The organism is Pedobacter sp. G11, from assembly GCF_003860265.1.
GTDB classification, from domain to species: Bacteria; Bacteroidota; Bacteroidia; order Sphingobacteriales; family Sphingobacteriaceae; genus Pedobacter; species Pedobacter agri.
The window spans coordinates 115,343-173,013 of record NZ_CP034190.1 but is presented as its reverse complement, the minus strand read 5'-3'; the positions used below and the strand labels follow the sequence as shown (position 1 = coordinate 173,013).

Here is a 57,671-nt window from a genome sequence, read left to right as displayed (position 1 = left end):
ATAGGTTTGTTTTTGTACCAGATCGAGTAATTGATCATCTGATAGGCGTCCCTTAACCGTAGCGTCAGTTGTATTTGTCTGAATGGCTTTTTGCGCACAAGAGGATATGAGGATACTGGTTAACGATAAAAAAAGAAGGTGTCGGAATGTAAGTTTCATATGTGTAATTAGTAATGTTAGAGATTGGGACTGCTAAACCCAAGGTTTCGCATGCCTGATTTAATTTCCGGGGCACTCATAAATAAGTTCCAGATGAGCTTTGTTCTATAATTTTCAATCATCACGATGATCGGACCTTGATCGATTGCAAGTGTTGATGTCGCAAACCATTGATCCTTTAGCGAAAAGGCATCATAAAAACCATACTCGCCCCAGGTTTTGTTTCCCAATTTATAGTAGAAATACTTCATGGCTTGCATGGATTCTGTTGGCGTGTACGGCATAGATGATAAGGCTGCTGTAGGTGCTATCGTGCCCCCGTCATTATTCGGTGAACTTGCAGTATATCCGCCTTGAATATCGCTTGCTGTTAGGCCCCAGCAATTTTCGCTGTAGCCATAATTTCCTAATGGATTCGCTTTACAGTAATTATAATTAATTAAAGTATGCGCTTTTGTTTGTGTTTCGTAATTGGTGTAAGCATCAGTTAAGCCATTCGGATTGATGCCCAGAAATGAATAGTGAGAAAAGAACAGCGGGCCACCATTTGCTGTACCCAAAGGAAGCTGAACACCATAATAAGTGTTTCCATTTTTCATGGCACCGTTTTGTGCCCACCCCATGTCATAAACTGATTTTGGTATCGAAAAAGTAAGAGAGGAGGCAGCCATAACATAAGTAATTAAACATTCATTCCAGCCTTTAATGGGTAAGTTTATATCCCAATTGTAATTTGGGCTCCAGTGCCAGTAAAGTGTTGTGCCATTATCTTTGCGATACCAACTCCATTCAACACCGTTATAAATGGTATTGATATCATTTCTCAAGGCAGTTTCATTCGCGTTTGTGCCGTTAAAATATTGACGGGCAGTAATCAATCCTGCCATTAAAAATGACGTTTCCACTAAATCTCCCCCATTATCTTTAGTGCTAAAAGGAATTACTTTTCCTGTATTCCCATCTAACCAATGTGGATAGGCGCCATGGAAACGTTCTGCTGTTTTAAGGAATGCCACAATTTTTTGCATCCTTGCCAGTCCATCAGCTCTGCTGATAAAGTTTCGGTTAATACCGGCAACCAAAGCCATAATGCCGAAGCCAGAACCTCCAGAGGTCACTGTGTTTCCAGATGTATTTCTTTCTCGGGCCAAACCACTGGATGGGTGGCCAAAATCCCAGAAATATTTAAAGGTTTGTTTTTGAACGAGTGTTAAAAGCTCATCATCTGTGATGCGGGGAAATTTATCGGTATCGTCTAAACCAATAGATAAAGAAATATTAACGGGATTAATTAACCTTCCATTTGTAGAAGATTTTAAATCAGCACTAATGGCTAATGTATATGTTGTAAATGAAGAAAGTGCAGTTTTGGGAACAATTACAATGGTCTTATCTGAATTTTGTATTTGTTGACTGAATGGAACATCTGTTCCGTTAGGGCCTGTGAATTTTATTGCGCTAGCAAGTGTGGAGGTATTTACAGGCGCTGATAGGTTAAGTTTAATTTCAGGTAGGTTATTTAAGCTGTTGTAGCTTAATGTGCCATTATATTTATCGTTAACCGTAAATGATAATGTAGCATCGTTATTAATAGGAGCGGAGCTGCCGCCTTTCTTGCAGCCCAATGCCAATAGCATAGGGATAATAAGCATCAAATACTTTGATCGTAATTTTAATGGAATCAAAAAGTAATTTGATCTAAACATCTATTTATTTAATTTTTGTAATAAGCACACGGCTTTAACCGTGTGCTTAATTATATTATTTTCCGGCAACACCTAAAGCATATAAAGCTTTAATGTGTGCATCAGGAAGAACGGTATTGTAAATTCTCAATTCATCTACTGTACCTGTCATTGCAGCATATTCTACACTTGTATTAACTGCTTTACCAGGAATTACGTTATAGTTACCACCAATAATAAATTCCCCAGGTTCGTAAGCTTTGAATAAGTTATTGCCCACGCCACGGTTGTTGTAAGAACCAACATCAACACCATTTGCCCATTCTTTGAATGTTCCTGAGTTACTATCATAGGTTAAAACCAGGTGTGTCCATACATCAGCGCCAATTTTAGGATTTAGTGTTGCATTCAGATTATCTTGCGATCCACCGCCAACAGTAGAAAATCTTGGTCCAATACCTAGCTTATCAGTAACTGTTGCTGCATTGGCTTGCGTATTTAATCTGAAATCAAGACTTCCATCAAAGGTGTTAGGACGAGCCAAAGTCATTAACATTGTTCTCTTCGAACCATTGTTTAGAATCTGAACCCAGACACTTACCGTGAAGCTTTTTAAGGCATCTGTTTTAAACGCATCAAATTGCTTTGCATAATATAAATAACCTGCTGTAAGCTTAATTGCTTTCCCCTTTACTCCTGTAACAAATGCATCATTTGCCGTTTGAGTAGGCGCTGAAGCTGATTTAAGTTCATTCTTGGTATCATCAAATGACCAATAAGCTTTCAGATTATTTGGGTAGATTTCATCAGAACTGGTATAGCCGTCAATCTTCCCCTGGTAAGCAGAAGGATCTACCTCAGGTAAATTGTTGGGATTGTCACTCTTTTTGCACGATGAAAATATGGCTGAGCAAATGGCAATTCCAAATGCGAAGCGTTTTATATTTAAAGTTGAAATTTTCATTTTCTATAATTTTATGGTTTAATAACCAGGATTTTGAGTTAAAACACCTTTGCTTAAATCAATTTGAGCCTGAGGAATAGGTAGCAAATTGTCTCTTGAAGCAAGGAAATTTGGTCGGCCGGCATTAGGTAATACCGTACCTGAAATACCCCATCTTACTAAGTCAAAGAATCGATCATGCTCCATGGCCAACTCAATCCTTCTTTCTTTTCTAATCGCTTCTCTTAAAACCGACTGATCAGTAGTGACAACATCTGGTAATGTTCCTGTTGTAGCACCTGTTCTTGCTCTTGCACGTACGCTATTCAGTGCAGCTAAGGCTGCAGTGATGTTTCCTGCTCCGCCAACCTCATTTGCTGCTTCTGCATACATTAAAACAACATCAGCATATCTTAAAACACGCATATTCATCCATCTTCCAGCTCTGTTATTATAAAGCGCTCTGAAGGCCGGGTTTGTGTATGTTTTATGGTTATAAGCCGGGTTTTCCCAGGTGGTTCCGGTAGTTTCACCATAAACAGTTTTGTAAGGATTTGGTGATGCTAGAGTAGCTGCTGTATTTCTGTATAAGAAGGTTCTGGCTCTTCTTGGATCATTAGCTTCATAAGCATTTTCTAAGTTCGTATTTGGTACATTCCAACCATAACCTAAGTTCCAATCACCCGGTGCTCTAACGCCTTGCCATTGTATAGCCTCTATTCCATTGTCAGTTGGTACGCTTGCGCTGGCAGTAGCCTGAACCTCGAAAACAGATTCTTTGCTGTTCTCGCCCGATTCACCGAAAATGTTATTGTAGGAAGTGCTTAAGTCATATTGACCAGAAGTCATGACTAAATTAGCAGCGCTCATTGCAGCACCCCATTTTTGTTGTGTCAGGTATACTTTAGCCAACAAGCCATTTGCCATTCCCTTAGATGAACGACCAACAAACTTTTTATCCCAGCTCAATGGAAGGTTTGCTGCAGCAAACTGCAAATCGCTTTCTATAAAAGCATAAATTTGAGCAGCTGTACTTTGAGGTACATTGTATTGATCAACTGTTAAAACTTTATCAATCAAAGGTACTCGTCCGTAAAATCTTACCAGATTGAAATAGGCATACGCCCTTAAAAATCTGGCTTCAGCCTGTGCTTGGATTTTTTGTGCGTCTGTGGCAACAATGTTGTTGTTGGTTTCCACATTTTGTAACACAGTATTACATTTGGCGATGAACGTATAATAAGCTGTCCACATTCCATTGCTAAAACCATTGTTAGGTAGTACTGGAAATAAATCCATGCTGCTTGCATCTGCACCACCATCAGTAGCCGAACTTCCTTTATCAGCATCATCGCTTCTTACACTTGTAGCCAAGAAGAAACCCGTTGCATGAACACCATATGATCTCAAATCGTTATAAGCAGCATAAAGAAATACATCGTATGGTCCAGAACCAGACGGATAAGGATAATCTTCTGTTGTATATTGACCTTGTCTTTGTGTATCTAGAAATTTCTTACAGCCTGTTGAAGAAAATACCATCAATGCAGTAACTGCAAGAACGATACTTTTACGGGTGTTAATATTTGTTTTCATTTTATAATGATTAAATGATTTTAAATTAGAAAGTTACATTTAAACCAACTGAATAAACCGCCGGAACCGGATAAACGCCGTTGTCTGCACCTCCTCCGATAATATCCGAAACTCTTGGCTCAGGTGTATAACCACTCACCTTACTCCAGGTAACAACATTTTGGCCGCTTACAAAAATTCTTAGTTTCTGAATGCCTGTTTTTCCAAAAATCTGATTGTTAAATGTATAACCTAATTGAACGTTACGTAAACGGAAGAAACTTCCTGACTCTAAAAAGTAGGAGCTAAATAATAAGTTATTACCTCTGTTCGCTACAATTGGTTCAACATTAGAAGTACCTGGACCAGTCCAGGCATTTAATCTGTTGCTTTCATAATTAAATGGAGCAAAGTTAGCTGTACGGCGTTGTGTATAAATTTTGTTTCCAGCCACGCCCTGACCTTGAACTGTTGCATCGAAACCTTTATATGCTGCTGATAATGTTAAGCCATAGCTATATGGTGGGAAAGGTGTACCTAAATAGGTTCTATCAGCAGGGCTGATCACTCCATCACCATTTACATCTTCATAAGCGATATCGCCTGGTAATGAATTCGCAAAGCGAGGTTGTTTATCTAAATCAGCTGTTGATTGATAGATACCTACTTGTTTGTATCCGTAAAAATAACCTACTGAATTGCCTGTTTCGGTTAAGTTTGCACCACCATTACCAATAATCTGGAAATTGCTGGTATTACCGATAGAATTCACAATGTTTTTATTATAGCTGAAGTTTCCTGATACATTGTAGGTGAAATCTTCTCCAATTTTATCATTCCAGCCTAAAGTTACCTCAATACCTTTATTAGTTAATTTACCCAAATTGGTGAAATAGGTTTTGTTTTCTGCAGGTAGGGTAAAACTTGTTAAGATACCGTCAGTAGTTTTATTATAATAGTTAATTTCAGCGCTTAATCTGTTATTCAAAGCTCTTAAATCTAACCCAACATCAAAACCTTGTACAATTTCAAAGTGTAAATTTGGATCAGGGATATAAGTAAAATCAACTGCCGGATAAACATTATCTCCAAATACTGCTGTTGATGCCTGCGAAATTGTTTGCTGATATAAGTTGGCATCAACACCTTTAGAATTTCCTAAACGGCCCCAGGCGGTTCTGATTTTTAAGAAATCGATACCTTTGATATTGTTTTTAAAGAAATCTTCATCACTCATTACCCAGCCTAAACCCACGCTACCAAAAGTTCCCCATCTGTTTTGAGGTGCAAATCTAGAACTTGCATCTCTTCTAATGGTTGCATTTAATAAATATTTATTTTTGTAAGAATAACTTACACGACCAAACATACCAACATTTGACTCTTCTGCGCCACTACCACCATTCGTTGTAATATTATCTCTTGCAATAGCATCAATATACCACAGATTTGAATCAAATGGGACTTTTAATGTTGAATCAGTTCTTGATCCATTCAATGTAGTGCTCGATGTATAAATAGATGTAAAACCTAGTAACGCATTAATTCTATGATCATCTTTAATTACTTTATCGTAATTTAATGTATGATCTTGTTGATATTTACGTCCTTCAAAGGTTTCCTGCCTGATACTTGTTCTTGCGGTAGGATCTAAAAATGTTGAGGTAGGGATTGCTCCTTCGCCAATGTTTACAACTCTGTAAGGTATCGGAGTATAAGCTCTTGTATTATTAAATCCTAAATCAGTATAGACTGTAGATTTCCAGGTGAAATCTTTTAGGAATTTAATTTCAGCGTATAAGCTACCATTAAATCTGTAACCTCTATTAATCGAAGTTTGATCATTGCGATCAATAGCGTAAACCGGGTTTCCAACCTGTGCTCTTTGGAAAGATGGCATAGTATTGTACAATCCAGCACCATTATCAACGGGTACATTCGGTACCGCTCTGATTGCACTGTTTAGCACATCTGCAGTTGGTCTATTTCTAAAATGAAAACCTGTTAAATCTGCTCCAATTTTTATTTTATCTGTAATTCTGATTTCCTCATTTAAACGAGCAATAAATTTTTGATAGTTTCCTCTGCCTACCACACCATCCTGGTTGTTGTAACCTAAACTAACTAATGTTGTGCTTTTTTCGTTATTGTTCGAGATGCTTAAAGAGTTGGTATTAATTCCAGCTGTTCTTAATACCTCTTTTTGCCAGTTCGTATCGCCAGTATAGTTAGTGAAGTCAAACGGAGCAGCACCAGCATTTGCAAGGGCTGCAGAATATAACTTTTTAAAACCAGCTGCATCAACCACATCGATCAGATTATTTACATGTTGGATACCATAAGTAGTTTGAAAGTTAACTGTTGTTTTACCTCTCGCTGCTCTTTTCGTAGTGATGGCGATTACACCATTTGCACCCCTCAAACCATAAATTGCAGTTGAAGATGCATCACGTAATACATCAATAGTTTCAATATCGTTTGGGTTTAGATAGTCAATATTATCCTGCAATAATCCATCTACCACATACAGCGGGTTAGAATCTTTTGTACTGGCAATACCTCTTAATCTTACAGTTGGAGCTGAACCCGGAGCGCCGTCGTTTGCAATCGTCATTCCCGGTACTTTTCCCTGTAATGCAGCGATTGGATTGGTAACAGCAAATTTTTCAATTTCTTCGCCCTTAACACTCGAAATTGAACCAGTTACATCCTTTTTTCTTTGTGTACCATAACCTACTACAACCACTTGTTCTAAGTCTTTTGCGCCAGAAGCAAGTACAACATTAATTGTAGTGCGGTTGGCAACTGCAACTTCCTGCGTAGCATAACCAACAAATGTAAATACTAAGGTTGCGTTAGCTGGTGCACTGATGCTATATGCACCCGTTGCATCTGTTTGTGTTCCGGTTTGCGTTCCTTTTACTTGTACGCTTACACTTGGCATGGTGGTTTTGTCACCTCCATCTGTTACAACACCTTTTACAGTGATGTTTTGCGCAAATGCTACGTTAGTTGCGAGTAAAAAAAATACGGCCAGAACAGAAATTCTTGTAAAGATTCTTTTCATGCTTATTATAATTTAGTTTAATTGTTAGGATAAAAGTGTGATTGTTTTTGGTCTTGTGCAAGTGATGCGACCTCTACATTAATACATCAAAGCAAAATTCAAGGTATCTCAAATGTGTTTACTGTTTTGCATTTGAGGCTAAAAACACACTTTTAGCATTTGTAACTGAATAATTACTGATACACAAAGTGTATGTTTTACACAAAGCTTTTTGTAGGGGTAAAATTTTGCCTATGAGAGGTAATGATGTAGTGCCTGATCGGCTGAAAAATGGAACTGAAGGTGAGTACGATGTTTTATGCAAACGTTCCCGGCAATATGTTAAGCCACTTAATTATAATTCCATTAAGAATTCAGTCAGGTTTTTATCATGAGGTACTTCGAGTTTTTTGCGTAGTCGATAACGACGAATCTCGACGCCTCTCAAACTGATATTTAATAATGATGACATCTCTTTACTGCTCATGTTCATTCTCAGATAAGCACAAAGCTTCAGGTCGTTCGGTACAAGATCTGGATGCTGCGCTTTAAGCTTTTTAAAGAAACTTTCATGCGCTTCATTAAAGGAGTTTTCAAACAAATTCCAATCCCGCTCGTCGTTCATTCCATCATTAATTACTTTTTGGATTTTTCGGGTCTGATCTTCCGATAGTTTTTTGCCACTTTCATCCTTAAGTTTTGTGATTTCTCCACTCAATTTTTGCAGCAATTCATTTTTGTACACCAAGGTCATGGCTGAGTTGGCTAATTCTCTGTTTTTTGATGCGAGCTCTGCCTGAAGTTTTTCGGTTTGCAATTTTATAATCTGCTTCTCGTTTATCTCCGCTTCCTGACGTAAAATTTCATCCTGCTCGGCTTTGAGCTTATCGCTTATTTTCTGACTGTCTCGTTTCAGTTTGGTTTCATACGCCCGCTTTCCGAAGATGACGATAATGATGACTAAGACGAGGTATATCAAAATCGCCAGATTATTGAAGTACCAAGGACGCAGAATGGTGAATTCGAAAGAGGTGGTATCGCCTACTGAAGTGTCATCAAGCTTGGCCCGAACTTTAAATGTATAAGTGCCACTACTTAAGTTAGTAAAATCTTTCTGGGTGGCAATGCTCCAATCAGACCAATCTTTGGAATATCCTTCGAGATAGTATTGGAACTTTATCTTTGCTTGTCTGTAATAGGGCAGTGCGAATGATATCCGGATATTATTTCTGCTGTTTGGAATTTCGGTTTCGCTGCTGCTATTGCCGGTTTCGCTGATGGTAAAATACTTATCCGTGATATCTTCAATCCTTCTGATTAGCACTGCCGGTAGTTTTCGTTTCTGAATAGACTGGTTTAAAGTGCTGTTGTAGATTACGAATCCATCATCAACACTGATCAAATAAATGGCGTTGCTGATCTGGCTGATATTTTCATAATATTGCACCATTCTTCCATCTAACAGGCTGAATTGGTTGGAGTCGATTTCAATTTTTCCTGGTTCTGAAAAACTCACCAATGAAGTTTTTCCATGATCAATAAACCAGTATTTCCTATTTCCTGCACTTATGATTTTATTGGAAGTTGCAAAAGACCCCAGACTTTTATTTAGTACATCGTAAGGGGTAAATCTATTACTTAGCTCATCATAGGTATAAAATCCACGATCGGATGAAAACACGATTCTGTTCTCCAGGTTAAATATATTGATGTTATAGTTACCTGGTAATCCATTTCTCTCGTCAAAATATTTGGTACTGGTTACTTTAGTATAATCACTATTTAGTGTCAGTTTGTACAAGCCCTTGTAAGCATGCGCTACCCAAATATCACCCTTATGATCTTGTTCGATAAATCTGGATGGTTCACCAAAACCCAATATTTTGTTGCTAAATTTTAAACCCGCTGACGTATTTTTATAAAGTGATAATCCTATGTATGTGCCTTGAATGAAATAATTAGGATTTGAGGATGATTTTTTGATAGTCCACCCACCGCTGATTGTTGAAATCCAGGTAATTTGGTCGCCAACAACTTTAAAGGTGCCATTGTTATGCCCGCAAATCAATTCATTATTTAAAATGGCCAGTTCCCAAACCTGCCCCTGAGAATTCGGAATCAACCGGAAGTTGAAAGGAACCAATTCACTGTTTTTTGACCAATCACTATAAAACAAACCTTGGTTGGTACCCAAGTAAATTTTGTCTTTAAAAATAATACTCGAATAAACTGTTCCAAATTGACCTGTTTTATCGAAATAAAAGTATAATGGAGAATTTAACTCAATACGGTCTATTCCATTATCTAAACCAGTCCATAAGTTTTGTTCATTATCAGCATATATGCTTAACACAGTATTATTTTGTAATCCGCTTGATTTATTGATGCGTTGTACCACGGTTCCATTTTCATCGATGATAATTAAGCCATTCAAAATGGTTCCGTAAGCATAATATTTATCCAATAACTTAACGCCATTATTCAATTGAAAAGTTTTAAGATAATTATTTGCCGGAGTTAGTAGCGGAGTAAAATTTTTCCCATCGTAGGTAAAAAGCCCGTTTTTGCTTGTGCCAATGATTAATCCATTTTGTTTATAAGGAAGAATTGACAGAATGCCCTGTTTACCCAGTTTGTCACTATTTGGAATATAGGTTAATTTGCTTCCAGATAGTTCAAACAAGCCTTTATCAAGTACTTCTATTAAATAACGGTTATTCACTTTGTGAAGAAATAGAAATGATGACGGTGCTTTAATTATTTCTATCTTTTCATTTTTGTAGATGAATATTCGAGAGAAAGATTGAAAAATAACCCGATCCCAGTCTACATATATTTTCCATATCTCATCACTCACTTTAACGCCTTTTGGCAAGAGTGAGGTGAGTGATTTGTAACTTAGCTTGTTGTTTAAATAGGCCCAGTAACCAAATTCTCCAAAACCACCGGTGTAAATTTTGCCATTCTGATCGGTAGCAACCGACCGAACAATTTGCCGGTTAGGCATTTGGTATTTTTGCCAGTACTTACCATCGAAAGTTAAAAGCCCTTCTGCATTCCCGAAATACATTACGCCCTTATTGTCTTTAGCTATGCTCCAGTTTTGGTTGCCTGAAGCATAAACTGATTTTGGGTAATTTTCAATATAGGGAACGCCAATACTTTTTATATCGGCAGCATGTATTAAACTGGTGGTAAGTGAAAGGAATATGAATAGGTGTACTAGTTTCAGCATAGAATGGTATTTGGTTAATCCAGTATGATACAAAGTAACTCAAAAAAGTTGGAAGGAGGTGAGTGAATGGGGATTAGTTCACAACATCAATAGAAAGGATCTCTACCGCCATTTAATAAATAAGCCTTTTGTTATTGCAAAGCGATAACAAAAGGCTTAAGTCAAAACTAGAATTATTTCTATACTGCTGTTACTTCAGATTTTTTAGCTACTGGCTGCGGCACTTTTACATAATAACCAGTTCCATCGTATGGGCGTTTACGTGGATTTGTTGTACAAGCAGTTGAACAACATCCTTGTAGTTCTTCACCACAATCATCGCATTGCGTAATGTGTTCATTACATTCCGGATTGGCGCAATTGATCATTTTCGGAGTAGTTTTGCCACAGTTGTAGCAAACTGAAACCACAGTTGGATTAATATTATTTACATCTACCGCAATGCGGTTATCAAAAACGTAGCACTTGCCTTCAAAATCTTTGCCACCAGCTTCTTTGCCGTATTTAATGATGCCGCCGTGAAGTTGGTAAACATCATTAAAACCATGATGAAGTAACAAGGCAGAAGCTTTCTCACACTTGATTCCTCCGGTACAGTAAGTTAAAATCTTCTTATCTTTATATTGAGCAAGCTGATTGATCTGCTTAGGAAAATCTCTGAAATTCTCGATGTCAAGCGTAACCGCATTCTTGAATTTGCCTAAATTGTGCTCATAATTAGAGCGCACATCTAAAATAACAACATCTTCATCATCCTTCATCTTCATAAACTCCACAGGCTCCAAATGCTTTCCTGTTTTTTCGTTTGGATTGATGATTGAGGTATCGCGTAATCCGGAATGAACAATTTCAGATTTGTAACGGCAATGCATTTTTAAAAAGGAAAGTTCATCAACCTCATCAATTTTAAATTCTGTTTTCGCAAAACGCTCATCAGCATGGATGGCTTTCATGTAAGCTTCACAGGCTTCAGGGGTTCCGGAAACGGTTCCGTTTAGTCCTTCATCGGCAACGATGATCCGTCCAACTAAATCTAACGATTTACAAAATTTAAGGTGATCTGTAGCAAATTGTTCTGCATCTGCTATATAACTATAGCAGTAATAAAGTAGTGTTTGATATTTTTTCATAACGCTGTTGATACCGTTGCAAACGGCGTTTAAAGCGTGGCAAAGATAATGCTTTTAGCTTAAAGACCAAAGCAGAAAGCTTTAGCCTTTAAGCTTTTTGCTTTGCGCTTAAAATCCGTAAGCAATCCTGAATCCTTGCGTTAGTTTTTTGGCGCCATCATATGCAAAACCATAACTCGCTCTTAACACCAAACGTTGAAATCCAAAATAAAACTCTTTGTAATTTCTTTTTTCAGGAGAAGATAAGTAACCTCCGCCGATAAATTCTTCGAGCTTTGCTTTACGTAACAACGGAATTTTGTTCAGGAAAAAACCAGAAAAATTGTGCTCCAAATGCGCTTCAAAGTATTGTTGGTTTGTACTAAACTGGTAAAAATCCAGGTATTGAAACTTTCTTAAATTAGGAGGGAAGATGGTTGATATGTTACCAGCGAAGTGTTTATAATCTGGATAATACATGCTCTTGTTGTTTAAAAACTTCCCTGCTCCAACCAATAATGAAGTATATCCCCATAATCCTAAACCGATGCGGTCTTGTACCAATTCTAGTTTCACGAAATCATAATCTACGTCGCTGCCCAACACATTATTAAAGCCCTTTTTATATAAAACTGTAATTTTTGGGAAGTGAGATTCGGTATAAAACTTCCCATCCGGGCGGGTGATGTATTTCTGACCAATGGTATAAGTTAAACTAGCGGTGGCGCTGAATGATCTATACGTTGGAAATAATGGTGTTTCTGCTCCAGGCGTAAACGGATTATTTGAGGTAAACTCCCGATCTTTGGCATCGAAAAATTTAAAATCAGTACTATTCGTTAAGGTATTGTTTTTACTATAATCAAGGCTTATGTTTCCTTGTAAGCCTGTGGCCAGCTCTCTTGAGGTGTAAATACTGGCAAAGCTTTTCTCATAAAATTTCGGAAAATTCTTTTCATACAACAGTGAGTTGATGGTATTTCCCAACGCCGTCATTGAGCCTAGATTATTCAAATCAAAAATACCATTTCCAAAAGATGCCCCAACAGTAGCACGTTTTAAAGGATTGTAATAATAACTTCCCGTTAAACTTCCGGTAAGTTTCTGGTTCGCAAAACCATATCTCAGCTCGGGTCTTACAGAATATGATCGCCTGTTTTCGAAATCTTTTCTATACGTTACTCCATATTTAATCGCAAAACCTTCCACAGTGTTATAAAAAACCGACCTTAAAATCGGATCAAAACTGAGGTATTTTTTATCATAGCGATCGTTTTTGCTATAGCCCCTTAACAGCAGTTTTCCAATGCTAAATTTGTTGTTTTCTTTTTCAAGGGAGTCGAGATAATATTTAGATTCCTTCAGTTTTGCTACGCTATCTTTTTTAACATAATTAATTTGTTCATCTGGAGTTAATGGAATAGGGCGGTTATTGGTCCAGTAGGTCGAGTCTTTTTTATTAACCATTTCCGTGACTTTTAGTATTTCTCCACTGAAAAAATCTTTGGGAAACTTTGGTTCGAGATTGTAGTTGCTATAAATACCGACGAAATATCCGGCTATTTTAAAACCCAGAACATTGCCTGCAAACTGAAAATTAATGTTTGTAGGCATATAAATGTCTTTTACTTTAGTAAACTGTTGGTTGATGTTTAAAGTATCAATAAAATTAATACCCGAATTTTCTGTCAGATAAACATCGGTATTATAAATCCTCCAGCTTTCATCAATAATATAAATGTAACCCCTAAAAACCGGATCGTTTTCTCTACGTGGAATTACTTGTATCTTATGTACAATCTCACCATTTTCTTTCGATTCGCCTACGAGTTTATATTTGTAGTAAAACATGGCATTATCTGCAATTGGAGAAATAAAGCCTCTTGCGCTCAATGTATTCTCTAAAAGATAATTATCATAAAAATTGATGATCAAGTCTGAAGCTTTATTGAAACTGAAAGCATTGTTTCTGCCAGCAACTTTCGAAGAAATCATTTCTTCGTGAATATCATTCGGGCGGCGAAAACTAAACTTACTTTGCGATTCTGATAAATAAATAATTCCCCGTCTGTTCGTATCCAGTTCTAAAACTTTTTGAATATCCTGACCAAAAAACTTTTTAGGCGCACCTTTAAGCCGCTGAACACCCTTGATATAGACATCGCAACTAAAAGCATTCACCTCATTTAAATGCACTTTTCGTTGCTTAATTGCCTTTCTGATAATTTCGAAGGCCGGATCTTCAGCATTTGCTTTGATGGTCACATTATCCAGCGTATAACTTTCTGAAGACAAGTTTATATTCTGAGTAATGTTGCCAGATAGTTTTACCGATTGATCCTGTTGCTTATAGCCAACTGCTCTGTAACTGAGCATGTATTCACCTTTTTCAAGTTTAAGGGCATATTTCCCATCAACATTGGCTGATGTTCCGGTAGTCGTATTTTTAACATAAACAGAAGCAAACGGTACGGGCTGTCCACCTGTATCCTTAATTGTTCCGCTAACGGTATAATGCTGAGCAAATGCAAAATGGGTTAGGCCACAAAAAAGGATGAGTGCGCAGATTCTGATCATAAGTGTCGATTAGTAAGCTATAAATATCGAATTAGTTTTAACACTATACACACAGTAGTGTGTTAAAGTTTGTTAAGTTCATTAAAAAATGTCTGTTTGATTAAAATATTTAATGCTGATATCAGAAAATTAAGTTTCCTGAAATTAATCAAACGTTTGTGCTTAAATACTGGTTCAAAAAGTGAGTCAATTAAGGTGTCGAGCAGTTTTTTTTATAACTTTGAGCAAAATCAACCGATATCAAACATGTATAAAACATTACAACCAGTTCTTCAGAAGGAACTTGAAGAAATCGAAAACGCTGGATTATATAAACGCGAACGTATTATTGTTACACCACAAGGTGCCGATATTAAAGTTAATGGTGGGGCAGAAGTAGTTAATTTCTGTGCAAACAACTATTTAGGTTTATCATCTCATCCAAAAGTGATAGAGGCCGCAAAAAAGGCGATTGATGATCACGGATACGGCATGTCGTCAGTTCGTTTTATCTGTGGAACACAAGATGTGCATAAAGAACTTGAAGCTAAAATTTCTCAGTTTCTGGGCACTGAAGATACTATTTTATATGCAGCTGCATTTGATGCTAACGGTGGTGTATTTGAACCGTTGTTTAACGCGGAAGATGCGATTATTTCTGATGAGTTGAACCATGCATCAATTATAGATGGCGTACGTTTATGTAAGGCACAACGCTTCCGTTATAAAAACGCTGATATGGAAGATTTGGAAAAGCAATTAATTGCGGCTAAAGATTGCAGACACCGGATTATTGTTACCGATGGTGCCTTTTCTATGGATGGTTCTGTTGCTCCACTTGATAAAATTGCTGATCTGGCTGATAAATACGAAGCATTAATTATGATTGATGAATCGCACTGTACTGGGTTTATCGGTAAAAATGGTAGAGGTACTCACGAACATTTTAACGTAATTGATCGGATCGATATCATCACCGGAACTTTAGGTAAAGCGCTTGGTGGTGCATCTGGTGGTTTTACCTCAGGTAAAAAGGAAATTATCGATATGCTGCGCCAACGTTCGCGTCCGTATTTATTCTCAAACACTTTAGCGCCAGCGATTGCGGGAGCATCTATTGCGGTATTAGATATGTTGAGCGAAACTACCTCGTTAAGAGATAAATTAGAAAGCAACACTAAATATTTTCGCGAAAAGATGACTGAGGCTGGTTTTGATATCAAACCCGGTTTTCATCCAATTGTGCCTGTGATGCTTTATGATGCAAAAATTGCGCAAACTTTCGCAGCGAAAATGTTAGAAGAAGGTATCTACGTAATCGGGTTCTTTTATCCGGTTGTGCCACAAGGTAAAGCACGCATTCGTGTACAACTTTCGGCTGGCCATGAGCAACATCATTTAAATAAAGCCATTGCGGCTTTTACTAAAGTTGGTAAAGAACTTGGCGTGATTTAACTCCTTTTAGTTTTATAGAATTCATAGAAAGCCGCCTTAGTGCGGCTTTCTATGTTTTGGGTTCATTTTCTTTTATACTGATATTGTAAACAGAATTTTTGAACCCGACAACACTAACTTTTTTCGATTATTTGCCTTATATTTGAAGCCATGTTACAGGATAAAATAACACAATATACTGAGAAAATTAATTCTTTTGTTACTGAAAAAGCAGATGAATTAGAGCAGTTCCGCATAAAATACTTAGGTAGCAAAGGCATCATCAAAGAAATTTTTGAAGAGTTTAAAACAGTTTCTACTGATGAAAAGAGATCATTAGGGAAAGTTTTGAATGAATTTAAACAACTTGCCGAATCAAAATACCAAACCTTAAAGGAATCAACTGAAGGGGCTGGTGTAAAAGCAGAAGAATTGGCTATTGATATGACATTACCTGGTGAAGGTTTTGAAATTGGTTCCCGCCATCCTTTGGCATTGGTTCGTAGAGAAATTGTCGAAATTTTCGCAAAACTTGGTTTTACTGTAGCTGAGGGTCCTGAAATTGAAGATGACTGGCATAACTTTTCTGCATTAAACTTCCCGGAAGAGCATCCGGCAAGAGATATGCAGGATACTTTCTTCATTAAAAAAGGAGGAGAGAAAGGTGATATCGCTTTGCGTACGCACACTTCATCTGTTCAGGTGCGTATGATGGAGCAGGGGCAGCCACCATTTAGAGCCATTATGCCTGGTCGCGTTTACCGTAACGAAGCCATTTCGGCAAGAGCACATTGCTTTTTTCATCAGATAGAGGGTTTGTATGTAGATGAAAATGTGTCATTTGCTGATTTGAAGCAAACATTATTCTATTTTGTGCAGGAATTATATGGCGAAGGTACACAGGTTCGTTTCCGCCCATCTTATTTTCCTTTTACAGAGCCCTCTGCAGAAATGGATATTTCTTGTACCATTTGTAAAGGTGCCGGCTGCAACATGTGTAAACATAGCGGTTGGGTAGAAATTTTAGGCTGTGGTATGGTAGACCCGAATGTGTTGGAAAACTGTGGTATCGATTCAAAAAAATACAGCGGTTTTGCTTTTGGTATGGGAATAGAAAGGATTACCAATCTTAAATATGTCATTAAAGATTTGCGTTTATTCTCTGAAAACGATGTTCGTTTCTTAAAACAATATAAATCTGCCTTAATTTGATGAGGTATCTATATAGCATATTATTTGTTTTGGTTCTTTTTACCAGTTGCGGTAAAGAAGAAAACTTTATTCCGGATGTACCGGTTAACTACAATGTAACACTTGTTGAATTTGGCATTAAAGCAGTAAATAATGTGCTGTTGGTTCCAAATCATGGTATTGGAGGACTAGTTATTGTGCGGACACCACTTGGCGGATTTGTGGCCTTTGATCGTTGCAGTACAGTTAATCCCGAAAAAATATGCAAAATTGTTCCTGATGAAAGTGGCTTAACAGCTACTGATCCATGCTCAGGAGCAAAATTTTCTCTTCTTGATGGTACACCTCAAAAAGCACCTGCAGAAAGAACTTTAAAAACATATAGTGTTTCCCTGCAGGGAAACATTACAATTAACGTTAGAAATTAATGGAAGCTGAAAAAATAAAAGAAACAGTAAAAAAGGCTGCCAAAGAACTTTTTAGAAAATATGGTTATCACAAAACAAGTGTTAACGAGATTGCTAAAAAGGCGAGGATTGCCAAAGCAACCATTTATAAATATTTTGAAAGTAAGGAACAGGTTTTAGATAGTATTCTGATGGATTATCTGGATCAAAACCTTCATGAAATCATTAACAATAAGGTAAGTTACGGTTCTGAAGAAGAGCACCTGAAGGCTTTGGTAATGAAAACCAGCCGACTGTCTTTTACGGCTTGCAACGAATTTATCGGATGGGATTTTGTTCGTGAAAATGCCAATTCACAAGAGTTTTTAAAGCATTTATCTGATCAGCTGGAAGCGTTATTATTGGCTGCTTACCTGGAATTAGATACGTTTAAAAATAATCCGGCAAGGAGAGAAGGGTTAGCATTTTTGCTTAAAGCAAGTAAGAGTATCGTCTTCTCATTCGCCTTTACTTCGGTAAGTGATTCCGATGTACGTAAGAATTTTGTAAGTTTTCAAAAAGAGATTCTCCCTTTTTTAGTGAAGGCTGCACTTTAATAAGCTTACTGGTCATTTTTATAGTACTCTTCTGTTTTGAAACGCTGAACGGTCTTGATCATTCTTGCGCCAACCTTCTTTTGAGTAATTACGGTAACAACATTACCAACACTTGAATCTTCGATAACAGAGGAAACTTCTGTTATTTTGTTTCTAACATCAATGCTGTAATTGATCGTTTTGTGGTAGCAGCAGCCATCTTTTTGCTCTATAGTTAACCATTTCGTTTTCTGATCAAATTCAAACATTCCCAGGTTTTCGCTAGCAAGTGTCGTTAATTCTTTGTTTGCCAGAAATTTGTTGTTACCTACAGACAGATAAATATCGTAAGAAGGACTCATATATGCTCCATTGCTTCCATTTCTGATGGCCATATCTTCTTTTCCATCAAAATTAAAATCTCCAAATATGAGCGGACTTTGATATTTTCCCAATTCCAACCAGCCTATTCGTGCATCCTGTTTATCAGTTAAGCTAAAATCCAGGTCTGCAGAGTGAAATGTTTCGAGTTCTTTGTCTGAAATCTTGTCGTATAAAATTATGGTCGACATTCCTCCGCACAATCCGTTATCGCAGTCGGCAACAAATATTTTGGCTTTGTACTGGTTAGAGCAATTGTTGGCTAAAAATTTAAACTGAGCCGCGGCTTTAAAAGATGAAAACAGCAAGGCAAGGATAAGCAGGTTTTTCATAAAGTGATTTTGCCAAAAATACTTTATTAAGCAGTGTCTAAAAGTTAAAAAAGGTTAACTGCATCAAAGTTATCTTCTCGGATTATTTTATTCCCATTTGAATACCTTAACAGCAACAGCATAAATAACAATTCCCCAAATCAATAAAATCATAATTTGAAATTTTACATCCCACAAACCTGACCCTTCAAAAGCAACTTTACGCATGGCATCATTTAGGTAGGTTAATGGTAAAGCCCTGCTAATTGGTTGTAGCCAACTTGGAAAAGCTTCAATGGAAAAGAATGTTCCGGAAAGTAAGAACTGCGGCAAAGTTACAATGTTAGAAATAGGAGGTACCATACTTTCAGTTTTTGCTATTCCTGAAATGATAAACCCAAAGCCCATAAATACAATAATTCCCATAGTGCCCAATATGAGCATATTAAGGACTGTTAACGCCCCGTGAACAAGTGTAAATCCGAAAAAGAAGTGACCAATTAAGATAATAAACAAAGCGCCAATTAATGCAAAACCAATTCTGGCAATCGCTTCGCCAATTACAATACTTGATCTCTTTACCGGAGTTGCAAAAAAACGTTTAATTACCAGGGTTTGGCGTAAACTTAAAAATACGAATGCTGTACCGAAAACACCTGTGCTTAACAGTGAAAAGCCCAGTTGACCAGGTAAGATAAAATCAATGGTTTTATATTCACGACCGGTTATTGTGCTTTCTTTAATTTCGGCAACTGTTGGTTTTAGTGTTTTATCATAAAAAACATTGTTAAGCACCGATTTTAAAATTCCGCCCTTATCTCTTGATGCTGAAGTGTAAACTACATTAACCGAATAAGCAACTGAATTCACTTTTTTGTGAACATCAATCATCGCATCAACATTACCTTTTTCAAGCAGTTTGTCGAAATCAGCCTGCGATTTATCCATCACCAGCCTGATCATACCTGTTTTGCTTAGCATGGCGATAACAGGATTGTTTATGTCTGATCCTGGTTTTACACCAACATCAATACGCGTGCCTCCGCCTCCTAAAAAGCCAAATACCAAAATAAATATTAAAGGGAAAGCAAGCGTAAAAACCACTGCCGATGGACTTCGCATGATCGAGCGGAAGCTCGCCTTTGCTAATGCTAATGTTGCTGTTGTATTGCTGTAACCCCCAGCTCCTAGAGGGGAACTTGAATTTCCATCGTTCATATATCAAGTATAAATTTGTAACTGTCTTTTTATTTGTGCTTATCCATCTTGCCTGTAACTCCCCCTTCAGGGGGCGGCGGCGTTATTCTCGCCACTCTTTACCTGTAAGGTTAATGAAAACATCTTCCAAGTTGGCCTTTTTCACCTCCTTTTTGCGTTCAAAGCCGCTGTTTACCAGCTGATCAATCAGATTATCTGGCGTATCTAAAGCGATAATTTGTCCTCGTTCAACAAAAGCAACACGATCACAAAGTTGCTCTGCCTCATCCATATAATGTGTGGTAATCACCACCGTGGTACCTGCATCCCTGATGGCAATAATCAAATCCCATAAATTTCTTCTGGCCTGAGGATCCAAACCTGTAGTGGGTTCATCAAGGAAAATAATTTTAGGTTGATTGATTAGCGTGGTTGCAATGGAGAAACGTTGCTTTTGCCCGCCAGAAAGCGCTTTATATTTAGCTTTCGCTTTATCCTGAAGATTTACTTTTTCCAGCATCTCCATTGGCTTAATTTTGGCGCCATACAAGCCAGCAAAAAGTTCGATGAGCTCTACCAGATTTAGATTTGGATAATAACCTGCCGCTTGAAGTTGCACGCCGATAATTTGCTTAATATCCTGAGGGTTCTTGTCGACAGAAAAGCCGTCAACAATAATTTCACCCGAAGTTTTCGCCCTTAGCGTTTCAATGATTTCAAGCGTTGTTGTTTTTCCGGCACCATTTGGTCCCAGTAAGCCGAAAATTTCGTTTTCGTAAACATCAAAGCTTAACCCTTGAACAGCTACAAAATCATCATATTTTTTTACCAGTTCTTTAACGCTGATAATGGCATTTTTTGCTTCCATGTTACGAAGGTAAGGAGCTTTAGATGAATAGAAAATGAATTTAGTTACAAATGGCTAAAATGTCGGTAAAATGATGTTTTTAAAGTGTGAAATTGAATTAAAAACAAAATCTGCGAATCTAAAGCTATGTTGTGCTCAGATTCGCAGATTTTTTATTACTTAATTGATTTTAAGTTTTCGTTGTTCGGTTTGATTACCAAACCAATTCGCCTTTCATCACATTCACGAAATCATCAAATAAATAACGAGAATCATGAGGGCCTGGAGAAGATTCAGGGTGGTATTGTACTGAGAATGCTTTTTTACCTTTCACACGGATACCCTCAATTGATTTATCATTTAGGTTTACGTGGGTAATTTCCACTTTATCTGAATTTCTAACTTCATCAGGAACAACACCAAAACCATGGTTTTGAGAAGTTACTTCGCAATGATTTTTGATTACATTTTTTACCGGGTGGTTTAAGCCGCGGTGGCCATTAAACATTTTCATGGTACCAATTCCATTAGCTTCTGCCAATAATTGGTGCCCTAAACAGATGCCAAACAATGGTTTATCTTCTGCTAAAATTTCTTTGATGGTTTCTACAGCATAAGGCATTACCGAAGGATCGCCAGGGCCATTTGAAATGAAATAGCCATCAGGACTGAATTTTTCCATTTCGGCAAATTTTGTTTTCGCCGGGAAAACCTGAACATAAATGTCGCGGTTTTCGAAACTGCGAAGAATATTTTTCTTGATGCCCAAATCTAACGCAGCAACTTTTAAACTTGCTTCCGGATTGCCATAAAAATACGGTTCGGTTGTGCTTACTTTTGATGAAAGCTCCAGGCCCTCCATTGAAGGTACCTCTGCAAGTTTTTGTTTCAATTCATTTAGGTCAGTAATTTCTGAAGAAATGATAGCGTTCATTGCACCTTTGTCTCTAATGTGGCGAACCAATGCACGGGTATCGATGTCAGAAATAGCAACCAGGTTATCGTTCTGGAAATAATCCTGAATAGATTCTGTAGCTTGCTTACGGCTATAAACGATGTTGTAATTTTTACAAACTAAACCAGCAATTTTAATTGAATCAGATTCGATTTCTTCTCTTTGAATACCGTAATTCCCGATGTGCGAATTAGTGGTAACCATTATTTGCCCAAAATAACTTGGGTCGGTAAAAATTTCCTGGTAACCTGTCATCCCGGTATTAAAACAAATTTCGCCAGTAGTGGTGCCAATTTTTCCGGCAGCTTTGCCGTAAAAAACAGTGCCATCGGCCAGTAATAAAATCGCAGGTAACTTGGTGTAGTTAGTCATGGTAATTACAATATGGATTTTGATTTAAAAAAGAGTTGAAAAAAGGATGGCTTGCGGCAGTAATGCCGTTTTTGCTGGATGCAAAAAAACGTGAATAAATCCCTTCCATTTCGGGGTACAAAGATAGCGCTTAAGATTGGGAATGTAAAGAAAAATTTGAAATAGGTTTGAGTTAAAAGGATTATGGTGTAAGGTTGATTACCTCTAAACCTTAAAGCTTTCGCTTTATGCCTTTTTAAAGAAAAAACGATACTTTTGGGGCAACAAAACGAAAACCATGTCGGTACATAAAGAAATAAAAAGAATCACTACGCATACCTTGCAGGAAATGAAGCATCGTGGTGAAAAAATATCAATGTTAACCGCCTACGATTATTCCATGGCAACCATTTTGGATGATGCCGGATTGGATGTATTATTGGTTGGCGATTCTGCATCGAATGTAATGGCAGGACACGAAACTACCTTACCCATCACACTTGATCAGATGATTTATCATGCAGCATCAGTAATTAGGGCTGTAAAACGTGCTTTTGTAGTAGTTGACTTACCATTCGGCTCTTACCAGGGCAATTCCAAAGAAGCCTTAAACTCTGCAATCAGAATTATGAAAGAATCTGGTGCGCATGGTGTAAAATTAGAGGGCGGGGAAGAGATCATTGAATCTGTTCAGCGAATTATTACAGCTGGTATTCCTGTAATGGGCCATCTGGGCTTAACACCACAATCTATCTATAAATTTGGCACATATACTGTTCGTGCGAAAGAAGAGGAAGAAGCTAATAAATTAAAAACTGATGTTCTGGCTTTACAAGCCGCAGGTTGTTTTGGGATTGTATTAGAGAAAATTCCGGCAGCATTAGGCAAAGAGGTTTCAGAGAGCTTAAGTATTCCAACTATTGGTATTGGTGCAGGACCTCATTGCGATGGACAGGTATTGGTTGTGAATGACATGATTGGCTTAACGAAGGGCTTTAAACCACGCTTTTTACGTCAGTACCTTAACCTTTACGAGGATATTTTAGGTGCTGCACAATCGTATATTCAGGATGTGAAAAACAATGATTTCCCTAACGATAAAGAGCAGTATTAACCCCCAATCTCTGACAAAGGGGTTCCAATCAAGTTGGAAAAGGAAGGTTAATATATTATACTTTTAAATATAGACGATAGAAATTCAAGTTCCCCTTTAGGGGCGGAGGGGTTATATGCCAATTACAGAAAAAGACATACTTTTTGAAGATAACCATCTCATTGCAGTTAACAAGAGAGCCGGAGATATTGTGCAGGTTGATGAAACTGGCGATGAACCCCTGGATGAACAGGTAAAAAAATACATTGCGAAAAAGTATAACAAACCAAATGGCGCATTTCTGGGTGTTGTCCATCGTTTAGACCGACCGGTGAGTGGCGTTATTCTTTTTGCAAAAACAAGCAAGGCGCTTGAAAGAATGAATGCTGCATTTAAAAATCGGGAGGTTAAGAAAACTTACTGGGCAGTGGTAAGAAACAAGCCGGAAAAAGAAGCGGCGACTTTGATTCATTGGCTGATTAAAAATCCGCAAAAAAATGTGGTCACTTACTATAAATCGGAAGTGGCCAACAGCCAGCGGGCAGAACTTTCCTATCGCTTAATTGGACATCTTGATGGCTATTACCTGCTGGAAGTTGATCCGATTACCGGCAGATCGCACCAAATTCGTGTGCAGCTTTCATCAATGAATTGCCCGATTGTAGGTGATAATAAATATGGTTACCCACGTGGAAGCAGAAAAGGAAGTATTTGTTTGCATGCCAGAAGATTACAGTTTCTGCACCCTGTTAAAAAAGAACCCGTAAACATCTTCGCAAAACTTCCGGTAGATGGTTTTTGGGAACGATTTGAGCACATGTAAAAATCAAAACCGGGTATTTTTTCCCCGATTGAACAACTGCATTTCCCCGAAATTATTTTATAGAATATTCTCAAGAAGCCCATTACATTAACGTAATGGGCTTTTATCGTTTTGGCATCATCTTTAAACATGTCAAGTGAACAACAAACTAAAATAGTATGAAAAAAGCATTTTTATCATTTGCTGCAGCAACCTTGGTTGCAGCAATGCTCACATCTTGCGATAACACAAAAAAGACAGAACCAACTACAGATTCAACCAGTGTTAAAGGTGACACCACTCTAAAAACAACAGCAACAAAAACTGAAACTGTAAAGTCTGATAAGCCAACGTTTTCCAATGAAGATGTAAATAAGGGATTGGCGGAATATGCTCAATTAAAAGAGGCGTATATCGCAGCCCTTAAAAGTCAAAATAAAACTCAGGTTGAAGCCTTGACATCAAGATATACTACCTGGGCCGAAAATGCAGCAGCATGGAGCAGCAAACTGAAGGCGGAAGAAGTTCAGAAGTATTCTGATTATTTAACTAAATTAAGCAATGACTGGGCCGCTGCAGCGCAACAAGCAGTTGAATTAAAATAATCAGATTAGTGTAGTGTAGAGGGTTGGGCTTGCGATGAATGTCGCAAGCCCTTTTTTTATTTGCAATCGATTGGCTGAAAGATCATCGATTTACCAAAGCTTAGCTTTTTTACATCTTTAAACTGAGTTTTACCATTGACTTCAGCTACATCACCAAAACCTTCTATAAGTTGATTATCCTGTTTTAACCAGGCAACCTGCCGGATAGATGTTGTACCTTCTGATTGGAAAGTGTAATCTGCAATAATGGTATCGCCTTTTACAATTCCCGCAATAACGCCAGTATTTTTATCTTTTTCAAAAATATTATAGCTTAAGGAACCTGTTACTTTTTCATTATCAATATTTAGAGTAAGAGCCGCAGTATCTCTATTGTTTATCGATTGGTAACACTGCGGAGCCTTGGCAGCTGAATCGGTCGTATTCAAGGCAGTAGGATCATCTGAATTCGACTGACTTGTTTTCGATTGACACGCGGCAAATAATGCGAGCACTATGGCAAAAAATGGGCTTATCTTTTTCATCATGTTTAGGATTGACTTTCTTATCTCTATACAAAGTGCCTGCCAAAATTATCAATGATTAGAAATAAGAAAGCCCCGCTTTCGCGAGGCCGCCTAACAATTAAACAAAGTTTTTACCACACATAAGTAGCAACAGCACCTTTTTCAAGTTTTGTTGAAACCGTTTTCCCGTCATATTTAATGTTAAAACTTGTTTCGCTGCCGTTGTTGTTGCAAACGATTAATACCTTTTTGCCTTCGGGAGTTTTGAATGCTACGTTTTGCAAGTTGCTTGTGATGTTTGAAGCAATTCGTATAGAACCTGTCGGAACAAATTTAGATGCATGAGCAATAACATAATAAGCAACATTCCGGGTGATTGCCGGTGCAATGGTAATGGCGCCCAAACAAGAGGTACAACCACCTTTATCTGTATGAGGATTGTAATTCGGATCTGCGGCCAGATTCCATTCTAGAACATTTTTGCTCCAGTTACGTGTAGCGCCAATAATTAATGTCGATACATGCCATTTCAAATCTTCGCCAAAGTTGCTCGGTCCGCCAACCCATTGTTCAGTGAAATAAACATTTTTATCAGGGTGCGCATTATGTACCTGGGTGAGGGCTGAAATTGGACCAGCATATAAATGAAATGCAGAGCCATCAATATATTTTTTTGCTTCAGCATCGTTCAAAACCGAAATTGGATATTCAGGTTTATCCGCGTTATGATCGTAGATGATAATTTTTGTAGCGATGCCATTGCTTTTGAATATCGGCCCTAACGCTGTTTTGATAAAACTAGCCTGATCTTCTGCCGACATATACATGCTAGGGTTGTTACCAGGATGTAAAGGCTCGTTTTGAGGCGTAATTGCATCAATTACAATACTTTCGGCTTTCATCGCCTGGATATATTTAACCAGATATTTGGCATAAGTTTGATAATACTCAGGCTTCAAGCTACCTCCAATAAAGCTCTTGTTGCTTTTCATCCAGGTTGGTGCCGTCCATGGCGAACCCAAAATTTTAATTTTAGGATTTATAGCAACAATTTTTTTCAGAATTGGAATCAAATCTGTTTGCTCCTTAGCGATAGTAAATTTTGATAACGATTCGTCTGTTTCTCCATCTGCCAGGTCGTTATAGGTAAAGGGATATGCACTTAAATCAGAGCCGCCAATGCTAATTCTGATGTAGTTTACCGAGATTGCATCATCTGCAACTGCAAAAAGTTCACGCAATAATTTATCTTTTTCTGTAGCAGGTAGAGCGTTAATTAAACTTGCACTACCACCGGTGAGTGTATAGCCGAAGCCATCAATTTCTTGAAACGTAGTGCTTTGATCAACTTCGATAGTAGGGTTTGCATTTGTGGTTTCGCTAAAATTTAACGCTGTGTTTTGCTTGCTTAACAGTTGTGACTGATCACCTTTCGTAAGCCAGAAGCCCACATCAGTTTTTACTGGATCAGTGCCGGTCTTTGTGTCTTGATTGGCAATCGATGCATTTTTTTTACAAGCGCAGGATGCAAAAAGCATACTAGCAACCAGGCATATATTAAATATTGGTTTCATTAGCCTTAAGTTTAGTAATGAGATGATTAAAAGGGAAGGAGTCTTTAAAAAAACTCCCACCCTTAAAGATTTAATGTGTGTGATTAAAAATCATGTGCCAAAGCCCAATCGCTTTGAGACAGCATAAGTATATGCTGGTATGAATTTCAAAGGCGAATGACTCGCCCTTGAAATGGAATATTATCGGATATTTGGATTCCTGTCCCACTCCGCCTGAGGGATTGGGAAGAGCAATTTCGCAGCGGTAACATTATAGTTTAGGTTTGCACCACTACCATTTTTTTGTGCGTTCATCACCGTAATCGCCCTGTTCGTTCTTAATAAATCAAACCAACGCTGACCTTCGAATGCCAATTCCAACCGGCGTTCTTTTTCAATAGCCAAACGCATTGCAGCCTGATTGGCAGCAGGAGTAACACCTAAATTAACTCGTCCGCGAATTTCGTTTACAATTGGAGCAGCAGCCGACCAGCCTGAAGCACTCAATTCGTTTAATGCTTCGGCTTTCAATAACTTGATATCAGCCAAACGAATAATGTAGGAATTGGCTAAGTCATCATTACGATATTTGTTGATGAACGGATAATTTGATTTTGGCCAATAATCATCAGACCAGCCTTCGGTAACAACGTTTCTAAAGCTAATGCTCGAATTTTTACGAATCACATCGCCTTCTGCATCAAAAGCAGCTACTAAATCATTGGTAGGCGTACAAAAACGTTTCCATCCTGTACCCACGATCACCCCAGTCATCCAGTTCCCACGACCGGAAGGGCCACCCCAGCCATCGTACTGCATTTCCCAGATCGATTCGCTGTTGTTTTTGTGAGCGCCATCAAAAAGTTGATCGAAAGAGCTAATTAGTGAATAACCGCCATTGATGGTTGCATCTGCATATTGCTGTACTTTAGTCCAATCTGGAGTGGGTTTTGAAGCATATACTTTTGCCAGCAATGCGTTTACAATTCCTTTTGTAATGATGCCTTTATTAGGCGCCGAAGATCTAACAAGTGGTAAAGCATATTCTAAATCTTTGATGATTTGCGCATAAACTTCATCAACAGATGAACGTGATTTCTGCATTTCCTCTAAAGTAGTTGGCGATTTTAGTACCAATGGAACACCACCCCATAACCTAACTAAATGGAAATAGAAGTAAGCACGAAGTGTTGAAGCTTCACCCAAAATTTGATTTCTTCTTCCATTGGCATCTAAAGCAGGATCCTGAATGTTTGGAACATTTTCTAATACCTCATTGGCATTTTTGATGTTCGAATATAAGCCACTCCAATCACGACCAACATTACCGTTGGTAGAATTGGTCGTAAATAAATCAATCTGGATGTTGGCTGGGTTATCGCCACCTGCATAAGCATTGTCGGCAGTTACGTCGCCATTAATCATGTAATCCCAAATGTGGTAATCATTGTACATGCCACCATAAGCACCTGAAATTAGTTTTTCTGCTCCTGCAGCTGTGGTAAACGCCACATCGCCAGTAACCTGGTTGAAGGGCTGTTTATCAAGGAAATCTTTTTTACAGCCACTTTGCATCGTAATGGTTAATGCTGCAGCCGCTACTAATGAATATATTTTTAGTTTCATTTTCTTATTTCTTAAAATCCAACATTAACACCGAATAATATACTTCTCGATTGAGGATAAGTTCCAAAATCAACACCCATATTTGGGCCGTTTGCAGAACTCACATTCACCTCTGGATCTAAACCAGAGTATTTGGTGAAAGTTAACAGGTTATAGCCTGTGGCAAACAAAGTAATTTTGCTCATTCTTAATTTTTCCAATACCGATTGTCCAAAGCTGTATGATAATGTAGCTGTTTTTAAACGCAGGTAAGAGGCATCTTCAACAAAACGACTTGAGGTCAGTGAGTTTTCAGAGCTGCTTCTTAATGCTTTTGGAATATTGGTGATTTGACCTGGAGTTGTCCATCTGTCTAATACTGCAGTAGATTGGTTTTTAGAATCAAACATGCCTTCTAAATCAATTCTTGTGGCATTAAACAACTGACTGCCTTGAACACCCTGGAAGAAAATATTCAGATTCCAGTTTCCGTACGTTAAATTGTTCGTCATCCCGTAGATGAATTTTGGTTGAGCAGAGCCGATAAAAGTTCTATCTCCAGGATCAGCAGATCCGGTTACGCCATTGCCATTCGTATCAGCATATTGCGCTGCACCGGTTGCAGGATTTACGCCTGTGAAAACATAACCATAAAAACTGCCTAATGGCATGCCTGTAACTACTCTTACTGCTGCATCACGCTCATAAATTCCTGCAAAATCCAACGATTGGGTGGTAGAGCCCAAATCAGTAACCTTATTTCTATTTAATGAGAAGTTCAAATCAGTGGTCCATTTGAATTTTTCATGATCAAAGTTCTTTGTAGATAAGGTGAACTCTAATCCTTTGTTTTCCATTGCACCAACGTTATAAGCCTGGCTACCAAAACCTGATGATGGAGGTAACTGAACATTAATCAATAGGTCGTTGGTTTTCTTCAGGTAAGCATCTGCGCTAAAAGTAATCCTGCTTTTAAACATGGTTAAATCAACACCCACATTGGTTTGTGTTGTTTTCTCCCAGGTTAAGGCGTTATTAGCCGGATTTTGAAGATTGTATTCGCCTTGTGCATTCACACTATAAAGTTTTAGGTAAGCATAATCTCCGATACCTTCATCATTACCCACTTTACCCCAGCTACCACGAATTTTTAAATCATCAATAGTTTTGCTTTCTTTCATGAAATTCTCTCCGGAAATTCTCCATCCGGCAGAAACTGAAGGGAAATAACCGAAACGGTTTTCTTTTGCAAATCTTGAGGAACCATCCGCTCTAAAGTTCGAGCTGAATAAATATTTACTATCGTATGCATAGGTTACACGGGCAAGGTATGATTGCTTGCTCCATTGTGCTTGTTGGGGAATCGTTAATGCTACAGATGGTGCGGTTGGATTACCCGCTGCGTCATAAAAACGAGTAGATTCATTGTTGTTATACTTCCAGTCTGATGATTGAATAGTATAACCGCCTGTTGCTGTGAAAGCATTCTTACCAACATTTTTAGTGTAGTTCAAGATGTTCTCGTTTAACCAAACACCTTCTCTGGTAGTGTTATCACGAACAACGCCTCTTTCCTGGCGGCCATAAGTGGTTAAAAAGTTATCGGTAAAGTAACGATAGAAATTTCTGTTGTTATTCGTACTGATGGTTGACTTTAAATATAAATCTTTAGTGAAATTTAATTGTGCGCCAAAAGCTCCAATGAATTTGAAGTTTCTGTTTCTGTTATCAGAACCATAAGCCAAAGCCAATGGATTATCCCAGCCACCTGCGTTTGGAATGGTGGTATATTGTCCATTAGGCTCGAAAATACCAATTGTTGGAGGTGTGGTTAATGCACCTAAAATCACACCACCACGAGAAACACTGCTGTTATCACCAACATCTATCGATGTGCTGGATGTTAAAACCGCATTTCCTGTTAATTTTAACCATGGGGTGATGTTTTGCGTGGCATTGAAGTTAGCCGTTAAACGATCTAACTTGGCTGGCGCAACAACACCTTGATCTTGCTGATAACCAGTTGAGAAATAGTACTGACCGCTTTTGGTTCCACCAGAAAGGGAAACCTGATACTGGTTTTGCTTTCCGGTTCCGAAAGTTTCTTTCTGCCAATCTGTATTGTAAGTGCCGCCAAAAGAAGTATATCCCAGTTCTCTCATTAAGCCTACATATTGCTCGCTGTTTAGAACTTCTTGCTCTTGCCAAAAATTAGAAAAACCTGTAAAAGCGTTAAACGCAACTTTTAATTTTCCTGAGGAACCTTTCTTGGTGGTGATTAAAACAACACCATTGGCACCGCTGGAACCATAGATTGCTGCTGCAGATGCGTCTTTCAATATTGTCATCGATTCGATGTCATTTGCATTAACAAAACTTGCATCTCTAGAAGTTACCCCATCAATTACATATAATGGACTATTAGACGCGGTGATAGATGTATTACCCCGAATACTGATCGAAATACCGGCTCCTGGTTTACCTGATTGAGAACTTACCTGAACACCTGCAGCACGACCTTGAATGGCTTGTAACGGATTGGTGATCGGCTGGTTTTCCAAATCTTTAGATGACACCGAAACTACCGCTGTTGTTAAGTCTTTCTTCACGGTTGTTCCATAACCAATTACCACAACTTCATTCAGTTGCTGATTGTCATCAGATAGGATTACATTAATGGTTGTTCGATTATTCACTGCTTCTTCAACAGCTTTGAAACCGATGAATGAAAACTCCAAAGTTGCATTCTGTGGAGCCGTGATGCTGAAGCTACCGTTATCGGCAGTTGATGCTCCTTGGTTAGTTCCTTTTACTTTTACAGAAACTCCAGGCAAAGGCAGACCTTTCTGATCTTTCACTTGACCCTTTATGGTAATATTCTGCGCCATACTCAAAGAGATACCGCATAGAATACATACCATAAGCAATGTAAACTTTTTTCTCATAATTTTTGCTCTTGTTAATTGTTATACCTGGTAAAGTTAGCACTAGTTCTATGTTAAATACAAGTTTTTCGTATGTTAATTTTAATGTAAGTTATTGATATATAGGTTTTTGTGATGATTTTGATACGCTTAAGTACCGTGCCTTTAAATGCAGTTTTAGCATTGATTATCAGCGTTTAAGTATTGCGGTAGCGCAGGCCTGCGGAATGAATATGATACGCTTTAGCACCTAAATTTTTTTCAGGCTTAAGGGATGAATACCACAAGAATGTGACTTAATAATAAACGATTTTACTCGATTACCAGCTGGCTCCAGCCATTTTTTCCTGTTTTTTTGAGGGTTTTCTTTCGGTCATCCATTACTTTTTTAATGCGGGTTCCGAATGTCCAGCAGGTACTTTGTCGGATAGAAAGCAGTTCTGATAATTTATGGGAAGAAATTTTTCCTTTCGAAGAATAAATCAGGAAAATCATATAAAAGGCTTTATTAATCGGAATTCTGGTATTATGAAATATAGTATAAGTGGTTACCGATTCTTCGTAGCCGCACTTGCTGCATCTCCGGCTGTGTAAGATATGGCCGGAGAAGTAATGATCACTGCTACATTTACGGCAGTGGTAACCTTTACTCCATTTTAATTCTGCTAAAAACTCATAGCAACTTTCTTTATCAGGATAAATTTTGCTGAATTCCTCAAAATCTACCTCTGTGTTCATTACCCGATCTCGGGATACCTTTTCGACACTGGTTTGTAGTTGCTCGTTGTCCTGTTCGAGCAGTACGTTCATTCTTGATATTTCTTCAGCCTGCTTTTGAAGTAGTGCATTCACCTCTTCCAATGCCTGGTTCTTGCTTTCTATAATCAGTGATTTATGGTAAACTTCACGCGTACGTTCTTCAACTTTAGTCTCTAACTCCTGGTTAACGGTATCTTTCAGCTTAGCATTGATCGCCATTTGCCTGATAATTTTTTGCTGCGCTTTATCCTTTTTAAGTTTCAGCAAACGCACCTTATCTCCAATGGCAAATGACAAGAAAACCATCTCCAGCACAAAACAAAAACTTAAGCTATAATAACTGATGGCACCAAAGTTTAACCAGCTTACGCCAAGCATAATTAAAAATTTCAGTGTGAAACCTACAAACAAAAAACTATAGCCTAACACGAAGAAGCGTGCAGGTTGATAGCCATTTTTATAAATGTAAATCCCTGTAAAAAATGCTACTGCAAGCGGAATAGCTTCCACAAACTTATAGCTGAAAAGAGTTTGATCGAATAGATAACAATAAGCGAAAAAGATTAATCGGGCAGCAATTATCCCAACAATCAGTTGATTTAACTTTGGTGCTTTCGCTTTAACAAATAACAACTCCCTGGTAAATAATAATGCGAAAATACTTGTTGCACATAATGCAAAAGCGTAAGCTACTTGATTCCAGGCGGGCGCATTAGGCCATAAATATTGATAGGCAATCCCATCGCTACTCATTTCGAAGAAGCCCACACTGAGGTTATAAAGTACGTAATACAGATATTGCTTCTGCCGGATGGCAATAAACATAATCAGGTTATAAAAACTGAATACGAGGATCATTCCGTAAAAAATTCCGAAATAGAAGTATTCATCTAACGCGTAGGAAATGAACCATTCGGCAGTTCTAAGCACAATAATCACATCTGCTATCTGTGAGGAGCGTATTTTGAAATAGTAAGTCTGGTTTTCTTTTCCTTCATTCTGAATTGGAATTTCAAAATTTTTATGGTGGATTAAACGTTTATCAAAGGCATTGGCATCACCGAGGGTTTCTAAATTGTAGCTTTTGTCTGCTTGCGGAATATATGCAGTAATGTAATCGATTGTTTGATCAAAAAATTCCAGTATCAAAGGCTTTTCTACAGTTTCGTTGGGCTTTACCTTAATCCTGAACCAGTAAGTTTTATTTAGATTTTTAGTTTGAGGTGTGCTGGTAGCACTGGCTTTAAATTTTTGATCGAATTTTGAACTTCTAATCTCCTCAAAAGTGAACTTATTTGATGGGTCTTCCAGCACTTCAATTTCTTTGAAAGTAAAAATGTGCTGAGCAACACCATTCTGTATTTCAACGGGCTGTTGCGCCATTAATCCTGAGATGGAAAACAGTGAAATGGCGAGGAGCAATAAAAATAATTTATTAAAAAATCGGTTCAGCATCAATTACAAAGGTAGCAATTTTGTGTATGGCAGAACCAGTTTGCCTATCAGCTGATTTTCATATTAAAAAATAAGCGAAACACAAGTCCCTTTATGTTCTTCAGATAGGATCTCAACTTCTATATGGTGAAATCTGGCAATACTTTGAACGATGGCCAAGCCTAAACCGAAACCGTTTTCTTCTGTATTTCCACGCTTAAAACGATCAAAGGCATTTTCAAGCAATTCTTTTTTCATTCCTAAGCCGCTATCCTCAATGGTTAAATGATATCGATGTTCCTTTTTTTCGCCACTGATCTCGATGGATCCCTTTTCAATATTATACTTGATGGCGTTATTGATCACATTCATCAGCAGGGTATGGATCAGGGCTTTATTTCCTATAAACTGAAAATCTTCAGTCAGCGCTAATTTGAAAACAATATTTTTATCTGCAATGCGATCTTCAAGATCTTCATAAATATCTTCAATTTCTTCCTTAAGACTAATTTCTTCCGTTTTCAGATATTGATTATTCTCCACTTTAGAAATTAACAGCAAGCTATTAATTACCAATTTTAAGCGGTTAAGTGTTTTTAGCGAAGCGTAAATTTTATTTTCATGCGCCACAGGCATTTCTGGCGTATTGAGCATATTTTCAAACCGTGTGCTTAAAACCGAGATCGGAGTAAGCAGTTCATGAGAAACATTGGCAATAAATTGTTTCTCCAGTGCGAAAAGGTTGTTAATCTTTTTCATCAGGGAGTTAACGCTATTGTCCAGCATCTTGAAATCATCAGTACTGGTTGGAATGTTATCGTAATTGTAGTGAGAAGGATCGTTTACAAGATTGATTTTTTTATCGATAATGGCATAGAAAGGCTTTAACAAGAAATTAGAGAAGAAATAATCCGTAACCAGCGTAATGAGCAAAGCAACAAAAAGCACAATTAGCATGTAGAACCGAATGGCATTTTTTATTGATGATAAAGCCGTCATCGATTCGCCTATTTCTAAATTGTACCAATTGGTGTGGTAAGAAAATTTATAATTTAAAATCCTGTACACTTCAATATCCCCTTCAATTTCTCTTTTTTCGGTGAATATGTCGGCAGATGCTGATTTCTGATTATCGGCAATGTCGGTTAGAACAATAAATTCTTCCTTTAAAATATTGTAGTCGGTGAAAGACTGTTCTTTGTTAAGTAAGCTATCAATTTCATTATCATTCAGGTGTTCAATAATCTTGTTTTTTTTCTTGATGAGACGGTTATCAAGCTGATTAAAGGCAAGTTTATCCAATGAAAACAAGATAATTCCTCCTAACACCACGATAATCGCAATTTTAGTGATGGCATTATATAAGGAAAACTTAACCTGTAACTTCAATTGATGGATGATATTAAAATGTAAAATGGACACTATTTTGTTAGCAATAACAAACTTTTAGCAATTAATCCGATAGCCAATACTCCTTACGGTTTCGAACCAGTCGATTTCTGTTACTGCTGCAAGCTTTTTTCGTAGATTTTTAACATGCACATCAACAAAATTTGAATCAGAATTAACTTCAAGAATGTCGCCCCAAACATGTTCAGTTAAACTCATTCTAGAAACCACACGATTTTTATTCAATACCAGGTAATTAAAAATCTCGAATTCTTTTTTTGTAAGATTCAGCCTTTCTTCGCTAAAAGAAACTGTTCTGTTTTGAATATTAAGCAGGAAATTATGAATATTGATTTCGTTTTTTTCCAGTTTGTGTTTTCTTCGGGTGATGGCGTGCATCCGGGCCAGTAGTTCATTCAATGAAAATGGCTTTGGCAGGTAATCATCAGCACCTTCGTCCAAACCTTTAATCCGATCGTCGACAGCACTTCTAGCAGTGAGGATAATTACGGCATCATCCCGATCCTTAATTGCTTTTAGCTGTTTCAAAACTTCAAAACCATCGCCATCCGGCAAACCCAAATCAAGTAAAACGAAATCGTAATTATTTACGAATATCTTCTCTTCTGCAGAAGATTTTTTCCAGGCATGTTCAACAATGAAACCTTCCTTACTTAGAAATTCATCCATCTCTAAAGCCAGGCTTTTTTCATCTTCAACTATGAGTACGTTCATGAATGAGTTGTAAGTGTTAGGTTATAAGTTTTAAGTGATTGAGATGAATCTTTGATCTTGATTCTTTGTTCCTTTATCCGCTTACTAAATTAATGTTTTTCAGAATGATCTCGCAGGCTTCCTCAATTTCTTGCTTGGTAATGATTAGCGGAGGCGCAATGCGCATGGAATTGCTGCAATGCAAAAACCAATCAGACAGCACGCCATCCAAAATACAGGCATCAATTATTTTTTTATTCATTTCGAAATTTTCAAACTCAACAGCCAGCATTAAACCTTTACCTCTAATTTCTATAATGGCCGGATGTTTCAAGAGTGTTTTGAAAAGTTGTCCTTTTTCTTCTACCTGATCAACAATCTTATTGTCGACCAAGGTTCTTAGCGTAGCCAAGCCAGCAGCACAGCAAACCGGGTGACCGCCAAAAGTGGTCATGTGACCTAAAATAGGGCTATGTGATAAAACCGACATGATTTCGAGTGAACTGATGAAAGCGCCAATTGGCATGCCGCCACCAATTCCTTTTGCCAGAAGTAATACATCTGGAACAATATCGTAGTGCTCAAAGGCAAACATTTTACCACTTCGCCCGAAACCAGATTGGATTTCATCGAAAATTAGGAGTGTTTTGGTCTCGGTACATTTTGCCCTCAACGCCTGCATGTATTCCAAATCAGCAACGCGAATTCCGGCTTCACCCTGAATGGGTTCGATAAAGACAGCGGCTATTTCATCAGTAATTTTTTCAAGATCAACTAAATTGTTATGTTGAATGAAACTTACGTTTGGCAAAAACGGCCCGTAGCCTGAAGAATAGAAATCGCTTTCCATCAAACTTTCTGCACCTTGTGTGCTGCCATGATAAGCATTTTTACATGCGATAAAACCTTTCCTTCCCGTATAACGTTTAGCCAGTTTCATAGCGCCCTCAACCGCCTCTGTTCCTGAATTTAAAAAGTAAGTGCAGCTTAATTTTTTTGGTAAAATGTCGGCCAATGCTTTGGCGAAGTTAACCTGTGGCGTTTGTACATACTCACCATAAACCATTAAATGCATGTAGGTTTCAGCTTGTGCTTTTATAGCTTCTACAACTGCTGGGTGGCAGTGGCCAACGTTGCTCACGCCAATACCAGCAATCAGATCTAAATGTTTTTTATCAGAAGAATCATAAATGTAAACACCTTTTGCCCTTACAAATTCGAGCATTAAAGGTTCGGGAGAGGTTTGTGCATTGTGTTGTAAAAACAACTGGCGTTGGGTAAGCATGGTACAAAAGTACGGAAATCAAATAGCCTTTGAAATAAAAAAGACCCGCATCGCTGCAAGTCCTTGTATCTAATTTTTTGGTCCGCCTTTAAAGCGGTTAAGCAACTCTCGCTTAAATCCCTCTTGTGCCCTGTAAAACTTTCCAACCACTTTAATTGGTAAGCTGGATTTTAAACGGTTGTAATATTTTTTATCGAGATTTAGGTCTCGCTGTTTAAAATCGAATTCACTGGTAATTAAACTCTGAACCTGAGCATCACTCAAATTATCAATCTCTGTAGTCTTTCTGTAAGAGATCATTTTTTGCATGCGTTCTTTGCGTAGCGCATTTTGCTCAGTCTGCATATCGTTGTAAATTGGCCAGAATACTTTAGCTTCTTCTGGAGAAAGATCTAGTTTTTGAGTGAAAAAGGCAATTTTTAACGATTCGATTTCCTCGCCCTTTGGTCGTTGTGCCAAAAGGGTAGTGGGTAATAGGAACATTAAAGCAACGAATAATAAATTCTTCATTTTTTTAATTAGTTATTTAATTCATGAGTTAAATCACTCGGAGAGTAATTGCTCAATATATAGTTTTCCATTTCTGTATCTGAGGCAGAAGTAGTTTTGGATGTGCTTATGTTTTGGGCCTCCAAATGTTCGATAATGGTACTTTCATCAATATCGTACAACATTTGCTCGTTGGCAAGTTCTGCAGGCTGAGTTTGCGCAACGGGTATAGAAGTACTGTTTTGATAAAAATAAGCACCAAACGATGCAATGATAACAAAACAAGCTGCACTGGCATACTTTACAATATCACGCCTCCAAAGTGGAACAATCTTCGCAACCTTTTGAGGTTGTTCTGCTTCTATTTTGGCTGCAATTCGATTTTCCAGGTTGGCAAAATAATTTTCCGGAACACCAAAAGCGTTTTCAGCTACGGGCAATTCCGACAACCTTACATTGGTTTCTAAACGTTCGGTAAGTTCTTCGAAATAATTTTGTGGAACTTCAAAAGCATTCTCAGCTGTGCGTTGCCTTAATCCATCTACAAATACTGCCCGTCGCACCGATTCCGTTACACCTTCAAAATAGTGATCCGGTACTGTAAAAGGGTTCTTTTTCCCCATTGCAGCAAGGCAGGGTGCATCCTTTTTCCAATCGTTATCTTCTATATTTTCATTCATCACGGATATATGATACAATTTTTTGGAAAAGGTTTAATAATCAATTTCATCATTTGTAATAATAGCCTCAATTTTTTTTGCTGCGATGTGAAATGATGCTTTTAATGCTCCTACAGACGTTCCTAATACTTCAGATATTTCTTCATACTTCATGTCATCAAAATATTTCATGTTGAAAATAATACGCTGTTTTTCGGGAAGGGTAAGGATGGCTTTTTGCAGTTTGAGCTCCAGTTTATCGCCATTGAAATAAGATGACGCGACTAAATTGTCTGCCAGCTCTGAAGACACTTCATCAAGTGGCGTATTATTTTTCTGCTTCTGTTTATTTAGAAAAGTGATCGATTCATTGGTCGCGATGCGATAAATCCAGGTGTATAACTGCGAATCGCTTCTAAATTTATCCAGGTTTTTCCAGACTTTAACAAAAACTTCCTGGAGCAAGTCATCACAATCATCATGATTGAGCACCAAACGCCGGATGTGCCAGTAAATTTTTTGTTGATATTTTTTTAGCAGAAGATTAAAAGCCTCATTACGCGTTTTCTCAACAGCAAACATTGCAAGAATTTCTGAATCTTCAACTTGTTTCATCTATATTTTTTAGAGAGGAGGGGTGTTCGTAAAGGCTAGGGCGAAGAATGTAACAATAAGGAAATTGGAATAGGTAATGCTAAAGATGTAGTCGTGTTTGGTAAATGGGAAATAGGGAATGGGCAATTCAAAATAACTTGCAATAGCAAAGAAAGTTATTATCTATTCCCCGTTCTCTATTTCCTTTTTGATATTCAGAAACCTATGCTTTCTTTCTACCAATTACTTTTTGCACAGCCTCAACAATGTTTACTGCATCTAGGCCGTATTTAGACATTAATTGATCTGGTGTTCCACTTTCGCCAAAAGTATCGTTAGTAGCTACAAATTCTTGTGGTGTAGGTAACTCTGTAGTTAATAAACGGGCAACACTTTCGCCTAAACCGCCAAATTTATTATGTTCTTCGCAAGTTACTACGCAGCCAGTTTTCTTTACAGATTTTAAGATCGCCTCATCATCCAAAGGTTTAATGGTGTGGATATTGATAATTTCCGCATCGATGCCCAATTCAGCCAATTTTTCGCCAGCTTCAATCGCTTTCCAAACCATGTGGCCAGTTGCAATGATCGTAACATCAGTTCCTTCGTTTACCATCCAGGCTTTTCCAATCTCAAATTTTTGATCAGGATCGGTAAATACGGGAATTACCGGGCGACCAAAACGCAGGTAAACCGGGCCTTCATATTCAGCAATGGCAATAGTTGCAGCTTTGGTTTGATTGTAATCACAAGGATTGATAACCACCATTCCTGGCAACATTTTCATTAAACCGATATCTTCTAGAATTTGGTGCGTTGCTCCATCTTCTCCTAAAGTTAAACCAGCATGAGATGCACAAATTTTAACGTTTTTATTTGAATAAGCTACCGATTGACGAATCTGATCGTAAACACGACCTGTAGAAAAGTTTGCAAAAGTTCCGGTAAACGGAATTTTACCACCAATAGTCATACCGGCTGCAATACCAATCATATTTGCTTCTGCAATACCAACTTGTGTAAAACGCTCAGGAAAATCTTTAATAAAAGCATCCATTTTAAGCGATCCAACTAAATCGGCACATAATGCAACAACGTTTTCATTTTTCTTTCCTGCTTCATGTAAACCAGCTCCGAAACCTGAACGTGTATCTTTTTTTTCTGTATATGTGTATTTTTTCATACCTCAAACCCCTAAAGGGGCTTTATTTGTAGTTAAAATTAAAAGTTATTTACTCCCCCTTCAGGGGGTAACGGGGCTTAATAATCCCCTAAAGTTTCTGGTAATTGCGCCAATGCCGAAGCCAATTGCTCGTCGTTTGGTGCTGTGCCATGCCATTTGTGTGAGCCAACCATATAATCTACACCAGCACCCATTTGCGTACTCATCAAATTTAAGATTGGTTTGCCTTTTCCGGTTAACGTTTTAGCATAATGTAAGCCTTCAACTATGGCTTGCATATCATTACCATCTGTGTTAATAACGTGCCATCCGAAAGCTTCAAATTTTGCTTGTAAATCATCCAAAGCAAGAACTTTACTGGTTGGTCCATCAATTTGTTGGCCGTTATAATCAACCGAAGCAATTAGATGATCAACTTTGTTGAAAGGGGCAAACATTGCTGCTTCCCAGTTTTGTCCTTCCTGTAATTCGCCATCGCCTAATAAGGCAAAAACGTGAGCATTATCACCGTTTAGTTTTTTTGCTAAAGCAGCACCAATAGCAACTGACAATCCCTGGCCTAAAGAACCTGAAGCAATGCGGATTCCTGGCAAGTGCTCATGCGTAGTTGGGTGTCCTTGTAATCTCGAATCCAATTTACGGAACGTTGCCAACTCGCTTTTTTCAAAATAACCAGCATGTGCTAGCGTACTGTACCACACAGGCGAAATATGTCCGTTTGAAAGGAAAAATAAATCTTCACCTTTACCTTCCATTGTGAAATCCGTTTTGTGGTTTAACACTTCAAAATATAATGCGGTAAAAAAATCTGCACAGCCTAGTGAAGCGCCTGGGTGGCCAGATTGACATCCGTGAACCATTCTAACAATATCTCTTCTGATTTGTGAGGCGATATCTTCTAGCTCTTTAATTGTATGTTTCATTAAAATAAAAGGTTGTTGTTACATAGCAAAGTTAATATTTTAACTGCTATATCATAATTAGTTATTGATTAAATCGAGTACCTGTTGTGTTGCGTTTTTAGTATCAACTTTTTTGATGATATGTGAGATTTTTCCTTCTTCATCAATGATAAAAGTAGTACGGACAGTGCCCATATATTTTTTGCCATACATGTTTTTCTCTGCCCAAACGCCATAGTCGTTTACAATTTTCTGATCGGTATCTGCCAGCAAAGTGAAAGGTAAATTGTGCTTCGTTATAAACTTTTGGTGTGATTTTTCATCATCAACACTTACGCCAAGTACGACAATTCCCTTAGCTTGTAAACCTTGGTAATTATCTCTGAAATCACATGCTTCTGCTGTGCAACCAGGTGTATCATCTTTCGGATAAAAATATAATACAACGATTTTGCCTTTATAGTCGCTTAACGAAACTTCAGTGCCGTTCTGGTCTTTTGATGTAATTGCTGGCGCTTGATCGCCCTCATTTAATTCTGCCATATAGTTATTTTTATGGGTATGATTGATTTTGCAAGTTAAACAGTTTATCTAATTATACTGTTTAAACTTGCATAAAATATGACTTTAACTTGTTTCGAATATATTTTTTAGGGTAAGAAAGATGTAGGTCTTAGTGGTTTCTCAACATTAAGGCGTTAAGGGAATAGGTTCTAACTTCAATATCTCAGTCGTAAATGTTTTTAAAGGATTTATCTAAAGAAAGAGATGCTATAACGGCGCACATTATCCTTCACATCACTCACCACCAATTCGAAATTATGTTTTCCTGATGCAGTCCGATCATCGAAGCTGTGCCAAAGGGTGGCCGTTTTCGCATCAAATTCCATCAATACCCATTTTCCATCAATGTATCCGTTAAAGCTTTTTATTCCAGAAAGATTATCGCTGATTTTGAAAGTCATTTTGGATAAGCCAGCCATGCTTTTCCCATCAGCAATATTTACAGGACTAATTCTTGGCGCAATGGTATCAACAGCGATATAAAAACTGCCAAAATTTCTCGGTGAGGCTTTCACATATCCATTTTCGAATGTTCCGCCTTGCGATGAACCACCAGTACTTACAATAAGTGCCTTGTTGCGCAGGTTTTCAGGAAGCGCATCGGCCTTAATCCAAAAATTAAAACCAACGTGAAGTGGTGTGTAACGGTTGTGAATTTGGTGAATATTAGACCAGGCATTTCCGGAAGGTTTCGGAAGTTTTTTATAAACAAAGCTGAGGTCGTTGTATAATGTTCCTTGCGGAAGCAGCACCTTAATTTCATCACTGTTAAATTCGTTTGCTTTGTTGTAGGCAAAAATTAATCCCGCGGGGATTATTGCAGCAGCGACTGGTGTATCACCAGCATTAACGGTAAATGGTAAAATTGAAGCATTGCCTTTTGAATCAGTAATAATGTAGCGAAGCTGATGTGATGCTCCATCATTGAAGTTGATTTTGCCGCTGTTTACTAACCCACTGTAAATTTTTAACGGATTACCAGGATCTACAAAGCTTTTTTGAATACTTCTTTTAGTATTTAGATAAGTTGGATAATCGATGTGAGAATTAATTGCTTTGCTGTCCTCGAAAGCAAAACGCTCCAGCGCTGAAGTGTAAATGATCTTTCCATCTAATTCCAGTTGGATAGAGTAAACGCCATTTGTTCCTGAAAGTCCGTTATGCCGATCAGTTACCACCACGCCGAAACCCACTTCACCTGTTAAACTGATTGGTGTTAAAGCCTTATAACTTCCGTTTGCGCCCGTGATTCCAATAGCTTGTTTCGGTGTATTTTCGTTAAATGTTTTTCCATTTAAACGGTAAGCGTATAAGCCATGGATAATTGGCGGGATATTATCAGGAATATCGATGCCAAAAAACTGAGGGTTGATGGTTTCTTCGGTTTTGGTATCCCTGATTTCAAAATGTAAATGTGGTCCACCAGAACTGCCACGGTTACCCGACCAGGCGATAATTTCTCCTTTGCGTACCGGAATTAAAGTCGCCTCCGGAAAATCATCAATTTCGAACGTTTTCTTTTCGTACTCCAGGTTTTTAACAATGGCAGCTATTTTAGGCGAAAAACGTTGAACGTGGCCATAAACAGTAGTGAAACCATTTGGGTGATTAAGATATATTGCCTGGCCGAAACCGCTATTTTGAACCCTCAAGCGAGAAACGTATCCATCGGCCACTGCATAAACAGGATAACCTTCGCGTTGGTTGGTGCGAAAATCGATACCAGAGTGGAAATGATTGCCACGAATTTCTCCGAAAGAGCCGGCAAGGGCAGGAGGAACGATGTCTAATGGCTGACGGAAATCGGTAATGGGGTATCGGTTTGTGCTAAAAATCTGTTGAGCTTGAGCAAAACTAAAGGCAAATAGATATAAAAGTAGCGTTGATATTTTAGGGAAATTCAGGATCGGATTTTTAATCATTCGTTATTTAACATCAAAATTTAAAAGTTGTTTTCCTTCTAACCAAGCCTCCAGCTTATCGCCCTGATTGGTTCTGCCAACACCTTCAGGTGTGCCTGTAAAAATGAGGTCGCCCTTTTTCAAGGTAATGTATTGAGAAACAAAACTGATGATCTTTTCAAAAGAGAATAATAAATCCTTAGTATGTCCTTTCTGCCGACTTTCACCATTTACCTTTAATTCAAAATTTAAGTTGTACATATCCTCAAAATCGCTTTTTGGCAAAAATATGCTCACCGGTGCTGAGCTGTCAAAGCCCTTAGCCAGTTCCCATGGCAAGCCTTTCTCTTTATGTTTGCTTTGAATGTCTCGGGCAGTAAAATCAATTCCCAAACCAATTTCATCATAATAGTTAGCCGCAAATTTTTCGGCAATGTGCTTGCCTTCTTTGCATATTTTTAAAACTACCTCAAGCTCATAATGTACATCATTAGAAAAATCAGGTAAATAAAATGGTTTATTATCTTTCAGTAAAGCCGTATCAGGTTTCATGAAAATTACCGGCGTGGTAGGAACAGGATTATTTAATTCTTTTGCGTGTTCGGCATAATTTCGGCCAATGGCGATAATTTTCATTTTATTTAAAGTTAGAAGTACAACTGAAAAGAGATCTGTAGAAATCTCAGAGAGCCAAAAATAGAAAAGAAAACGGTGTTATAAAACTGAGATTCGTTTTACCTGACTTTCAGCGCCTGCCATTACACGCAAAAAATAAATGCCGGCATTTAAACGGCTAGGAATATTAAAGCTTTTGGTTTGCTCTCCGGCGTTCAATCTTTCATTAGCCAGCGTTACCACTTCATTGCCTAATAAATCGATAATTTTAATGGTAGTTTGTGTACCATCTTTTCCGATAGATAAGATAATATTTAATTGCTCCTCAACAGGATTTGGATAAATTTTAACAATAGTTAATAATTTATCTTTAGTGGCAGCGATGGTTGAAGGTTTTGCAGTACCTGAATAGGTATTGAACATGCCCGATGACCCGAAAGTACCAAATAACGGCTTATAAGGCTGAATATTTGCTTTAATTTCTGGAATTCTACTGGTTTTTTTTACTCTGTTTTTTAAGCTAATATGAATACTATCAGCCTGCTGTGCCCAAGAATTAACACTGCACCCCAAAACAATGCAAAAAATGCATATAATTTTTTTGAGCAACGTTATTTGGTAGAGTTTCATCAAATTTATAAAGCAAATGTATTAATTAAAAACAAAGAAATTAAACATTTTATTGATCTCTGTTATTTTAACACAATTTAACAATAAATTTTGTTTTTCACAGTGTGAAAAATACACAATATTATGGTTGTTAATTTGTTATAGTTAGTTTACTTTTGACGCACTAAAAATATCAACGAAGTGTCAAATCATAAAAATGTCAACGCATTAACTGCTGGCGGGGTGCTGGTAAGTTTGGGAATTGTTTTTGGCGATATCGGTACATCACCATTGTATACGCTAAAGGCAATTTTTAAAACGGCTAAAGAAATAGCAGAGAAAAGTGGAGGCGGCGGATCATATATCAATCCTGACCTTGTGTTAGGCGCACTATCGTGTGTAATCTGGACACTTACCTTACAAACTACGATTAAATATGTAATGATCACTTTACGTGCTGATAATAAAGGCGAAGGTGGTATTTTTTCATTGTATTCGTTAGTCAGAAAGAAGGCAAAGTGGCTGGTGATACCGGCCATTATAGGCGGGGCGGCACTACTTGCCGATGGGATGATTACACCAAGTATTACCGTAACCTCTGCCATTGAGGGATTGAAATTGAAGTTTCCAACGGTACAAGTACTTCCAATAGTAATTACCATCATTGCGCTGTTATTTATCATTCAGCAATTCGGAACCAATTTAGTCGGGAAGCTGTTCGGACCCATCATGTTTTTATGGTTTGCGGCACTAGGCGTTTCCGGATTAGCACAAATCATCCATGATCCATCTATTTTTAAAGCATTAAATCCATATTACGCCATTCATTTGCTGGTAACGAATCCCGGTGCATTGGCCATTTTAGGTGGTGTTTTTCTATGTACCACCGGAGCTGAGGCACTTTATTCAGATTTAGGGCATTGTGGCAAACAAAATATACGAGTTAGCTGGATTTTTGTAAAACTGATGTTGATTTTCAATTACTTAGGCCAGGGGGCATGGGTGTTGAAAAACCCAAATTACGATCCGCATTTTGTAAACCCTTTCTTCGAACTGGTTCCTCCGGGAATGGTATTATTTATGGTTGGTTTGGCTACAACAGCTGCGGTTATTGCTTCTCAAGCCATGATTTCCGGATCATTTACGCTAATTTCGGAGGCAGTAAGACTGAATCTTTGGCCAAAAGTTAAGATCAATTATCCAAGTGTACAGAAAGGACAGTTGTATGTACCTTCCATTAACTGGCTGTTATGCATAGGCTGTATCATCATTGTTTTGATTTTTAAAAGATCTGATGATATGGAGGGTGCATATGGTTTAGCCATCAACTTAACTTTCTTAATGACAACCGTTTTGGTTGCCGTTTATATGTTAAGAAAAAAGTTTCCCAAATATCTGATTGTAATTTTTGTTGTAGTTTACGGTGCGATAGAGCTTGCTTTCCTTGCGGGAAATTTATTTAAATTCATCCATGGCGGCTGGGTTACCTTATTAATAGGTTGCGGTTTGTTAAGCGTAATGTGGACCTGGTACAACTCACGGAAAATCAAAAATCGTTTTGTTAAATACGTTGAAATTGAAGACTATTATCAGATTCTGAGTGAATTAAGCGTAGACGAAACAGTTCCTAAATATTCCTCGCAGTTGGTTTACTTAACCAGTGCAAACTTCAAAACGGAAATAGAATCAAAAATCATCTACTCTATCATCCAAAAAGAACCAAAACGTGCTGATGTGTATTGGTTGGTTCACGTAGATGTAATGGATGAACCCTATACACTTGATTACAAAGTGGAGTTTTTAATCCCTGGAAAGTTAATCCGTATCGATTTCCGTTTGGGATTCAGGATTGAACAGCGTGTAAACTTATTGTATAGAAAAGTGGTTGAGGAATTGGTTAAAAATGGCGAAATCGATATTACCAGTCAGTATAAATCTTTAAATAAACATAAAATCGCTGGCGATTTCAGGTTCGTTCTCTTGGAAAAACACTTATCTAAGTTTACCAAACTGAGTTTCTATGAGCGACAAATTATGGATTACTATTTCTTGTTGAAGAAAATGAGTTTATCGGAAGAACGCAGTTTTGGTTTGGATAGCAGTTATGTTGATGTGGAGAAAGTTCCATTAATCTTCGTAACGCCAGATGATATTGAATTAAATAGATTACCTGTTTAATTGATGAGAACAGCACTATTGATTTTGGGTATTTGCCTTTTTATCGCTGGCCCGGCCGCAAAGATTTACCATCTCGATCATGCAAATAGTTATATGATTGCATCTGGTTTAGGTTTAGTGATGATTACAGCGCTGGGATTTATCAAGAAGAAAGATAGCGAGGACTAATTATGCTGATCAATCTAAAGATTGATCTTTAGTCTTATGTGTGTTTTCCTCACCAGCAGACTGCGAAATACATTATAAAATGAAGAAGGCCTTTAGTTTAAACATACTAAAGGCCTTCTTCATTATTTTGATCCAGTTTATCAAAGAGGAGTATATTACACCTCCTGAGCCAGTTTGCTATGTTTGTAGCCATACGCAAAGTAAACTACCAATCCGATAACCAGCCATATTCCAAAACCTATCCAGTTTGAAATACCTAGCTCACACATCATATACAAGCAGCTGATCAATCCTAAAACCGGAATGAGTGAAAGATTCTTTGTGATGCAATAGTAAGAAATGATCACGCAGATGATGAGAAAAATCCACATTGGAATTTTATGTTTAAATAAGCTCCAGCCACTTTCATATTTTTTCTCAATGGATACTTTTGAAGCTGAGATAAATTGCTCATAACGATCTCCTGGTAGTGCACTTAAATAAGATTCAGCATCAACTTTATCCGCCAACATAATTTGCGGTGCTGCATCTTTTACAATTTCTTCCTTAACGATTTTGAGTTCATCACCATTTAATGAGGTTACAAAAGAAACCGTTTCAATTGTTTTAGGCGAATTAAAGAAGAATGCTTTAGTTTCTTTACCAAATTGGGTAAAGGCAAATATGATAGCTGCTACAAAAGCAAGTGGAACAATAAACTTACTATTTACGTAAGGTATTTTAAATTTGCCTCGCTGCACATCGGGACGATTTTGCAACACCAGAACGCCGGCACAAACCAGCACAAATGCGAATAAAGTACCTATTGAACAAAGATCTGTCACAATAGTTAAATTCATGAAAAGTGATGGAACTGCTACTACAAAACCCACAACAATCGTGGCAAAGGAAGGGGTTTTATATTTGGGGTGAATTTTAGAGAATGATTTTGGCAATAAACCATCGCGGCTCATACTCATCCAAATACGTGGTTGCCCCATTTGGAAAACTAAAAGTACACTGGCCATAGCAAATACCGCACTTACGGCAATAATTCCGCTCATTAATTTCAGGTTGATCTGATCAAAAACGAATGCCAATGGATCACCAACAGCAAGTGTATCTGATCTCACGATCCCGGTTAAAACCAGTGCTATTGCTACATATAAAATGGTACAAATAATAATTGCCCACATCATACCGCGAGGTAAATCGCGTTGCGGATTTTTACATTCTTCGGCGGTAGTAGAAATGGCATCAAAACCAATATACGCGAAAAATACAGCGGAAACGCCCTTTAAAATACCCGATACGCCATTAGGTGCAAATGGATCCCAGTTTTTAACATCAACATAAAATATGCCCACAGCCAAAACCAATAAAATAACGGCTAATTTGACCACAACCATAGCATTGCTGGCATTGCGGCTTTCTTTCATACCGCGATAAATTAACCAGGTAATCAGGATAATGATGCCTAAGGCCGGAATATCGGCCACTAAATGGAATCCTCCAATTTGAGGGGCAGTTAACCAGGCATTATTAGCCAATGCAGTTGCAGTATCCAGACCAGCCAGATTTTTTCCTGCAGCAAGCAAAGCTTCGGCAGTTTTATGGCCATTGTAAGCACTTAAATAATCCATTGTTGCCCAATCCGGAACATGGATGCCGTTTATTCCTAGAAAAGGTATTTTTATCGTGGAGAGTAATCCTGTAAAATAATCAGACCAGGAAATGGCTACCGTTATATTTCCTATGGAATATTCCATGATTAACGACCAACCGATGATCCAGGCCACCAACTCGCCAAATGCCACATACGAATAGGTATAAGCACTACCTGAAACAGGAACCATCGAAGCAAATTCCGCATAGGCAAAAGCAGCGAAACTACAAGCCACCGCAGTAAAAATAAATAAGAAGATCACTGCTGGTCCGCCATCGGCACTGGCTTTACCAATGGTGCTGAAAATTCCAGCGCCAATGATTGCTGCAATACCAAAAGCTGTTAAATCACGTACACCAAGTGTTTTGTGAAGGGTATTATCATGGTCGCCATAACCGCTTGCCGCATCTTTTAATATTTTGGAAATCGATTTCTTTCTGAATAGCTTCTCGAACATTTTAGTTTGCTTGTTGTATTCTTCAAACTTATAAAAATATCAGTTAAAAACGTTTAAAGCGAGATATAAATTTATAAGCGACCGATTTTTGGAATAAAAATTCTTTTTAATTGATGACTATTCCAATGAACGATGTTTCATTCAGAAGATTTTGGCGCTATTGTAATCTCTGTGTGTTTATTTAATTCGCTTAGTTTATTAAGGATGATAAAAAGCTACTTTTGCCACCATAATTGAAATTATTCATTCTTCCTGTTGATCAACATGCCATCATCTGCTATTAAAACATCATATATCAAGGAGAAAAACCAAAGTGTTGCCACGATTCTGGCGTTTGCATTGATTCCACTTTCTGGTTTTGCCACTGATATTTACATTCCATCATTACCCACTATGGCTGGCGAAATGAATGTAAGCAATGTCCAAGTTCAACTTACGCTGAGTATTTTTCTGATTAGTTATGGTGTGGCACAACTTTTTGTCGGAAGCTTGCTTGATAGTTTCGGGCGTTACAAGATTGGATTATACAGTTTGCTGGTATTTGCCATGGCCAGTATTGTAATTGCAACAACACATCATGTCTATCTGATATATCTCATGCGGATTATTCATGGTCTTTCGGTAGGCGCAATTGTAGTAGCAAAACGAGCTTATTTTGTCGATTTATTTACAGGAGAGAAACTAAAACATTATTTAAGCCTGTTTTCCATTATTTGGTCTACTGGTCCGATTATAGCACCATTTGTTGGCGGATATTTACATACTGCCTTTGGATGGGAATCAAATTTCTATTTTTTGGCAGGTTTCGCAATGGTTTTTGCGGTGCTCGAATTTCTGTTTAGCGGAGAAACCTTAAAACATTTTACTGATTTTCAATTGAAAAAAATCACTGGCATTTACATCGACATGATTAAGACCACCAGCTTTACCCTAGGAATTGTAATGTTGGGTCTGGCATATTGTATGGTAATGGTTTATAACATGACAGGGCCTTTCATCATCGAACACGAACTGAAATATTCGCCAGTTATTGCAGGCTACAGTTCTTTAATTTTAGGATTTGCCTGGATGGTAGGCGGTTTTATTGGTAAGGCAACCATTAACAAGCCATTTTTTAGCAGGCTGATGATTAATTCAGTATTACAGGTTGTTTTTGTAGTCTTAATGATTGTAAGTTTAAATTTCGTTAGCAATTTATATTCGCTCATCTTTTTCGCCTTCATTATTCACATTGGTGCTGGTTTTACTTTTAATAACTATTTTACTTTTTGTTTAAGTAAATTTCCAAAAAATGCAGGTATTGCAGGCGGTTTAACTGGTGGTATTACTTATGTTATTGTGTCGTTTCTGAGTTATGGGATCGTTAATCTTATCCCAGCAAAAGATGAAGCTAATCTTTCCTATAGCTACCTTATAATGATTATACTTTCCATCATGGTGATGTTTTTAATCATGAAAACCAGAAAGAAAAATGAGTTAAACGTCTGAGTTTGGATCGCAGTTTCCATGATTACTATGGAATTAAAGGCCATTAAAATTTAATACAACAAAAAAGAGCTCCAAAGCATTTGCTTTGGAGCTCTTTTCATTCATCTTTTAATTAGAACTTATAAGATATAGTTGTGACGAACTGACGAGGTACAATTGGGTTCACGCTATAATTCTCGTGTACAAAATAGTTTAACTCATCGGTAATGTTAGCTACCTTGGCCAGCAAAGACAATTTTTTCCAGGCATAACCTGCAGAAAGGTCGATGGTGGTAAAAGGCGTAAGCGGAATTAAGCGGCTTGCAGTTTGTGTTTTCGTATCTGCATACCCACCATTACGTGAGCCGGTATACAATACAGTTGTACCCAGTTTTAATCCCTTAATTGCTCCATCCTGAAAAGTGTAAAACACGGTGGCATTTGCTTTGTTTTTAGTTGTACCAATAACACGTTGGCCCTCTACAATACCAGTAGGCAGGGTAGAAACATATCTGTAAAAATTATAGCTATATCCCGCCAGGAAATTTAATCCTGGTAAGATCGTTCCCGTCAAGTCTATTTCTAAACCATCACTTCTGGTTTTACCTGTAAATTCTTTAATTGTTGCATCAACGTTCGCACTTCCATCTGCTTTTAATAATGCCGTTTGTGCTAAATTGCTGTTTTGTATTCTATAAACCGTTACGTTTGCTGATAATTTTCCATCAAGAAAATCATTTTTTATACCCGCCTCATATTGATCAATGATGGATGGTCGCATAGGATTTAAGAAAATATCTGTTCCGGTGTTGGATGTAAAGTTATTGGCATAACTTACATAGATGGAGGTAGTTTTTAAAGGCTCATAAATCAAACCAAATTTAGGAGAGTAAGCCTTGTCAACTTTGTCAGCCGTAGCACTTGGTGTTTTTATGCCGGTAGTGGCAGATGTTACATAAGCACCAGGGGTTTTTTGAAAAGTCCATCTCACGCCGGCTAAAACCTTAAATTTTTCGGTAATGCTAACTAAATCCTGTACAAAAGCACCCATCCTGAAGATTGGGGCAAAGGTTGAAGTTGCAGATACGGCATTAGGTTCAAGTCCTGATCCATAATACGTAGCAGGATCCAATAAGTTAACGCTTCCGTAATTAAATGTGGTTGCACCGTTATACGTCCAGGTACCTAATGTTGTTGCCCTTGATTGATCTGCATCAACCCCAACCAGGATAGTATGCGACACACTTCCGGTTTTGAATTTACCATTAAGGTTAATCTGTTCGTTGTAGGTAAACTCTTTACTTTTCGAACGCGTAACATTACGCAGTGCGATGGCATTTGCAGCCGCGAATGGACGTTCAGCACTAAAATAGTTTCTATTATAAGCTTGTCCTGATGCAATTATATTTAACTTCCAGTTTTCATCAAATTTGTGGTTAAAACTTAATTGTGTGGTAGAAGTGTTGGTTTTATTGTAAGCCCAAGGTGCATTTAAGTAGGTGTTTCTTCCAAGATCAGGGATAGCGTTTGCAATGGTGCCAATACCAAAATCTGGTGTATAATCACTTTTTAAGTAATCTCCTTGCAACAAGAAATCAGTTTGCTCATTAACTTTATACAATAAGGAGGGATTAATATAAAGTCTTTTTGATTTTACCTGGTCTCTGTAACTTCCTGCATTTTCGTAAGTACCAATTACACGGAAAGCCACTTTTTTCGAAATTGGTCCATAAAGATCGATTGTAGGTTTATATAAATCATAGCTTCCTACCCGCATAGAAACTTCTCCGCCGTATTCGAATTTTGGTTTTTTGGTTACCATATTAATTACCGCACCACCAGTAACACCACCATATAATAAAGCTGCACTTCCTTTTAATACCTCTACCGATTCTAATGTGCTCACTTCGGGCATTCCGCCAGTACTTGTACGAGCACCATTTTTGAAAACGTTATTACCACCAAGGCTGTAACCTCTGGCAACAAACGTTTCTCCACTTACTGAACCACGATTCTCTGAGTAGGCTACGCCATTTACGTTGGCTAAAACATCGCTTAAACGCAACGCTTGTTGATCGGTGATAATCTGGTTATTGATAATTTGAACTGACTGTGGCAAATCCTTCGGCGCAATTGCAATTTTACCCAGATTTACAGGTTTTTTATTGGGTGTTCTGTAACCGTTGATAGCAACTTCATCCAATTGGGAAGAGGATTCGGCTGTTGCAAAACTGATTTTAGATTCATTATCAGCTGTTACAGTTACAGATTTTTCAATAACCTTAACACCTACCGCTGAGATTTTAATGGTGTATTTTCCCGGAGACACATTTCTAATGGTAAAATTTCCCTGTTCATCTGTCTGGGTAGTTTTGCTGGTATTTTTCAATCCAACGCTGACAAAAGCTGCCGGATTTCCGTCACTTGTTTTAATGGACCCCGATATCGATCCGTTTTTAGATTGCGCATAAGCAGTTCCTGTTAATACAAGAAAAATAAATGCCAAATAAATAATTAGGGAAAACTTTCTATACATGTTATTTAGATTAATTCTTAGTTGGCGCAAAAGAAAGAAATTAAAATGAGATTAGAGAATTATTTTTAATTATTCTAAATAAGAATTACGTTCTAGGAAAGCGAGCATAATTTTCCCTCGGAAATACAACTCAAAGTTTGCAGTTGGAGCGGTTTTGAGAGCTCGGTATTTACTTTTTTTAACAGAAATCTTTGTTGAGTTTCTAGATAGTGATTATTTCCAGGTTGGATAATTGGTTATAGGTATAAAACTAAGGTGGAAATAAAAAAATAACCTATATTTCATGTCTCAACACGTAGCAATGAAAGCAATTTTTTCCAACTTAACATTTCAGGTTATTGTAGCAATCATCATCGGGATATTCGTAGGCTCCTACTTTCCTGAATTTGCATCAACAGCAAAACTAATCAGTCAAGGTTTTATTAACCTGATTAGCATGCTCATTGCACCTATTATTTTCTTCACCATAGTTTTGGGTATTGCACACATGGGCGATATGAAAAAAGTGGGTAGAGTAGGAGGAAAGGCTTTATTGTATTTCGAAATTGTAAGTACAATCGCAATTGCAGTTGGTTTATTAGTGGCCAATATTCTCCAACCTGGAGCAGGTGTAGTGGCGAAAGCTAGTGATGCGTCAAAAATTTCCGGATACGCTGAACAAGCAAAAGATATGAATTGGGCTGAGTTTTTCCTGCACATTATTCCGCATAACGTAATTGCGGCATTTGCCGAAGGTAATATCCTTCAAATTTTGCTTTTTGCAATTTTATTCGGCTACGGCTTAAACAAACTGGGTGGCGAAGGTACTTCCGTTTTAAACGCTTTTGATAAAATTTCAAAAGTGTTGTTTAAAATTATGAAAGTAATTATGCGTTTGGCGCCAATTGGCGCTTTCGGTGGAATGGCTTTCAGTATCGGTACACATGGCTTACAAAGTATTTTTGGAATGGCAAAACTAATGGGTTCTGTTTATCTGACTTGTGTTCTATTCATCTTTGTGGTACTGAATGGAATTTGCAGGTATTATAAATTCAGCTTATGGTCTTACCTTAAATTCATCCGGCAGGAAATTTTAATTGTATTGGGAACTTCCTCTTCCGAGTCGGCGCTGCCAAGTATGATGCAAAAAATGGAAGCCATTGGCTGTGATAAATCGGTTGTAGGTTTAGTTATTCCAACTGGATATTCATTTAATCTCGATGGAACAGCAATTTACCTGGCGATGGCCGTAATTTTTCTTTGTCAGGTTTTTCATGTTGATTTAACACTGGGACAGCAGATTACCGTTTTGGGTGTATTGATGGTGACCTCGAAAGGCGCTGCAGGGGTAACGGGAAGCGGTTTTATTGTATTGGTTTCCACTTTAACGGCATTGAAAATTATGCCAATCGAACATATTTCCATCTTAATCGGGGTCGATCGTTTTATGAGTGAAGCAAGAGCCATTACCAACGTAATTGGAAATGGTGTGGCTACCATCGTTATCGCAAAAAGCGAAAATCAGTTTGATCAGGAAAAATATTTGAAAGCAATACAGCCTGCTGTGATTGAGAAAAATGAGGAAAGTTAATTTTTTTATGTTACGAGTTGTAGGTTATAAGTCTGGATGAAAAAAAAATAAAAACTATCGAGCAATCAAACTTTTGTATAAAACAAATTCCTAACCTATAGCCCATAATCTTTAACCCAACTCTTTTCACTACCTTTGTGACAGAAACATGCACACAGCATGTTTAGTTAAACCAGATCACATTGGCTCAAGAAGAACAAAATAACCGCAAAGAAAAAAGCGAGTTACATCCACGCAACAAACACCGTTCGCGTTACAATTTCAAACAACTTACTGCCACATCAAAAGAGTTGAAACGTTTCGTTTTTAAAAATGAGCATAACGATGATTCTATTGACTTTGCAGATCAAAATGCAGTAAAAGCACTAAACAGAGCGTTACTTAAATACTTTTATAATATCTCTCAATGGGATATTCCACAGGATTTTCTTTGTCCGCCAATACCAGGTAGAGCTGATTATATTCATTACGTCGCCGACCTTTTAGGTTCAAGCAATAAAGGTAAAAATCCAAAAGGTGCAAATGTACATGTGCTTGATATTGGCGTTGGTGCAAATTGTATTTACCCTATTGTTGGCCATCAAGAATATGGATGGAGTTTTGTTGGTTCTGAAATCGATCCGCTTTCTGTAGACTCGGCAAAGCGAATTGTAGAAGCCAACAAACCTTTGCAAGGTGCGGTAGAAATTCGTCAGCAATCTTCAAAAATGGGGATTTTTCGGAATATAGTTGGCGCTAAAGAGCGTTTCGATGCGGTAGTTTGTAACCCGCCGTTTCATGCATCTTTAAAAGAAGCAGAGCAAGGTACCCGCCAGAAGTGGCGTAACTTGGGTGGCAATGAAAAGGAAGTAAAACACGTTTTAAACTTCGGTGGAAATAAGGCCGAGCTTTGGTGTCCGGGTGGTGAGCGTGCTTTTGTTGAGCAGATGATTATTCAAAGTGCGCAAATCAAAAACCAGGTGTTATGGTTTACTTCCTTGGTATCAAAAAGTGCTAACTTAAAAAGTATTTACAGTGCTTTGGTTAATGCAAACGCCTTTGAAGTGCGTACCGTTCAGATGAGCCAGGGGCAAAAAATAAGTCGTTTCGTAGCCTGGACTTTCCATGATGACGCAGCACAGGCAGAGTGGGCGAAAGGATGGAAATCTGAACCCAAAGCTGAAGTTAAAAAAGTTTAACATCAAAAATAATTAGAAAACCAGAGCCGGATGAACGATTGAAGTTAGTCCGGCTTTTTGTTTGTATCTTTTTTAACCTTTACATGAGGACGCTCGTCATTGCGAGGTACGAAGCAATCTCTTATGAAAATGATTTCACCCATAAGATTGCTTCAATCGAAGAAAAATCGATTTCGCAATGACGGGAAATAAAAACGAAGCACTGTCTCACAGGTTGTAGATGCATCGTTCCTAAGCATGACAATTCATTTTAAAGTTATTGTGAGAAAAAAAATCTGCCAATCCAATCCGGTTTATTCATAATGTTTTAAATCAAAATATATTATCATCTATTTTTTCTCATAAACAATTAAAATCGTTAAATCATTATCATCGTTTGGCTTGATGCCATGCGAACTTCCTGGCCGTGTTAAAATTGCATCACCGGGTTTTACAGGGAAAGTTTTTCCGTTCATCTGCATGGCACCATTACCACTAATAACATAATAAATTTCATCCTCCTTTTGTAAGTGATAACCAATGGACGAGCCAGGCTTCAAAACCCGCTTTCGAAAAGCGGTTTTGAGGTTTTTGGCATTACCAAAAAAATTAAAACCAATGGTTTCACCTCCACCATTATGGGTTCCGGGTTCTTTCTTGGCTACTTCGATATCATTTTGTAAGATATATTTTGCCGTATCCACAGATTGCGCTCTAGCCCAAAAAGCAGATGTTACTAATGTTGTCAGAAGGATAAAAACTTTGTTTTTCATAGTATATTGTGATTTAACTGGTCGATATGCTTTCCCTTTAATCTTACCGCTTCCAGCTTAAAGTAAATTTAAACGTTTTGCTTGTTGTTGCCAAAGACGAAAGACTTTTGTTAAATAAACCTGATAGCAACGGGCACGAAGTGTAACGAAGTAAAGTGGATAGCAGGGCTGAAGTAGCCATAAACGTATTCCATACATTTTCCTGAAAAATTGGGCTAAATAATCTATTTTTAGACTTGATTTTCCAGTCAATAATATTAGCTTTGCACAAAAAAAATTGATACATGAGCGTTTTAGTAAATAAAGATTCTAAGGTTATCGTTCAGGGTTTTACCGGAAACGAAGGAACTTACCACGCAGAACAAATGTTGGCGTATGGTACAAACGTAGTTGGTGGTGTTACGCCTGGCAAAGGTGGGCAATTACATTTAGATAAGCCTGTTTTTAATACTGTTAAAGATGCTGTTGATAAAACGGGAGCAAATGTATCTATCATTTTCGTTCCGCCAGCTTTTGCTGCTGATGCGATTATGGAAGCGGCCGAAGGTGGTATTAAAGTAATTGTTTGTATTACTGAAGGTATCCCTACGAAGGATATGATTCAGGTTAAAGAATATATTTCAGATCGTGATGTGACTTTGATTGGCCCTAACTGTCCGGGAATTATCACTGCCGATGAAGCTAAAATTGGTATCATGCCAGGTTTTATTTTCAAAAAAGGTAATGTGGGTGTGGTTTCTAAATCAGGAACGCTAACTTACGAAGCAGTTGACCAGGTTGTTAAAGCTGGTTTAGGTATTACTACGGCTATTGGTATTGGTGGCGACCCGATTATTGGTACGCCAACTGTTGAAGCAGTTAAGTTGTTGATGAACGATCCTGAAACTCACGGTATTATCATGATTGGTGAAATTGGTGGTGGAATGGAAGCTGAAGCTGCTCGTTGGATTAAAGAAAACGGTACCAAGCCTGTTGTTGGTTTTATTGCTGGTCAAACTGCGCCTCCGGGACGTAGAATGGGTCATGCTGGTGCAATTGTAGGTGGTGCTGATGATACTGCTGCTGCAAAAATGAAAATCATGGCTGAGTGTGGTATCCGTGTGGTAGAAAGTCCGGCTGAGATTGGTGCTGCAATGGCAGAAGAATTAGCAAAGTAAGATTTTAAAGTTTATATAAATGAAAGCGTTTCGATTAATTTCGGGACGCTTTTTTTGTTTTCGGAGTTTTTTGCCACGGAAACACGGAAGATATGAAAATTTAGAATTGAAAAAGGAAAGTTGGAGCGGATTTGTTAGCAGCGAAAAAATGCTAGTTCTTTAAAAAAAGCAATTTGAGAAATTTGATTAGATTAGTTAAAATTATCGTTTATGGATTATCAAATAAGACAAGATAATCTTCCCTATAAAAATGAAACTAACTTAATTATTAATGCTGCAATCGAAGTTCATAAAGATTTAGGCTGTGGTTTTTAGAGATTGTTTACAAGGGCGCACTTTGTATCGAATTGGAAAGTAGGGGTTACTATTACGAAAGTGAAAAGCAATATCCGGTATATTATAAAGATTTTGTTGCCACATA

Annotated in this window: 45 protein-coding genes and 1 pseudogene (2 of these 46 running past the window's edge); 14 read left to right on the top strand and 32 right to left on the bottom strand. The window is 37.8% G+C overall.

From position 1 onward, the window contains the following. The 8 genes from EA772_RS00690 to EA772_RS00655 form a co-directional block, all read right to left on the bottom strand. A protein-coding gene (locus tag EA772_RS00690) for a glucoamylase family protein (RefSeq protein WP_124910795.1) crosses the window boundary here: on the bottom strand, positions 1–159 show its start. Its footprint begins 1,209 nt before the window's first position; the window shows 159 of its 1,368 coding nt (coding positions 1–159); its start codon is at positions 157–159; its stop codon lies off the left edge, out of view. Positions 160–176: 17 nt separating this feature from the next. Next, positions 177–1,811: a glucoamylase family protein gene (locus tag EA772_RS00685; RefSeq protein WP_124910794.1), complete on the bottom strand. Its 1,635-nt coding sequence runs from the start codon at positions 1,809–1,811 to the stop codon at positions 177–179. Between the two features lie 109 nt (positions 1,812–1,920). Beyond that, positions 1,921–2,808 carry a LamG-like jellyroll fold domain-containing protein gene (locus tag EA772_RS00680; RefSeq protein WP_116170739.1) on the bottom strand — a complete coding sequence of 296 codons (888 nt, stop codon included), beginning with the start codon at positions 2,806–2,808 and terminating at the stop codon, positions 1,921–1,923. Between the two features lie 18 nt (positions 2,809–2,826). After that, on the bottom strand, positions 2,827–4,383 hold the full coding sequence (locus tag EA772_RS00675) for a RagB/SusD family nutrient uptake outer membrane protein (protein WP_124910793.1): 1,557 nt from the start codon (positions 4,381–4,383) through the stop codon (positions 2,827–2,829). A gap of 25 nt (positions 4,384–4,408) precedes the next feature. Then, positions 4,409–7,429, bottom strand: a complete 3,021-nt coding sequence (locus EA772_RS00670) for a TonB-dependent receptor (protein WP_124910792.1) — start codon at positions 7,427–7,429, stop codon at positions 4,409–4,411. Positions 7,430–7,763: 334 nt separating this feature from the next. Beyond that, positions 7,764–10,643, bottom strand: coding sequence for a triple tyrosine motif-containing protein (locus tag EA772_RS00665; protein ID WP_124910791.1), 2,880 nt, complete (start codon positions 10,641–10,643; stop codon positions 7,764–7,766). A gap of 179 nt (positions 10,644–10,822) precedes the next feature. Next, positions 10,823–11,773 carry a rhodanese-related sulfurtransferase gene (locus tag EA772_RS00660; RefSeq protein WP_124910790.1) on the bottom strand — a complete coding sequence of 317 codons (951 nt, stop codon included), beginning with the start codon at positions 11,771–11,773 and terminating at the stop codon, positions 10,823–10,825. 108 nt (positions 11,774–11,881) lie between these two features. Further along, entirely contained in the window at positions 11,882–14,329 is a 2,448-nt protein-coding gene (locus EA772_RS00655) for a DUF5686 and carboxypeptidase regulatory-like domain-containing protein (RefSeq protein WP_124910789.1), read from the bottom strand. A gap of 246 nt (positions 14,330–14,575) precedes the next feature. Here EA772_RS00655 and kbl point away from each other — a divergent pair, with 246 nt between their 5' ends. The 4 genes from kbl to EA772_RS00635 all read left to right on the top strand — a co-directional run bounded on the left by kbl (position 14,576) and on the right by EA772_RS00635 (position 17,936). Then, positions 14,576–15,763, top strand: a complete 1,188-nt coding sequence (gene kbl / locus EA772_RS00650) for a glycine C-acetyltransferase (protein WP_124910788.1) — start codon at positions 14,576–14,578, stop codon at positions 15,761–15,763. A 150-nt stretch (positions 15,764–15,913) separates the two neighbouring features. Further along, a complete protein-coding gene (gene pheS, locus EA772_RS00645; protein ID WP_124910787.1) occupies positions 15,914–16,954 on the top strand; it encodes a phenylalanine--tRNA ligase subunit alpha in 1,041 nt (346 codons plus the stop codon). Continuing rightward, positions 16,954–17,361, top strand: coding sequence for a hypothetical protein (locus EA772_RS00640; RefSeq protein WP_116170746.1), 408 nt, complete (start codon positions 16,954–16,956; stop codon positions 17,359–17,361). Before pheS ends, EA772_RS00640 begins: the two co-directional genes overlap by 1 nt. Continuing rightward, positions 17,361–17,936, top strand: a complete 576-nt coding sequence (locus EA772_RS00635) for a TetR/AcrR family transcriptional regulator (protein ID WP_010601187.1) — start codon at positions 17,361–17,363, stop codon at positions 17,934–17,936. The genes EA772_RS00640 and EA772_RS00635 overlap by 1 nt, the downstream gene beginning before the upstream one ends. A gap of 5 nt (positions 17,937–17,941) precedes the next feature. On the opposite strand, the gene EA772_RS00630 is transcribed toward EA772_RS00635, so the two are convergent. The 4 genes from EA772_RS00630 to carA all read right to left on the bottom strand — a co-directional run bounded on the left by EA772_RS00630 (position 17,942) and on the right by carA (position 21,978). Further along, complete coding sequence (locus tag EA772_RS00630; RefSeq protein ID WP_124910786.1) at positions 17,942–18,628, bottom strand: hypothetical protein; 687 nt, start codon at positions 18,626–18,628, stop codon at positions 17,942–17,944. 87 nt (positions 18,629–18,715) lie between these two features. Next, a complete protein-coding gene (locus EA772_RS00625; RefSeq protein WP_124910785.1) occupies positions 18,716–19,825 on the bottom strand; it encodes an ABC transporter permease in 1,110 nt (369 codons plus the stop codon). 82 nt (positions 19,826–19,907) lie between these two features. Continuing rightward, complete coding sequence (locus EA772_RS00620; protein ID WP_116170748.1) at positions 19,908–20,672, bottom strand: ABC transporter ATP-binding protein; 765 nt, start codon at positions 20,670–20,672, stop codon at positions 19,908–19,910. Positions 20,673–20,865: 193 nt separating this feature from the next. Beyond that, positions 20,866–21,978, bottom strand: a complete 1,113-nt coding sequence (gene carA, locus EA772_RS00615) for a glutamine-hydrolyzing carbamoyl-phosphate synthase small subunit (protein ID WP_124910784.1) — start codon at positions 21,976–21,978, stop codon at positions 20,866–20,868. A 277-nt stretch (positions 21,979–22,255) separates the two neighbouring features. On the opposite strand from carA, the gene panB reads away from it, so the two are divergent. The 3 genes from panB to EA772_RS00600 all read left to right on the top strand — a co-directional run bounded on the left by panB (position 22,256) and on the right by EA772_RS00600 (position 24,457). Further along, positions 22,256–23,071: a 3-methyl-2-oxobutanoate hydroxymethyltransferase gene (gene panB, locus EA772_RS00610; RefSeq protein WP_010601182.1), complete on the top strand. Its 816-nt coding sequence runs from the start codon at positions 22,256–22,258 to the stop codon at positions 23,069–23,071. 115 nt (positions 23,072–23,186) lie between these two features. Further along, the gene (locus EA772_RS00605) at positions 23,187–23,873 is read left to right on the top strand and encodes an RluA family pseudouridine synthase (RefSeq protein ID WP_010601181.1); all 687 of its coding nucleotides are present in this window, start codon (positions 23,187–23,189) and stop codon (positions 23,871–23,873) included. A 158-nt stretch (positions 23,874–24,031) separates the two neighbouring features. Beyond that, complete coding sequence (locus EA772_RS00600) at positions 24,032–24,457, top strand: hypothetical protein (protein WP_124910783.1); 426 nt, start codon at positions 24,032–24,034, stop codon at positions 24,455–24,457. A gap of 56 nt (positions 24,458–24,513) precedes the next feature. Here the strand turns inward: EA772_RS00600 and EA772_RS00595 are convergent, their stop codons facing one another. The 17 genes from EA772_RS00595 to EA772_RS00515 all read right to left on the bottom strand — a co-directional run bounded on the left by EA772_RS00595 (position 24,514) and on the right by EA772_RS00515 (position 44,106). After that, positions 24,514–24,984, bottom strand: coding sequence for a hypothetical protein (locus EA772_RS00595; RefSeq protein WP_124910782.1), 471 nt, complete (start codon positions 24,982–24,984; stop codon positions 24,514–24,516). Between the two features lie 110 nt (positions 24,985–25,094). Next, complete coding sequence (locus EA772_RS00590) at positions 25,095–26,537, bottom strand: glycoside hydrolase family 30 beta sandwich domain-containing protein (RefSeq protein WP_124910781.1); 1,443 nt, start codon at positions 26,535–26,537, stop codon at positions 25,095–25,097. Positions 26,538–26,717: 180 nt separating this feature from the next. After that, positions 26,718–28,142, bottom strand: coding sequence for a RagB/SusD family nutrient uptake outer membrane protein (locus EA772_RS00585; protein ID WP_124910780.1), 1,425 nt, complete (start codon positions 28,140–28,142; stop codon positions 26,718–26,720). Between the two features lie 11 nt (positions 28,143–28,153). Next, on the bottom strand, positions 28,154–31,066 hold the full coding sequence (locus EA772_RS00580) for a TonB-dependent receptor (protein ID WP_010601176.1): 2,913 nt from the start codon (positions 31,064–31,066) through the stop codon (positions 28,154–28,156). 291 nt (positions 31,067–31,357) lie between these two features. Further along, positions 31,358–33,259 carry a 7TM diverse intracellular signaling domain-containing protein gene (locus tag EA772_RS00575; RefSeq protein ID WP_124910779.1) on the bottom strand — a complete coding sequence of 634 codons (1,902 nt, stop codon included), beginning with the start codon at positions 33,257–33,259 and terminating at the stop codon, positions 31,358–31,360. Between the two features lie 63 nt (positions 33,260–33,322). Next, a complete protein-coding gene (locus tag EA772_RS00570) occupies positions 33,323–34,627 on the bottom strand; it encodes a HAMP domain-containing sensor histidine kinase (protein WP_124914947.1) in 1,305 nt (434 codons plus the stop codon). Between the two features lie 57 nt (positions 34,628–34,684). Then, positions 34,685–35,362 (bottom strand): response regulator transcription factor, encoded by a 678-nt coding sequence (locus tag EA772_RS00565; RefSeq protein WP_124910778.1) that lies wholly within the window; start codon positions 35,360–35,362, stop codon positions 34,685–34,687. A 73-nt stretch (positions 35,363–35,435) separates the two neighbouring features. After that, positions 35,436–36,626, bottom strand: coding sequence for an aspartate aminotransferase family protein (locus EA772_RS00560; protein ID WP_168187448.1), 1,191 nt, complete (start codon positions 36,624–36,626; stop codon positions 35,436–35,438). A gap of 69 nt (positions 36,627–36,695) precedes the next feature. Next, positions 36,696–37,136 carry a hypothetical protein gene (locus EA772_RS00555; protein ID WP_010602833.1) on the bottom strand — a complete coding sequence of 147 codons (441 nt, stop codon included), beginning with the start codon at positions 37,134–37,136 and terminating at the stop codon, positions 36,696–36,698. An 8-nt stretch (positions 37,137–37,144) separates the two neighbouring features. Beyond that, complete coding sequence (locus EA772_RS00550; RefSeq protein ID WP_124910777.1) at positions 37,145–37,795, bottom strand: hypothetical protein; 651 nt, start codon at positions 37,793–37,795, stop codon at positions 37,145–37,147. A 33-nt stretch (positions 37,796–37,828) separates the two neighbouring features. Next, positions 37,829–38,389, bottom strand: a complete 561-nt coding sequence (locus EA772_RS00545) for an RNA polymerase sigma factor (RefSeq protein ID WP_010602831.1) — start codon at positions 38,387–38,389, stop codon at positions 37,829–37,831. Positions 38,390–38,591: 202 nt separating this feature from the next. Continuing rightward, the gene (locus EA772_RS00540) at positions 38,592–39,551 is read right to left on the bottom strand and encodes a transketolase family protein (RefSeq protein WP_010602830.1); all 960 of its coding nucleotides are present in this window, start codon (positions 39,549–39,551) and stop codon (positions 38,592–38,594) included. A gap of 77 nt (positions 39,552–39,628) precedes the next feature. Next, complete coding sequence (locus EA772_RS00535) at positions 39,629–40,474, bottom strand: transketolase (protein ID WP_116170757.1); 846 nt, start codon at positions 40,472–40,474, stop codon at positions 39,629–39,631. Positions 40,475–40,531: 57 nt separating this feature from the next. Continuing rightward, a complete protein-coding gene (gene bcp, locus EA772_RS00530) occupies positions 40,532–40,996 on the bottom strand; it encodes a thioredoxin-dependent thiol peroxidase (protein ID WP_124910776.1) in 465 nt (154 codons plus the stop codon). A 209-nt stretch (positions 40,997–41,205) separates the two neighbouring features. After that, positions 41,206–42,939 carry a M23 family metallopeptidase gene (locus EA772_RS00525; RefSeq protein ID WP_124910775.1) on the bottom strand — a complete coding sequence of 578 codons (1,734 nt, stop codon included), beginning with the start codon at positions 42,937–42,939 and terminating at the stop codon, positions 41,206–41,208. 3 nt (positions 42,940–42,942) lie between these two features. After that, positions 42,943–43,554 carry a fumarylacetoacetate hydrolase family protein gene (locus EA772_RS00520; RefSeq protein ID WP_124910774.1) on the bottom strand — a complete coding sequence of 204 codons (612 nt, stop codon included), beginning with the start codon at positions 43,552–43,554 and terminating at the stop codon, positions 42,943–42,945. A 78-nt stretch (positions 43,555–43,632) separates the two neighbouring features. After that, positions 43,633–44,106 carry a T9SS type A sorting domain-containing protein gene (locus EA772_RS00515; RefSeq protein ID WP_238533755.1) on the bottom strand — a complete coding sequence of 158 codons (474 nt, stop codon included), beginning with the start codon at positions 44,104–44,106 and terminating at the stop codon, positions 43,633–43,635. Positions 44,107–44,343: 237 nt separating this feature from the next. Here EA772_RS00515 and EA772_RS00510 point away from each other — a divergent pair, with 237 nt between their 5' ends. Together EA772_RS00510 and EA772_RS21945 are read left to right on the top strand one after the other, a co-directional pair. After that, the gene (locus EA772_RS00510; RefSeq protein WP_124910773.1) at positions 44,344–46,320 is read left to right on the top strand and encodes a KUP/HAK/KT family potassium transporter; all 1,977 of its coding nucleotides are present in this window, start codon (positions 44,344–44,346) and stop codon (positions 46,318–46,320) included. 3 nt (positions 46,321–46,323) lie between these two features. After that, positions 46,324–46,488, top strand: a complete 165-nt coding sequence (locus EA772_RS21945; RefSeq protein WP_168187447.1) for a hypothetical protein — start codon at positions 46,324–46,326, stop codon at positions 46,486–46,488. A gap of 155 nt (positions 46,489–46,643) precedes the next feature. Here the strand turns inward: EA772_RS21945 and EA772_RS00505 are convergent, their stop codons facing one another. Continuing rightward, on the bottom strand, positions 46,644–48,590 hold the full coding sequence (locus EA772_RS00505) for an amino acid permease (protein WP_124910772.1): 1,947 nt from the start codon (positions 48,588–48,590) through the stop codon (positions 46,644–46,646). Positions 48,591–48,854: 264 nt separating this feature from the next. On the opposite strand from EA772_RS00505, the gene EA772_RS00500 reads away from it, so the two are divergent. Continuing rightward, a complete protein-coding gene (locus EA772_RS00500; protein ID WP_124910771.1) occupies positions 48,855–50,078 on the top strand; it encodes an MFS transporter in 1,224 nt (407 codons plus the stop codon). Between the two features lie 112 nt (positions 50,079–50,190). Here the strand turns inward: EA772_RS00500 and EA772_RS00495 are convergent, their stop codons facing one another. Next, on the bottom strand, positions 50,191–52,593 hold the full coding sequence (locus EA772_RS00495) for a TonB-dependent receptor (RefSeq protein ID WP_124910770.1): 2,403 nt from the start codon (positions 52,591–52,593) through the stop codon (positions 50,191–50,193). A gap of 301 nt (positions 52,594–52,894) precedes the next feature. On the opposite strand from EA772_RS00495, the gene dctA reads away from it, so the two are divergent. Both dctA and rlmF read left to right on the top strand, forming a co-directional pair. Further along, positions 52,895–54,163: a C4-dicarboxylate transporter DctA gene (dctA, locus tag EA772_RS00490; protein WP_029204057.1), complete on the top strand. Its 1,269-nt coding sequence runs from the start codon at positions 52,895–52,897 to the stop codon at positions 54,161–54,163. 182 nt (positions 54,164–54,345) lie between these two features. Further along, positions 54,346–55,341 carry a 23S rRNA (adenine(1618)-N(6))-methyltransferase RlmF gene (gene rlmF, locus EA772_RS00485; RefSeq protein ID WP_010599458.1) on the top strand — a complete coding sequence of 332 codons (996 nt, stop codon included), beginning with the start codon at positions 54,346–54,348 and terminating at the stop codon, positions 55,339–55,341. Between the two features lie 329 nt (positions 55,342–55,670). Here rlmF and EA772_RS00480 read toward each other — a convergent pair whose 3' ends face one another. After that, positions 55,671–56,093 (bottom strand): cupin domain-containing protein, encoded by a 423-nt coding sequence (locus EA772_RS00480; RefSeq protein WP_124910769.1) that lies wholly within the window; start codon positions 56,091–56,093, stop codon positions 55,671–55,673. Positions 56,094–56,377: 284 nt separating this feature from the next. Between EA772_RS00480 and sucD the strand changes: the two genes are divergently transcribed. Both sucD and EA772_RS22410 read left to right on the top strand, forming a co-directional pair. Beyond that, on the top strand, positions 56,378–57,250 hold the full coding sequence (sucD, locus tag EA772_RS00475) for a succinate--CoA ligase subunit alpha (protein ID WP_010599460.1): 873 nt from the start codon (positions 56,378–56,380) through the stop codon (positions 57,248–57,250). A gap of 302 nt (positions 57,251–57,552) precedes the next feature. Further along, positions 57,553–57,671, top strand: a pseudogene (locus EA772_RS22410) (GxxExxY protein) (it continues 179 nt past the right edge of the window).

Excerpts from the sequence above, each read along its gene's own strand:
- EA772_RS00480 (WP_124910769.1), bottom strand. The coding sequence starts at position 56,093 with ATGAAAAACAAAGTTTTTATCCTTCTGACAACATTAGTAACATCTGCT.
- EA772_RS00665 (WP_124910791.1), bottom strand. The coding sequence starts at position 10,643 with ATGCTGAAACTAGTACACCTATTCATATTCCTTTCACTTACCACCAGT.
- dctA (WP_029204057.1), top strand. The coding sequence starts at position 52,895 with ATGAAAGCAATTTTTTCCAACTTAACATTTCAGGTTATTGTAGCAATC.
- carA (WP_124910784.1), bottom strand. The coding sequence starts at position 21,978 with ATGACTAACTACACCAAGTTACCTGCGATTTTATTACTGGCCGATGGC.
- EA772_RS00620 (WP_116170748.1), bottom strand. The coding sequence starts at position 20,672 with ATGGAAGCAAAAAATGCCATTATCAGCGTTAAAGAACTGGTAAAAAAA.
- EA772_RS00535 (WP_116170757.1), bottom strand. The coding sequence starts at position 40,474 with ATGAAACATACAATTAAAGAGCTAGAAGATATCGCCTCACAAATCAGA.
- EA772_RS21945 (WP_168187447.1), top strand. The coding sequence starts at position 46,324 with ATGAGAACAGCACTATTGATTTTGGGTATTTGCCTTTTTATCGCTGGC.
- EA772_RS00655 (WP_124910789.1), bottom strand. The coding sequence starts at position 14,329 with ATGATCAGAATCTGCGCACTCATCCTTTTTTGTGGCCTAACCCATTTT.
- EA772_RS00565 (WP_124910778.1), bottom strand. The coding sequence starts at position 35,362 with ATGAACGTACTCATAGTTGAAGATGAAAAAAGCCTGGCTTTAGAGATG.
- EA772_RS00585 (WP_124910780.1), bottom strand. The coding sequence starts at position 28,142 with ATGAAACTAAAAATATATTCATTAGTAGCGGCTGCAGCATTAACCATT.
- EA772_RS00680 (WP_116170739.1), bottom strand. The coding sequence starts at position 2,808 with ATGAAAATTTCAACTTTAAATATAAAACGCTTCGCATTTGGAATTGCC.
- EA772_RS00495 (WP_124910770.1), bottom strand. The coding sequence starts at position 52,593 with ATGTATAGAAAGTTTTCCCTAATTATTTATTTGGCATTTATTTTTCTT.
- EA772_RS00590 (WP_124910781.1), bottom strand. The coding sequence starts at position 26,537 with ATGAAACCAATATTTAATATATGCCTGGTTGCTAGTATGCTTTTTGCA.
- EA772_RS00500 (WP_124910771.1), top strand. The coding sequence starts at position 48,855 with ATGCCATCATCTGCTATTAAAACATCATATATCAAGGAGAAAAACCAA.
- EA772_RS00545 (WP_010602831.1), bottom strand. The coding sequence starts at position 38,389 with ATGAAACAAGTTGAAGATTCAGAAATTCTTGCAATGTTTGCTGTTGAG.
- EA772_RS00580 (WP_010601176.1), bottom strand. The coding sequence starts at position 31,066 with ATGAGAAAAAAGTTTACATTGCTTATGGTATGTATTCTATGCGGTATC.
- EA772_RS00670 (WP_124910792.1), bottom strand. The coding sequence starts at position 7,429 with ATGAAAAGAATCTTTACAAGAATTTCTGTTCTGGCCGTATTTTTTTTA.
- EA772_RS00625 (WP_124910785.1), bottom strand. The coding sequence starts at position 19,825 with ATGAACGATGGAAATTCAAGTTCCCCTCTAGGAGCTGGGGGTTACAGC.
- EA772_RS00640 (WP_116170746.1), top strand. The coding sequence starts at position 16,954 with ATGAGGTATCTATATAGCATATTATTTGTTTTGGTTCTTTTTACCAGT.
- EA772_RS00600 (WP_124910783.1), top strand. The coding sequence starts at position 24,032 with ATGAAAAAAGCATTTTTATCATTTGCTGCAGCAACCTTGGTTGCAGCA.
- kbl (WP_124910788.1), top strand. The coding sequence starts at position 14,576 with ATGTATAAAACATTACAACCAGTTCTTCAGAAGGAACTTGAAGAAATC.
- EA772_RS00575 (WP_124910779.1), bottom strand. The coding sequence starts at position 33,259 with ATGCTGAACCGATTTTTTAATAAATTATTTTTATTGCTCCTCGCCATT.
- EA772_RS00525 (WP_124910775.1), bottom strand. The coding sequence starts at position 42,939 with ATGATTAAAAATCCGATCCTGAATTTCCCTAAAATATCAACGCTACTT.
- EA772_RS00630 (WP_124910786.1), bottom strand. The coding sequence starts at position 18,628 with ATGAAAAACCTGCTTATCCTTGCCTTGCTGTTTTCATCTTTTAAAGCC.
- EA772_RS00520 (WP_124910774.1), bottom strand. The coding sequence starts at position 43,554 with ATGAAAATTATCGCCATTGGCCGAAATTATGCCGAACACGCAAAAGAA.
- EA772_RS00560 (WP_168187448.1), bottom strand. The coding sequence starts at position 36,626 with ATGCTTACCCAACGCCAGTTGTTTTTACAACACAATGCACAAACCTCT.
- EA772_RS00595 (WP_124910782.1), bottom strand. The coding sequence starts at position 24,984 with ATGATGAAAAAGATAAGCCCATTTTTTGCCATAGTGCTCGCATTATTT.
- EA772_RS00555 (WP_010602833.1), bottom strand. The coding sequence starts at position 37,136 with ATGAAGAATTTATTATTCGTTGCTTTAATGTTCCTATTACCCACTACC.
- EA772_RS00635 (WP_010601187.1), top strand. The coding sequence starts at position 17,361 with ATGGAAGCTGAAAAAATAAAAGAAACAGTAAAAAAGGCTGCCAAAGAA.
- EA772_RS00505 (WP_124910772.1), bottom strand. The coding sequence starts at position 48,590 with ATGTTCGAGAAGCTATTCAGAAAGAAATCGATTTCCAAAATATTAAAA.
- panB (WP_010601182.1), top strand. The coding sequence starts at position 22,256 with ATGTCGGTACATAAAGAAATAAAAAGAATCACTACGCATACCTTGCAG.
- EA772_RS00605 (WP_010601181.1), top strand. The coding sequence starts at position 23,187 with ATGCCAATTACAGAAAAAGACATACTTTTTGAAGATAACCATCTCATT.
- EA772_RS00540 (WP_010602830.1), bottom strand. The coding sequence starts at position 39,551 with ATGAAAAAATACACATATACAGAAAAAAAAGATACACGTTCAGGTTTC.
- EA772_RS00660 (WP_124910790.1), bottom strand. The coding sequence starts at position 11,773 with ATGAAAAAATATCAAACACTACTTTATTACTGCTATAGTTATATAGCA.
- sucD (WP_010599460.1), top strand. The coding sequence starts at position 56,378 with ATGAGCGTTTTAGTAAATAAAGATTCTAAGGTTATCGTTCAGGGTTTT.
- pheS (WP_124910787.1), top strand. The coding sequence starts at position 15,914 with ATGTTACAGGATAAAATAACACAATATACTGAGAAAATTAATTCTTTT.
- EA772_RS00550 (WP_124910777.1), bottom strand. The coding sequence starts at position 37,795 with ATGAATGAAAATATAGAAGATAACGATTGGAAAAAGGATGCACCCTGC.
- EA772_RS00675 (WP_124910793.1), bottom strand. The coding sequence starts at position 4,383 with ATGAAAACAAATATTAACACCCGTAAAAGTATCGTTCTTGCAGTTACT.
- EA772_RS00685 (WP_124910794.1), bottom strand. The coding sequence starts at position 1,811 with ATGCTTATTATCCCTATGCTATTGGCATTGGGCTGCAAGAAAGGCGGC.
- bcp (WP_124910776.1), bottom strand. The coding sequence starts at position 40,996 with ATGGCAGAATTAAATGAGGGCGATCAAGCGCCAGCAATTACATCAAAA.